This is a genomic window from Jeongeupia chitinilytica (genome assembly GCF_014652315.1).
GTDB lineage: Bacteria > Pseudomonadota > Gammaproteobacteria > Burkholderiales > Chitinibacteraceae > Jeongeupia > Jeongeupia chitinilytica.
This window is the reverse complement of the sequence record NZ_BMYO01000005.1, coordinates 1-56,073: the sequence shown is the minus strand read 5'-3', so window position 1 is coordinate 56,073 and position 56,073 is coordinate 1. Positions and strand designations below refer to the sequence as shown.

Below are 56,073 nucleotides of genomic sequence, written 5' to 3'. Positions count from 1 at the left end.
CCAGCCGGAAATTCCCCCCAATACTGGCAACGTCATCCGTCTGGCCGCCAATACCGGCTGTAACCTGCATCTGGTCAGACCGCTCGGTTTCGAGCTGGACGACAGCAAGCTCAAGCGCGCCGGGCTCGACTACCACGAATACGCCGAGCTGCGCGTTCACGACGACTGGGATGCGCTGGTTGCCGCCCTGCCCGGCCGGCGCTTCTTTGCGATGACGACCAAGGGCAGCACCCGGTTCGACGGCCTGCAGTTCGAACCCGGCGATGTTTTCGTCTTCGGCCCGGAAACGCGCGGTCTGCCGGACGAGGTACTGGCTCGCTTCCCCGCCAGCGGCCGCATCCGCCTGCCGATGCGCGCCGGCCAGCGCAGCCTGAACCTGTCGAATGCCGTCGCGGTGACCGTGTTCGAGGCGTGGCGCCAGAACGGCTACGCCGAAGGCTGCTGAGATGCGTCGTCGTCTGCTGCTGGTGGTCCTGCTGTGCAGCCCCTTGCTGCGAGCCGCACCATGCACGCCACAAACGCCCGTTGGCGACGACTGCCAACTCCCCCTGGTGGCGCTACGTCCGACCCAGGCCAACGTCGGCCAGATGCAGGTCGACGACGAGGCCAAGGCACTTGCCGGCAAGTCGGCCGAACAACTCGAGCGGCTTGAACACAAGAAACAGATTCCGGTCGTGCTGGGCCCCGATGGCAACTTCTACCTGACCGACCGGCATCATCTGGCCAGCGCCCTGTCGCGCATCGGTCAGACCCAGGCAACGGTCAGGGTGATCGGCAAGCTCGATGGTGATTTCTGGCCGCAAATGGTCGTGCGGCATTGGGCCTGGCTGTATGACGCGCGCGGCAAGGCGTTTCCCCCGACCCAACTCCCGACGTCGCTGGCGGCGCTAGGTGACGACCCGTATCGCAGTCTGGCCGGCTACGCGCAGGATGCCGGCGCCTATGACAAGGCCAGGCATGCCTACTTCGTCGAGTTTGCCTGGGCGCGTTACTTTGGCGAACGGATGGGCTGGCAAACCATCGACCGTGGCACGCTGCCAGCTGCGCTGAAAGCCGCCCGACAACTGGCGTGCGAACCGGCCGCCAGGGCGCTGCCCGGCTACCGCAAGGATTGCCCGCCCGGCGCACGGTGAACATCGTCTGCGCCGTCACCACAGCAACGCTGAAACGGCGTTTCAGACCAAAAACTGACACACACATGACCCGGTCAGTTTGGCTCGGATAAAGTAACGGCATTCAACCCGCCCGACCCGCACGATGACGCCCTCGCACCCGAACCGAAAACCGTCGGCCATCACCCCGTACTGGGAGTGCTTTCCGCAGTTCTTCGCCTACCCGTTCCGGCTGGAAGCGCTGCTGCCGCTCGCAGGCTTCGTACTCGCGTTCGTCGCACTGACATGGTTCACCGGCGGCGGCCTGCCCGGTGTACTGGCCATGCTGCTGATTGCAGTGTGCTTTCTGCGCTTTGCGTTTTCGGTCCTGGAGCGCACGGCGCTCGGCCATCTCGGTGAAACGCCGCTGGCGTTCGAGCACGACGACGCGCACAAATGGCGCCCCTACAAGCATTTTGTTGCGCTCGTCCTGGCCGGTGCGCTGGTCGGTCTGGCAGCGGCGATGCTCGGGGCGCTTGCCGCCGAACTGCTCTCGCTGGTCCTGATGCTGGTCTGGCCGGCCAGCATCATGCAGCTCACCCTGAGCGACAGCCTGCTCGAATCGGTATCGCCCGATCGACTGTGGGACCTGATCCGCGACATCGGCCTGCCCTATCTGGGCCTGTGGGCCTGCCTCTCCATGCTCGGCATCGGCGCGTCGGCGGCGATGCATTACCTGCCACGATGGTTCGACAGCGGACTGCTGATCGCGCTGGGCGTCGGTTTCGCATACATGTACTTCACACTCGTGATGTACCGGCTGATGGGCTACGTGCTGTACCAGTATCACGAGGCCATCGGCCTTGCCGTGCACAGTACGGCGAGCGAGCCGGTGACGCCGCAGCAACAGGCCATCGACGCGGCCGGCGCCCAGCTCGGCAACGGCGATACCGGCGCCGCGCTGGTCACCCTGCGCGCTGCGCTGCGCGAGCATCCGTCCGAGCCTGGCCTGCACGATCGCTACGTGAAGCTGCTGATCGCCACCGGTGCCGTGGACGAGGCACTGCGTGACGGCGCACACCGCTATCTCGACCTCCTGCAACAGGCAGGCAAGCACGGACAGGCATTGAGCACACTCGAATCGGTCCGGAAACGACTGGCCGGGTTCCAGCCGGCCAGCGGCCGACAGGCCCTGCAACTGGCACAACTGGCGTACGAGCAGCGCAACCCAGCGCTTGCCATCAGCCTGTTGCGCGGTTTCGAGAAACGCTATCCGGGCAACGCCGACATTGCCTCGGCCATGCTGCTTGGCGCGCGGCTGCTGTGCGAGCACCGTGGCGACGACGTACAGGCTGGCAAGCTGTTGCAGGCGCTGATCGCACGCTTTCCGCAGCATGCGGCGCGCCCCGAAGCAGAGCGCCTGCTGCAGACGATCAGCCGGCTTGCCACTCAGTGAAGCGGCAGCTTCGCCTCGTCGGCATCCGGGTAACGCTGCGCCAGCAACTGCCGGCAGGCATCGGCCCGGGCGACCTCGCCTTTTTGTCTGAACAGTTTTCCGGCCCGGTAGAGCAGGACCGGTAGCGCGGGCTGGTCCGGCGCACGCTGCACCAGCATGCGCAGCAAGCGCTCGGCGCTGTCGGCGTCGCCATCATCGAGCCAGCCGGCTGCCAGTTTCAGCCATTGCGCCACCGGCAACTTCGGCAAGGCCGAGCGTTGCGCCAGCGCGGCCTGCCACGCTTCGGACGCCGCCGCCCGCAGTCCGGGCCTTGAGGGCGCCAGCTCGAGCACGCGCTGCCCGGCCTGTTGCCGCAAGGCCGGATCGCTCTGCAGCTTGGCGCTACGGTAAAAGGCTGCGGCAAGTTCAGCGTCGCCGGGACGACGCACCGCCAGCCTTGCATACGCGGCAGCTGCTTTGTCGAACTGGAGATCGGCAGCCCAGCGTTCTGCCTGCCGCAGTTGCGCTGCATCCTGTGCGGCGAGGTCGTCGGATTCGATCCGTTCCGCCGAGTGGCCCCGGCGACGGAAACGGTACGCCGCTGCAAGCACCGCGCCGGTCAGCAGACCGGCGAAGTGCGCCATGTAATTGACATGGCTCTCGGGCGAACTCAGCCGCATCCACAGTTCGGTCAGCAGCCAGACCGGCAGTACGATCAGCGCCGGCGCCTTCAGCGTGCTGAAGTAGACGACGATCCAGTAGAAGAAGCGGATTTTGCGCATGCCGTAGAGCACGACGAACATGGCCATCACCCCGGCAATGGCACCGGATGCGCCGAGCGACACCGAATAGCGCGGCGCACCGGTGATCAGGTCGGGAACGGCCGCACCCAGACCCGCAATCAGGTAGAACAGCAGGAAAATGCCGCCGCCGAGCGCCGCCTCGACCGTGTAGCCGACGATGAACAGGATCGCCATATTGCCGAGCAGATGATCGACACTGCCATGCATGAACATGTGCATGAAGGTCGTCAGCGGCGTCGGTGCCGCCGGCCGCAGCGCAAAGCGGTCGGTGAACACCTGCCGGTACAGGCGGTCGAACTCGGCGCGGCCGGCCCGCCAGCCGGTGTACTCGGGCATGGCAGGATTGATCACCTGATCCGCCCCCAGCCGTTGCAGGAAATCCGGATCACCCTGCAAAGCCATCAGCGTGAACGGTGACTGGCCGTCGTCATCGGCACGCAGTTCGGCCAGCAACTTCTGCTCACCGCGCCGTTCCAGATCGGCGAGGTAGCGCGGCAGCTCGATCTCGGCGAGCCCGGCTTTCTGATAGTGCTCGAACGCGCGCGCACGCCGGGCATCGTCTTGATACTGACAGCCGAAGTAGATCAGGCAGCACGCGATGATGAGCAGTAGCGTCACCCATGGAGGGCGACGCCAGTCTGGTTGCGCCGGCAGCGGCAGAATCAGCATCTGGGTCTCCCGGCGTGCTGCGATCAGCCCTGGTTGCGCATGAAATCGGCGGTCTTGTAGAACGCCTCTTCGAGGTGCTCGCGCAAGGCCGAGTCCATCGGCGTCTGCTCCATTGCCTGGAACATGCACAGCAGCCACTGGTCACGTTCGGACTCGCCGATCGCAAACGGCATGTGCCGGCCACGCAGGCGCGGATGACCGTACTTCTCGATGAAGCGTTGCGGCCCGCCAAGCCAGCCCGACAGGAAGTCGAAGAACTTGTCGCGGATCAGTGCGGTATCCGGTGCGTGCATCGCATGGATACCGGCCGCGCGCGGATCGGTCGCCATGATGTCGTAGAAACGGTCGACCAGCTGGCGCAGCACCACGTCCCCGCCAAGCAGCTGGTAAGGCGTCATTTCCTGGACTTCGCTCATGCCTGCACCTTGACCGGTCGGACACAAGCAGCGGCCTGTTTGGCGCGTTCGCGCGCAGTGTCGATATCGGTTGCGGAGGCCACCGCCACGCCCATGCGGCGACGCGCAAATGCTTCCGGCTTGCCGAACAGGCGCAGGTCAGCGCCCGGCACCGCCAATGCATCGGCAACACCGTCGAATGCGATGCCGGTCTCGTCCATCGCGCCGTAAATCACCGCGCTCGCCGCCGGCTCGCGCAGGCTGGCATCGACCGGCAGCCTGAGGATGGCGCGGGCATGCAGTTCGAACTCGGAAAAACGCTGGCTCGCCAGCGTCACCAGACCGGTGTCATGCGGGCGCGGGCTCACTTCGGAGAACCACACCATGTCGCCCCTTACGAAGAGCTCGACGCCGAACAGGCCGCGGCCACCGAGGTTGTCGGTCACGGCTTTGGCGATCTCGCGCGAGCGTTCGAGCGCGACCGGGCTCATCGGCTGCGGCTGCCAGCTCTCGACGTAATCGCCCTTGACCTGCACGTGGCCGATCGGCGCGCAGAACTGCGTTTCGACCTCGCCCGAAGCGCCGACCGCGCGCACCGTCAGTTGGGTAATCTCGTAATCGAAATCGATGAACCCCTCGACGATCACCTTGCCGGCGTCGACGCGACCGCCGCTGGCCGCGTAGTCCCAGGCCGCACGCAGATCGTCCGGTCCCTTGAGGGTCGACTGGCCCTTGCCCGACGACGACATCACCGGTTTGACGAGACACGGATAGCCGATCTCGCCGACCGCCGCAGCCATCTCGTCGAAACTCGCGGCAAAGCGGTACGGCGACGTCGGCAGGCCGAGTGTTTCAGCCGCAAGGCGACGGATGCCCTCGCGGTTCATCGTCAGGTTGGCCGCCCGCGCGGTCGGAATCACCTCGGCCAGCCCGTCGGCCTCGATCCGCAGCAGCTCGTCGGTGGCGATCGCCTCGATCTCGGGAACGATCAGGTGCGGCCGCTCGGCCACGACCAGCGCCCGTAACGCCGCCGGGTCCGCCATGTTGATCACGTGGCTGCGATGCGCAACCTGCATGCCCGGCGCATTCGGGTAGCGATCGACGCCGACCACTTCAACGCCGAGGCGCTGCAGCGCAATGATGACTTCCTTGCCGAGCTCGCCGCAGCCGAGCAGCATGACTCTGGTGGCCGATGCGGACAATGGGGTACCCAGACGCATGGATGCATTCCTCGTGTTGAATATCGGGCCGATGTTATCACGCGGCTTTGCCGCGCCAGCCGGCCCCAAAAGCAAACAGGCCGGAAAAACCGGCCTGTTTGCAGCATCGACGCGACCGGCTTATTCGGTCAGATAGGGGTAGGACTTCTGCGGCACGTTCGATTCAGCCGCACGCTCGCGCTCATCGAGGTTGATCGGCGCCTTGTCCCAGAGCAGCGCACGGCCTTCGGTCTGGCCCTTGGCCACATCCGGATGGTCCTTCAGGTAGCCCTGCATGAACTGGGTGTATTCGGAAACGTATTGGGTGTTCTTGAACATGGTCGGCTGATCCGTGCAGCGGTATCGTGGTTTTGCGGTGATTATACCGCCAATGCCGCCAGCTCGGGGAGCACGGCCGCGTGCAGCGTCGCATTGGCCGCAGCCAGCACGCACCCTTCGCTGTGACGGTGAAGATTCCGCCCCTGCCAGTCGGTCATCCTGCCCCCGGCGGCATTGACCACCGGCGCCAGCGCGGCGAAGTCGTGCAGTTTCAGCCCTTCCTCGACCACCAACTGCAGCCAGCCGCTGGCAAGCTGCGCGTACAGGTAGCCGTCGCCACCGTAGATCTGGTAACGGCTGCGTTTGGCCAGCGATTCGAACACCGGACGCGCGTGCGGCAGGTATTCCGGGCCGGTGGTGCCGATGATCGCCCCTGCCAACGCTTCGACATCGCTGCTCTTCACCGGCTGACCATTCAAGGTCGTCGGCACACCCTCACCGCCAAGCCAACGGTCGGCGGTAATCGGCTGGTTGATCACGCCGAAGACGGGCTCGCCGCGGTACATCAGACCGATCAGCGTGACGAACAACGGGCGGCCGACCGTGAACGATTTGGTGCCGTCGACCGGGTCGAGCACCCAGACCCAGTCTGCGTCGGCATTCTGCTCGCCAAACTCTTCGCCAATGATGCCGTCCTGCGGCCGCCGAGCAGCGATCAGCGCCCGCATCGCCTTTTCCGCTTCGCGGTCGGCCTGCGTCACCGGACTGTCATCGTCCTTGTCGATGATCGTGAACGCGCTGCGGTAGAAGCTGCGGATCACTTCCGCGCTGGCATCGGCAAGCTGTTGGGCCAGCGCAAGCTGGTCGGCGGACGGAATCGGCATGGCAGGTACTCTCATCATCTGGACGTCCGGCAGACTACCACGCAGCCCGGTGGCGGCTCCACCGTAGCCATATGACAGCCCCAATCAAATGCGAACAATTATGCATTCGAAATTAAAACAATAATGATTCCCAATATGTTCAGATAATCGTGCAAACAAATAATTAGGAATCGAATCAAATCCGGATAAAATAAACCCAGCAATAAAAATGGAGAATAACGATGCAAGGCGACAAGAAAGTCATCAAGGCGCTGAATGGCGTGCTCGGCAACGAGCTCGTCGCGATCAACCAGTATTTCCTGCATGCCCGCATGTACCGAAACTGGGGGTACAAGCAGCTGAACGACCGCGTGTACCACGAATCGATCGACGCGATGAAGCGGGCCGACAAGCTGATCGAACGCATCCTGTTCCTCGAGGGGCTGCCGAACCTGCAGCAGCTGGGCAAGCTGCTGATCGGCGAAGCCGTGCCGGAAATGCTCGACTGCGACCACAAGCTTGTCGGCGGCCACCTGAAGACGCTGCGCGAAGCCGTCGCGCTGTGTGAAGAGGCGCAGGACTACGTCTCGCGCGAGCTGCTTGAAGATCTGCTCGAAGATGAAGAGGAATACCTCGACTGGCTGGAAACCCAAGCCGAACTGCGGACCTCGCTCGGCGTGCAGAACTATCTGCAATCCCAGGTCGGCGAATAAGAACGGAGAACCACCATGCAAGGTAACAACAAGGTCGTCGCGGCGCTGAACGAACTGCTCGCCGCCGAACTCACCTCGATCGACCAGTACTTCGTCCACAGCCAGATGTACGACAACTGGGGTTATACCAAGCTGTTTGCGCGCATCGACCATGAGCGCGGCGACGAAATCGGTCATGCAACCAAACTGATCGCACGCATCCTGTTCCTCGGCGGCACACCCAATGTGGCCGCACGCACCGCGTTGCGCATCGGCGCCGATGTTCCGGCCATGCTGAAGAACGATCTGATCACCGAAATCGAAGTCGCCGAAGCACTGAAGAAAGTCATTGCATTGTGCGAATCGGTACAGGATTACGTGACCCGCAGCATGCTGGTGCAGTTGCTGGACGACACCGAACAGGATCACGCCCACTGGCTTGAACAGCAGCTCGGTTTGATCGAAGCCCTCGGACTGCCGAACTATCTGCAGCTGCAGGCCGGCTGATCCGCTTCGCCAGCCGGAACGAGAACGGGGCGCCCAAGGGCGCCCCGTTTGTATTCAATTCGGATGCTTCAGGCAGCAGCCAGACCGCCGAACGACGGAACCGCATGCTCTTCGCGGGCATGCTGGTGGATCGCCTCTTTCAGCACCTGCTTGGCACAGCCCGCACATTTGCCGCAACACGTTGCCACTTCGGTTTCGACCTTCAGTTCCTTGAACGTGCGCACGCCCCGCATCACGGCGCGGTGAATGTCTTTGTCGGTAACGCTGTTGCACACGCAAACGTACATGGAGTCGAGTCAAATATTGATAAGCATTCTCATTATGCTGAGTCCCCTACTCTCGCGCAAGTCGGGAAGAAGCAGCACCGACGTCAACCGATGAACGGCATCAGTGCCCATGGCCGCACAAACGGGCATGACCGGCATCGACACCCTGCCGGCGTTCCTGTCCTCGGACACGATCCCAGATCTTTTCGTGAAAATGGTAAGCCACGGTGTTGACCATCGGTTCGGCCAGCGCAAGAGTGCTGGCGATGCCGAAACTGCCGGTCAGCGCGTAGGCGACCGCAAAGACAACCGAGAAGTGGGTGGCGGCAAAGGTCACGGTCTTGAACATGGCTGACTCCTTTTTATTAATGAAAACCATTATCGAAATTAACTCCAGTCAAATTTCCCTATCCGCCCGATAGGACGTTGCGCATGCAGCAGACAAAACAAAAGCCCCGCAATGCGGGGCTTTGTTGTTTCATGCGTTGGCTCAGCCGTTGAACGGATGGCGCAACACAATCGTTTCTTCACGATCCGGACCGGTCGAAATCATGTCGACCGGTGCTTCGCAGATCGCTTCGATGCGCTTCAGATACGCCTGAGCATTGGCAGGCAGGTCTTCGTAACGCTTGATGCCAACCGTCGAGTCGCTCCAGCCCGGCATCTCTTCGTACACCGGCTCGCAACGCGAGATGTTCTCGGCACCGATCGGCAGAATGTCGACGAACTGGCCGTCAAGCTTGTAACCGGTGCAGAGGTTGATGGTCTCGATCCCGTCCATCACGTCCAGCTTGGTCACGCACAAACCCGATACGCCGTTGATCTGGATCGAACGCTTCAGTGCAGCCGCGTCGAACCAGCCGCAACGACGCGGACGGCCGGTAACCGAACCGAACTCGTTGCCGCGCTGTGCCAGACCGGCACCGACATCGTCGAACAGCTCGGTCGGGAACGGCCCCGAACCGACACGGGTCGTGTAGGCCTTCACGATGCCAAGCACGTACTGCAGCATCTGCGGTGCCACACCGGCGCCCGGCGCCGCAGCGCCGGCCACACAGTTGCTTGAAGTCACGAACGGATAGGTACCGTGGTCGATGTCGAGCAGCGTGCCCTGGGCACCTTCGAACAGCAGCGGTGCGCCCGACTTGTTCAGTTCGTACAGGTCACGCGACACATCGGCCATCATCGGCTTGATGCGCTCGGCAAAGGCCAGCGTTTCGTCATGTACGCGCTGGAAGTCCAGCGGCTCGGCCTTGTAGTAGTGCTTGAGCGCGAAGTTGTACCAGTCGAGATTCTCGAGCAGTTTGGCGGCAAAACGCTCGCGGTAGTACAGGTCCTGCAACCGGATCGAACGGCGCGCAACCTTGTCTTCGTACGCCGGACCGATCCCGCGCCCGGTGGTGCCGATCTTCTTGTCGCCCTTGGCGGCTTCGCGCGCCTGGTCGATGGCGATGTGGTACGGGAGGATCAGCGGGCAAGCTTCGGAAATCTTCAGACGCTTGACGACATCGACGCCGGCGGCTTCGAGCTCATCGATTTCCTTCAGCAGCGCTTCGGGCGAAATCACCACGCCATTGCCGATGAAGCAGGCTTTGCCCGGGTGCAGGATGCCCGACGGAATCAGCCGCAGTACGGTCTTCTTGCCGCCGACCCACAGCGTGTGACCGGCATTGTGACCGCCCTGGAAGCGCACCACACCCTGTGCCTGGTCTGTCAGCCAGTCAACGATTTTGCCCTTGCCTTCATCGCCCCACTGGGTGCCGATCACGACCACATTTCTGCTCATGCCTAACCTCGATCAAATCAAATGTAAATTGCAAACGGAGCGCGCAGCGGGCGGCTGCGCGGACCGGATTATGCCTTGCCGTCGAATGCGACGACCAGCCAGCCGTCCTTGCCGTCAACCAGTTGCCGGTCGACACGTACTTCACCTGCGACGATGCCGAGATCGACCACCACGGTCTCCCCTTGCGCCCGCAAGGCGCGGATCGCGGCGATCAGCCGCGGATCATCACCGGCCGGCGCCAGAATGCCGGGTGCGGCATCCGGGAACGGCAGGCGCGTCAGTGCGCGTACATCGAGGCTGAAACCGGTCGCTGCGCGCGCCCGGCCGAATTTCTCACCAACACGGTCGTAACGCCCGCCGCGCGCCAGCGCATTGGCAAAGCCCGTGGTATAGGCCGCAAACACAAGCCCCGTGTGGTAGTCACTGCTTTTGACCTCGGCGAGGTCGAAGCGAACGGAAATCTGCCGGGCCGCAAGCGCGGTCGCAAGTGCCTGCAGCGCATCGAGCGCATCGATCACTCCCGGCAGCTGCGGCAGGGCCGCGCGTGCACGGGCCAGCGTTTCGGCGCCGCCGTACAGCGACGGCAACGCGCGCAGGCCGCCGGCGAGGTCCGCAGGCAAATCCGCTGTCAATGCGTGCAGCGTCGGCACATCTTTCTGCTGAAGCGCAGAAAACGCCTGATCACGTGCCTCCCCGTGCAGCGCAGCGGCATCGGCCAGTGCATGAAACAGACCGATATGGCCGATGTCGAGACAGATGTTGTCGAGCCCCGCCATGCCGAGACAGGCAAACAGCAGCTCAATGATTTCCACGTCGGCGGCCACATCGGCGCTGCCATAGATTTCCGCGCCGATCTGTCGCGGCTCACGCGTCGACTGGATGCCGTCGGGACGGGTATTGACGACCGACCCGGCGTAGCACAGCCGAGTCACACCCTTGCGATTGAGAATGTGTGCATCGATCCGTGCCACCTGCGGCGTGATGTCGGCACGCAGGCCCATCTGCCGTCCGGTCAGTTCGTCAACGAACTTGAACGTCTTCAGGTTCAGCGCCGGATCGTCAAGCAGGAACAGCGATTCGACGTACTCGACCAGCGGCGGCATCACGAGTTCGTAACCGTAGCGGCCGAACAGGTCGAGCATGCCGCGGCGCATGGTTTCGACCTGCCGCGCTTCGCGGGGCAGGACGTCGGAAATGTGTTCCGGGAGAATCCAGTTTCTCATGCTTCCATTCAAACCAAAGGCCCGCCGGCAAAGCCGGTCGGGCGCATCAAATCCATCACAAAGCCGGTCAGCGTGCCAGTAAAGCCAGCAGCATGCCCCCCAGCAACGATACCAGACCAAACACGCGAATGTGCCGGTCGGGCAGACCGGCAATCCGCAACATATTGCGCTTCCAGAACGCCGGCATGGCGAACGGCAACAGGCCTTCGATCACCATGACCAACGCCAGCGCCAGTGCCAGCGTTTCGATCACTTGCCGCCGCCGCGCGGATTCTTCATGTACTTGAAGAACTCCGAACTCGGATCGACGACCAGCACATCGCTCTTCTTGCTGAAGCTCTGCTTGTAGGCGTCAAGGCTCTTGTAGAACGCGTAGAACTCGGGGTTCTTGCCGTAGGCGGCGGAATAGATCCCCGCGGCCTTGCCGTCACCTTCACCCTTGAGTTGCTGGGCCTGATTGTACGCGTCCGCCATGATGACTTCGCGCTGCTTGTCGGCATCGGCCTTGATCTTTTCGGCGTCTGCCGAACCTTCTGCGCGCAGCTGATTGGCGACGGCCTTGCGTTCGGACTGCATGCGTTCGTACACCGAAGCCAGCGTACTGTCCTCGAGTTCGACCCGTTTGACCCGGACGTCGACCACACGCACACCAATCCGGGCGGCATCGGCATCGGCAACCTTTCGAACGTAAGCCATCACCTCTTCGCGCTTGCCCGAGATCACGTCCTGCACCGTGCGCTTGCCGAACTCGTCGCGCAGCATGTTGTTGACCGTGTTGCGCAGGCGATCAACCGCCTTGCGCTCATCAAGACCGACCGCCTTGTAGTAACGCTCGACGTCGACGATCTGCCACTTGATGTAGCTGTCGACCTTGACGTTCATCTTTTCGATCGTCTGGACCCGTGCCGGCTGGTTTTCGTCGATCGTCTGGATGCGCTTGTCGAAGTAACGGACATCCTGCAGCAGCGGAATCTTGAAATGGATGCCCGGCTCGCTGATGACGCGCTTGGCTTCGGAGAACTGGAACACCACGGCGTACTGGCGCTGGTCGACGGTAAAGAACGTCGTGCTCAGCACGAACAGGGCGACCAGAATCAGTGCCAGCGTTGGCAAAATACGGTTCATGTTCTTCTCCCCTTATCGACCGTAACGCTCGCCGCGATCATTCGCGCGCGGTGCGGGCGCCGGAGCCGGTGCGGCCTCGGCGACGGGTTTGGCAGCTTCGCCGCTTGCAGCCGGCGAAGAGGAGGAAGACATCTGCATCAGCTTGTCGAGCGGCAGGTACAGCAGATTGCTGCCGGACTTCTGATCGACCAGTACCTTGGTGGTGTTCTGGTACATCTGCTGCATCGTATCCAGATACATGCGGTCGCGCGTCACCTGCGGCGCCTTGGCATACTCGCTTGCAATCTGGGTGAAGCGCGAAGCGTCACCCTCGGCACGCGCAACGACCTGCTGCTTGTAACCTTCGGCTTCCTGCACCAGTCGTGACGCCATGCCGCTGGCCTTCGGAATCACGTCGTTGGCGTAGGCGGTACCTTCGTTGATCAGCCTTGCCTTGTCCTGACGCGCCTTGACCGCGTCGGCAAATGCCGCCTGCACCTGTTCGGGCGGCTGGACGTCGGAAATGTTGACCCGGGCAACCGAGATGCCGGTTGCGTAGCGATCAAGCAGGTCCTGCATCAGTTCCTTGGTGTCCTCGCCGATCTTGCCGCGCCCTTCGTTGAGCACGTAGTCGACCTTGTTCTTGCCGACGACTTCGCGGATCGCGGTCTCTGCAGCCTGTTTGACCAGATCCTTGCCGTCGCGATCGCTACGACGGTTGTTGAAGACGAAGTCCTTCGCCGATTTGAGCGTGTACTGGACTTCGAGCTGGACGTCGATGATGTTCTGGTCGCCGGTCAGCATCACAGCCTCGTCGGCCGACTTGCCTTCCGCGCGAGCGCCGACGTCGAGACTCCGGATTTCGGTCACGTTGACAAGCTCGCGGCTTTCGATCGGCCACGGCAGGTGCCAGTGCAGGCCCGAGTTCTCGACGGTGTCGACATAACGGCCGAAGCGCATGATCACGGCATCTTCGCGTTCGTCAACGACATAGAAGCCGGAAGCGCCCCAGAGCACCACCAGCACGGCGACAATGGCGCCGACGCCGGTCAAGCCACCGCGTCCGCTCAGTTGCGGGCGTGGCCCCTGGCCATTACCGCCACCAAAGAAACGGGACAGTTTGCCTGTCAGGTTGCGGATCATTTCGTCAAGATCAGGCGGGCCATCCTTGCGGCGGCCGCCCCATTGCGGGTCGTTTTGGCTCATTATCGTTAGTTTTCCTCGCTGGGTTGGCTCATGAGATCGACCAAAGCCGAGCGGAGCAGGTCCAAGCCATTCCCATGCATGGCACTCAGGCGCACGGCTTGGATCTTACCATACTCGTCCAACAGGACGGCTGGCTCGCCCCCCTTCAGGTCGATCTTGTTCCAGACCATCAATTGCGGAATCTGTTCCGCACCGATTTCTTGCAAAACCCCATTGACAGCATCCACCTGAGCATCACGCAGCGGATGATTCACGTCGACGACATGCAGCAGCAGATCGGCTTCGATTGTCTCCTCCAGCGTAGCCCGAAACGCGGCAACCAGCGTATGCGGCAGACTGCGGATGAAGCCGACCGTATCCGAAAGAACCACCGAATGCTCAGGATCGAGAAACAGTTTGCGCGACGTGGTATCGAGCGTCGCAAACAGTTGGTCTGCGGCGTAAATCCTGGATTTGGTCAGTGCATTGAACAGGGTCGACTTGCCGGCGTTGGTATAGCCGACAATCGATACCGTGAACTGGCCACGGCGCATGCGGGCACGGCGCTGCGTGGTGCGCTGTTTTTGCACGGTTGCAAGCTGTTCCTTGAGCCGCTTGACGCGAATACCGATCAGACGGCGGTCGGTTTCCAGCTGCGTTTCACCTGGGCCGCGCAGACCGATCCCGCCCTTCTGCCGCTCAAGGTGGGTCCAGCCACGGATCAGTCGCGTCTGAATGTGCGCAAGTTGCGCAAGTTCGACCTGAAGCTTGCCTTCAGCGGTGCGCGCACGCTGCGCGAAAATGTCGAGAATCAGCGTGGTACGGTCGATCACCCGGCACTGCATGATGCGCTCGAGGTTGCGCTCCTGCGCCGGTGACAGCTGGTGGTTGAAAATCACCAGCGGCGCTTCGTACGCACGGACCGCCTCGGCGATTTCCTGGGCCTTGCCGCTACCGGAGAAGTAGGCCGGATCGGGCCGGGCCCGCTTGCCTTCGATGATGTTCAGTGGCGTGACACCGGCGCTTTCGACCAGCTGGACGAATTCGTCGACGCCATCCCGATAGTCCGGCTCGCCGAAGTCGAGGCAGACCAAGACGGCCGAGTCGCCGCCCTTGTGACGTTCAAACATGCCTATCTTTTTTCATGACCGGCAAATGCCGGCCCAAACAAGTGAAAACCCCGAAAGGCGGACGCCTGTCGGGGTTGATGCGCGGACAGCGCTCAAGCTTCGCCAGCAGGTGCAGCGGCAGCAGCTTGCGGATTGTCGTGCGGAATCGAAACCGGACGCGACGGCACCACGGTCGAAATCGCATGCTTGTAAACCATCTGCGTCACATTGTTGCGAAGCAACACGACGTACTGGTCGAACGATTCGATCTGGCCTTGCAGCTTGATGCCGTTGACGAGATAGATGTATACGGGAACGTGCTCTTTGCGCAGGATGTTCAGAAACGGGTCTTGCAGCATTTGCCCCTTGGCACTCATTGTTGTTCTCCGATGTGTTTGTTATTGGTCGAATTGTCTTGTCAAACAGGGTTGCTTCTTACGCTTATAGTACAGAAGTTGTCGGGACGCCACCATGGTGCGGAGCAGCAATCAGAACTTGCTGCGCGGCTTCGGTTTCGGTCCCGGCTTCTTGGTCTTGTCGTCGTAAGGATTCGCGCTGCGCTTGAACTGCACCCGCAACGGCGTGCCCTGCAGCTTGAACACCTTCATGAAGCTGCGTTCAAGATAGCGCCAGTAAGAGTCTGGCACATGATCCAGCGCATTACCGTGAACAATCACCACCGGCGGATTGGAACCGCCCTGATGCGCATAGCGCATCTTCGGCCGGACCTTGCCTGCCAGCGGCGGCTGCTGGCGTTCAATCATCAACTGCAATGCATTCGTCAGTTTCGGTGTCGGGATCTTGATCATCGCTGCGGTGTAAGCCTGGTCGATCGACTTGAACAGCTCGCCCACCCCCTGCCCGCCCAGCGCCGAGATGTAATGGAACTTGGCAAAGTCGAGGAAGGACAGCTTGCGGTCGATTTCGCGCTTGATCCGGTCTCGCTGCTCGGCGTTGGCGGCTTCCCATTTGTTGACGGCGACGACCAGCGCGCGCCCGGTTTCCATCACGAAACTGGCAACGCGGGCATCCTGATCCGACACTTCCTGCATCGCGTCGAGCACCAGCACGGCCACGTTGGCGTCTTCGATCGCCTGCATGGTCTTGATGACCGAGAACTTTTCAATCATCTCCGTGACCTTGCCGCGCTTGCGCACGCCTGCGGTATCGATGATCGTATACGGAGAACCGTTGCGCTCGAAGTCGATGTAGACGGAGTCGCGTGTCGTGCCCGGCTGGTCGAACGCGATCACGCGCTCTTCGCCGAGCACTGCGTTGACCAGCGTACTCTTGCCGACGTTCGGACGACCGACTACGGCGAACTTCGGATGATCCGCCTCGGGCTCGTCGACCGGCACTTCGAATCCGTCGAGGATTTCGTTGATCAGGTCGCGCACGCCTTCGCCGTGACTGGCCGAAATCGCGACCGGATCACCAAGGCCCAGTTCGTAGAAATCGGCGGTCACGACGGCGCGCTGCATGCCCTCGACCTTATTGACCGCAACCCAGACCGGACGGTCGTTCTGCCGCAGCCGCTGCGCGATGATCTTGTCCTGCGGCGTAATACCGACACGGCCGTCGACGATGAAGACGATGGCATCGGCCTCGTCGACCGCCTGCAGCGTCTGCCGCGCCATTTCGAACATGATGCCTTCGTCGACGACCGGTTCGAAGCCGCCGGTATCGACGACGAAGTACGGTTTTTCACCGACGCGCCCATGGCCGTAGTGGCGGTCACGGGTCAGGCCCGGCTGATCGGCAACGAGCGCGTCGCGCGTCTTGGTCAGTCGGTTGAAAAGCGTGGACTTGCCAACATTCGGCCGGCCCACGAGGGCAATCGTCGGTTTCATTGATAGTGTTTCTTACGGTCTATTTCACAGTCAGCGCAAAAACGTCACCGCTTTGCGACTGCACGATCAGTTTGTTATTGAATACCACCGGTTCGGTGGCAATGCGTGCGCCGTCGGTCGGCAGCTGCCCGACCAGACTGCCGTCTTCCGGCTTGAGCACATGGACATAGCCTTCGTAGTCGGCAACGGCGACATAACCGCCGAGCATCGCCGGTGAACCCACCGAACGCGCCAGCAGCTTGTCCTGTTTCCACAGGCTGCGACCGCTATTGCGGTCGTAGCCGAGCACATTGCCTTCGGAGTCGGTGACGGCCAGCAAGCGGCCGTTGCCGGCGACACCGGCATAGCTCGACACTTCACGCGACCAGACCGGCGAGCCGTTCAGCACGTTGAAGCATGACACGCGCCCCTGGTACGCCGCTGCACACACCATGTTGCCGTTGACGTCCGGCGCCGACACGACGTCGGCGATCCGTTCGAGTTCGGTTGCGCCCTTCGGCATCGCAACCGGACTGTCCCACAGCACGCGACCGTCCTGTGCGCCCAGCGCCACCAGCCGGCCACCCGCCAGTCCTGCCAGCGCAATGCCGCCGCGCAGCGTCATCGGCGCGTAGTTGCGCAGGATCAGCGCCGGCATCTGCCGCTGGAACTGCCACTTGAGCGCACCGTCAACCGCCGACAGGCCGCTGATCTTGCCGTCGACCGTCCGCACCAGTACCACGCCGTCGGCAACCGCCGGCGGCGAGACTATTTCGCTGCTCAGCTGCGCATGCCACAAGGCCTTGCCATCGTAGCTGTAGGTGAAGATCTCGCCCTTCAGCGTCCCGACCGCAATCAGCCCTTCTGCAGCGCCAACTCCCCCGGCAACCGGCTTCTCGAGCTTGACCTGCCACTGACTGGCGCCGCTGTCCAGCGACAGCGCGGTCAGACGATCTGGCGAGCCGGCCACAACCACGCGGTCGCCCGCGAGTGCCGGCTGGAAACGGAATTCGGTCTTGCCACCGACCGACGCACGCCAGACCTGGGACAGCCCGGCCTGATTTTCGACGACGGGCAGCGGCGACGGCGTCGGTGCATTGCTGATCGAACCGCAGGCGGCCAACAACAGTGCCAACGGCACCGTGACCAACAGCGTAGACTTCATCCGCATTTCAATCCTTCCCCAGCGCTTCGAGCTTCACTTCGACGAACTTCAGGTTCGGCGCGTCTTTCGGCAGTTTCGACTGCGCATCGCGATAGGCATCGCGTGCACCGGCCTTGTCGCCCTTCTCGACCAGCACGTCGCCGCGTGCTTCGGCAAACAGCGCCGTATACGCATCGTCCTCGCGAGCCTGCAGTGTCGCGAGCGCGGCGTCGAACTGGCCTGCATCGAGCTGGATCGCTGCCAGACGCAGGCGCGCGACATCACGCAGCGGTGCTTCCTTGGCATTGGCAATGGCCCACTTCACCTGCGCCTCTGCATCGGCCGGCTTGCTGGCGTTGATATCGGCCTTGGCGGCGAGCAACGATGCACGTGCCGCGTAGCCGGTCGAACCGAACTGCTGCTCGATCGTCTTGGCAGTACCGGCCAGTTTGGCCGGATCGGTCTGCAGCTGGGTTTCAGCCTGACTGTAAAGGTCGCCGGCCTGATGGGCCTGCGAAGCCTGTCGGTGCTCCCAGCCGGCCCAGCCGCCCCAGACTGCCAGCGCGGCCACGACAGCGCCCGCCAGCCATTTGCCCCAGTCGTTCCACCAGGCCTTGAATTCGGCAATCTGTTCTTGTTCTTGCAGGTCAAACGCCATTGCAGTCCCCGTGCGATCTCAGTCGTTTTTGAATGTCGGCGATTATGCCGCAGCGCTCAGGCATGCGACCAGTTCGTTCTGCGCGACGACCTGCTGCTCGCCACCGCCATCGCCGGTCAGGCGCTTCAGATTGGCCGTTGCTGCCGCCGCTTCTTCGTCGCCGATCACCACGGCGAAATGCGCACCGCTGGCATCGGCCTTCTTGAATTGCGATTTGAAACTGCCCCCGCCGGCATGCAGCACGACCTTGAGTCCGGCGTCGCGCAGTTCGCGTGCGACGCGGAATGCGGCGCGCGCAGCAGCTTCACCGCTGTGCACCAGATAGACGTCCGGCACCACGCGCGGCATGTCGACGCCCTGCGTTTCCAGCAACAGGATCAGCCGCTCGATGCCCATGGCAAAACCGACCGCCGGGCACGGCTTGCCACCGAGCTGCTCGACCAGACCGTCGTATCGACCGCCGGCAGCCACCGTCGCCTGAGCGCCGAGCTGGTCCGTCGTCCACTCGAACACCGAGCGGTTGTAATAATCGAGACCGCGCACCAGCCGATGATTCAGCATGTAGGCAATGCCGGCATCGTCGAGCAGGCTGCAGAGCCCGGCAAAGTGTGCGCGCGTTTCATCGCCGAGGAATTCGGCCAGCTTCGGCGCATTCTCGGCCATCTCCTGCAATGCCGGATTCTTGGTATCGAGCACGCGCAGCGGGTTGGTATACAGCCGGCGCTTGCCGTCCTCGTCGAGAATGTCGACGTGCTTTTCCAGATAGGCGATCAGCGCCTGACGGTGTGCGGCACGTTCGGCCGAATCGCCCAGCGTGTTGAGCTCGAGCTTCAGGCCGGTCAGCCCGAGCCGGCGCCACAGGTCGGCCAGCATCACGATCATCTCGGCGTCGACGTCCGGTCCGTTGAAGCCGAACGCTTCCACACCGACCTGATGGAACTGGCGATAACGGCCCTTCTGCGGCCGTTCGTGCCGGAACATCGGTCCGGTGTACCACAGGCGCTGGGTCTGGTTGTACAGCATGCCGTGTTCGATGCAGGCGCGCACGCAACCGGCCGTCCCTTCGGGGCGCAATACCAGCTGCTCACCGTTGAGGCTGTCCTCGAACGCGTACATTTCCTTTTCGACGATGTCGGTATGTTCACCGACGCCCCGCACGAACAGTTGCGTCGCCTCGACGATCGGCGTGCGGATCTGGTTGTAGCCGTAGGCGGCAAGCCAGTCGCGCACCACGGCGTCGAAATGCTGCCAGCGTGCACCTTCCTGCGGCAGGATGTCGTTCATGCCTCGAATGCCTTGAATCGTTTGTGCCATGTTTATCGAATCGGTTGAAGCGGAATGGTTTTGGCGGCCGCAACGGCACGGCGCTTCACACCGCCGTCGCCATAGTTGCTGACCACATAATTTTCGACGATGGCCTGGAACTCTTCGGCCACCTGTTCGCCCTTGAGCGTGACGGTTTTCTCACCGTCGACGTAGACCGGACAGACCGGCACTTCGCCGGTACCGGGCAGGCTGATGCCGATGTCGGCCAGCTTGGATTCGCCCGGGCCGTTGACGACACACCCCATCACCGCGACCTTCATGTCCTCGACACCGGGGTAGGCTTCGCGCCAGACCGGCATCTGCTCGCGCAGGAAGGACTGGATCTTCTGTGCCAGCTCCTGGAATACCGTCGACGTCGTCCGGCCACACCCGGGGCAGGCGGTGACCAGCGGGGTGAACGCGCGCAGGCCCATCGTCTGCAGCAGTTCCTGCGCGACGATGACTTCCTTGGTCCGGTCGCCGCCGGGTTCGGGCGTCAGCGAAATACGGATGGTGTCGCCAATGCCTTCCTGCAGCAGCACGGCCAGCGCCGCGCTCGACGCGACAATGCCCTTGCTGCCCATGCCGGCTTCGGTCAGACCGAGGTGGAGCGGGTAGTCGCACCGGCCACCCAGATCGCGGTACACGGCAATCAGATCCTGCACGTGCGATACCTTGCACGACAGGATGATCTGGTCCGGACTGAGGCCCCAAGCGATCGCCTGATCGGCCGACTCCAGCGCCGAGCGGATCAGCGCCTCGCGCATGATCGCCTCGACCGACAGCGGCACGGCGCGCTTGGCGTTCTCGTCCATCAGCCGGGTGGCCATGCTCTGGTCAAGCGAACCCCAGTTGACACCGATACGCACGGCCTTCTGATATTCGATGGCCTTCTCGACCATGAAGGCGAACTTCTCGTCGCGCTTGCTACCCTTGCCGACATTGCCCGGATTGATCCGGTACTTGGCCAGCGCCTCTGCACAGTCGGGGTAATCGCGCAGCAAACGGTCGCCGTTGAAGTGGAAATCCCCCACCAGCGGCACCTTGCAACCCCAGTTCTCCAGCTTGGTCTTGATGTTGCCGACTTGGGCCGCGGCTTCCGGGCTGTTGACGGTGATGCGAACGACCTCGGAGCCGGCGCGCCACAGCTCGAAAATCTGCCGCGCGGTACCTTCGGCATCGGCGGTATCGGTATTGGTCATCGACTGCACGACGACCGGATGGTCGCTGCCGACCATGACGTGGCCGACGCGAACCTGGCGGGTCGCGCGGCGGGGAATCAGAATGTCGCTCATCGGGTCTTACTTGAGTTCCAGCGTCGCCACGTCGGACCGGCTGTACTGCGCCAGATCCACGCGTTGGCCACGCAGATAAAGTTGGGTTTTCGGTGCGTTGCCGATCTTGATCCGGTATGGCGCCACGCCGCCGAGGCTGCGTTCGTCACCGGCCTTGAGCACTTCGGAAATCAGCTTGTTGCCGCCGGCATCGATCACCTGGATCCACGAATCCTGCTCGACGACAAGCCGCAGCTCGCCATTGCCGACCGCAGCCGGCGCGGAAGCCGGCACGCTGGCCGGCGTTTCAGTCTGCGCCGCGGCCGTAGCAACCGGCACCGAAGCGATCTCGCTGGCGACTTCACTGGCAGCGGGGACCGAGGCGACCAGCTCGACCGGCACCGAAGCTTCAGGCAGGGTCAGCGTCGCGGTAGACACATTCAGTTCCGGCGCTGCCGGTTGCTGCAAGTACCAGAACACGCCACCTGCGCCAATAATCAGCCCGGCAATCACGACCAGTGCGAGCTGCAGCGGCCGGCCGACCCGGGCACCGCCACCGATGCTGAACGTGGCTTCCTCGGTCAGGTGCGGCAGCGATGCCTGTTCACGCTCGACCGGCAACTCGGTCGTCAGCTGCGCAACCAGCGGCTCCGGATCTAGCTGGAGTAGCCGGGCGTAGTTGCGCACGAAACCACGGGCAAAGGTATTCCCAGGCAGATCACTGAAGCGGTCTTCTTCGATCGCGGCAATCTGGCCGCGCGTCAGCTTCAGCTGGTTGACCACGTCGTCGATCGACAATCCAAGCGACTCGCGCTGCTGGCGCAACTGGATGCCGACACCGGCGGGTGGCGTGGCGGGAGTTTCGGGCGGGGTTTGGATCGGCTCGTCTGTCATCGCTTCTTAATTCGCGCTTCTTATTCGTATTGGCCGGCGGCCAGCTTGGTCGTTTCCAGCGAATCCGGGAACTGCTTGCGCAGTTCCTGCGCATAGCGGGTGACGCCGTCGCTGTTGCCTAGACCACGCTCGATCCGCAGGTTCAGCCATGTCAGCGCCGCACTCGGCTGGGTGGTTTTCTTCAGCACCAGCGCATAGCGTTTCGCAGTGACATAGTCCTTGGTCTTCAACCCCAACTCCGCAAGCTGATAAGTCGCCGGCGTGTAATTGGCCCGATACTGCAGCGCACGTTCGAAGTAGCGCCGGGCGGTATCGGTGTCATTGTTCTTCAGCGCGCACTGACCCGCATTGAGTGCCGTCTTCTCCGGCGTTTCGTAAAGCGGATTGCCAAGCGCGCGGTCGTAGTAGCCAAGACCTTCCTGCATCTGGCCGTGTTCGCACAGGAACCAGCCATAGTTGTGGTTGGCGTCCGAGTCGTCCGGCGACAAGCGCAGCGCTTCCTGGAAATTCTGTTTCGCCTTGGCGTCGTCCTTGATCTCGGCGTAGATCAGTCCGAGCATCGTGTAGGCAGGCGAGTACTTGCTGTCCGCCTCGATCGCCTTGTTGGCTTCGTCGATCGCCACGGCATATCGACCAAACCGAAAGTACTCGGCAGCAAGCTGCGTACGTACATTCGCGCGCCGGTCCGGCGATGCTTCACCCTGGACGTCGGCCACGGCTGCGCCGCTCGTGAACAGGAAGGCCAACAGCAGTACGAACGGACGCAGACTCATTTCTTCCTCGTTTACGGTCGGAACGTGATCGGCCGGACTTCCGCCGCATGCTTCTCGGCACGACGGGTCTTGTCCTTGACCTGACCGGCCAACTGGCCACAGGCGGCGTCGATATCGTCGCCGCGGGTCTTGCGCACGGTCACGATGTAACCGGCGTCAATCACGATATCCCGGAACGCGAGGATAGCATCCCGGCCGGATCGCTTGTAGTCCGCCCCCGGGAACGGATTCCACGGAATCAGGTTGATCTTGCACGGCACGTCGCGCAGCAGCGCCGCCAGCTGGCGCGCATGCTCGGGCTGATCGTTGACACCGGCAAGCATCACGTATTCGAAAGTGATGAAATCGCGTGGCGCCTTTTCCAGATAGCGGTTGCAGGCGGCCAGCAGCTCTTTCAGCGGGTACTTCTTGTTGATCGGCACGATTTCGTCGCGGATCGCATCGTTCGGTGCATGCAGACTGACGGCCAGCGCCACCGGACAGGCATCACGCAACCGGTCCATTGCCGGCACCAGTCCCGACGTCGACAGTGTCACGCGGCGACGCGACAGACCATAGGCGTTGTCGTCGAGCATCAGACGCAGTGCCGCAACGACATTGTCGAAGTTGGCCAGTGGCTCACCCATGCCCATCATCACGACGTTCGAGACGACGCGTCCCCCCTCTTCCAGCGGCGCACCGATGCGCGCCTGCTCGGCGGAGAGCCGGTTGTTGGCCCACCACAGCTGGCCGATGATTTCGCCGGTCGTGAGGTTGCGGTTGAAACCCTGCTTGGCGGTCGAGCAGAAGCCGCAATCGAGGGCGCAGCCGACCTGACTGGAAACGCACAAGGTGCCGCGGTCATCTTCGGGGATGAATACGGTTTCGATCCCGTTGCCGGTACCGACATCCAGCAGCCACTTGGCGGTGCCGTCCGTGGCGATCTGCTCGGCGAGCAGCCCCGGAATGGTCACCGCCGCGTCGGCGGCGAGTTTGCTGCGGAACGACTTGGCGATATCGGTCATCTGCTCGAAATCCGCCACGCCGCGCTGATGCACCCACTTGAGCAGCTGCTTGGCGCGGAACGGTTTTTCGCCGTACTTCACCATCAGTTCGGCGAGCGCCTGCGCATCGTAATCGAGCAGATTGACCGACATCTCAGTATTCCTTAGCGGCCGTACACTTCGCTCGACGCGAAGAAGTAGGCGATTTCGATTGCAGCGTTTTCAGCCGAATCGGAGCCGTGAACGGCGTTGGCATCGATCGAATCGGCGAAATCGGCACGGATGGTGCCCTTGTCGGCCTGCTTCGGGTCGGTCGCGCCCATCAGCTCACGGTTCTTGAGGATGGCGCCTTCGCCTTCCAGTGTCTGGATCATCACCGGACCGGAGATCATGAACGACACCAGATCGTTGAAGAACGGACGTGCCTTGTGCACGGCGTAGAAGCCTTCGGCTTCGGCGCGCGACAGGTGCTTCATCTTGGCAGCAACGACCTTGAGGCCGGCCGATTCGAAGCGGTCATAGATCTTGCCGATCACGTTCTTGCCAACTGCATCGGGCTTCACGATCGACAGGGTGCGTTCAATAGCCATGGGACAAACTCCGGTGGTTTCGTTTAAGAGACAAATGATTTTTGGTCTGGTTTACATTGCGGGCCGAAATCGGCTAGCCTCGAAGGGACTACACCGCTCCCGGCCGTAATCTGCGGCTGGACAGCCAAGTATTATAACAAAATCAAGCCGTTTGGCTTGCACTCCCTTGCCGACCATGAGCGACACGCCCGAACGGGACGCCGACAGCGGCACCACTCCCGACCCCATCGACGAACAGCGCTCCCAGCAAAAGCTGCATACGCAGCTCTACTGGCGCTTGGGTATTGCCGTTGTACTGATCGGGCTGGTGATCGGCACCCTGCAACTGCTCGATCGCTCCAAGCAAGCCCCTCCGGCACCCCAGATTGCCTCGCCAAGCCCGATTGCAAGCGCCCCGACCGCGGACACCGCCTCTGCGTCCGCACCCGCAGCCGAGGCGGCCTCTTCGGCAGCCAGCGCCAGCCAGCCCGAGGCTGAGGCCGAGCATCCGCAAGCACCAACAACCGCGATGCCCCCCCAGCAGCACGATACCTCGCCGCAATCCACTACGGAATCGACCACCTCACGCGCCATCAAACCGGCACGCGAAATACCGGCGCCGACGACCGCACCCGCGCCAGCCAAGACCGTAGCCCCCTCCGTTGGCGCGACCTCCCCGGCCGTCGTCAGGCGCGCCGATGGCTACACGGTACAGGCCGGGGTGTTCCTGCATTCGGACAACGCCGAGAAACTGCTGCGCAAGCTGCAAGCCGCCGGTGTGCCCGCCTATCTGGAAACCCGGGTCCAGATCGGCCCGTTCAAGTCACGTGCCGAAGCCGATGCAGCCGCGCAAAAACTGCGTCAGCTCGGCATCACGCCGGTCATTGCACCTGCACTGAATCAGGACTGACAGGACTGAATCGCCCCCACCGGGTACCTCCCACCCGGCAGGTCATTGCAATGCGTTATGACAGCCACGCGGGCAACTGGGCAAGCAGCGCCTGTCGCTCCCTGGTCGCGGTTCCCAGCAGTGCAAAACCGACCAACCCGCCTTCCACCGAGACGCAGCGGGCAATCATCCCGCCTTCAACGTCCTCGCACTGCCATTCGCCGTCACCGGAAACCGGCGGCGCCACCACGGTCGGGCATGATGGCGTCTTGACCAGCACCGGCATCGCCGGATAGAGCACCGGGGTTTCGACCCCTGCCAGCGTGGCCGCCAGGGCCCTGGCCTGCTGCATGATCGGCATGACGAATGGCAGGTTCAATCCGGCGACCTCGGCACAATCACCCAGCGCATAGACATGCGCTGCCGACGTCCGCAATGTGGGCGTCACAACAACGCCCCGGGCGGTGCGCAGGCCGGCAGCCGCGGCCAGCGTACCGCGTGGACGCAGACCGACGGCCGAGAGCACCAGATCGGCGGCAATACGTTCGTTGCTGTCGAGCACCACCTCGTACCCAGAACCAGCTCGTTCAACTGCCTGCGCACTTGCGCCGCTCCGGAACGACACCCCGGCCTCAGCAAGCCGTTGAGCCAGCAGCTCGCCAGCACGTTGCGGCAGCAGGCGTGACAGCGGCGCAGCGGCCGGATCAATCAGCGTCGGCGTGATCCCGCGTGAAAGCAGATCGTTGGCGAACTCGCAGCCGATCAGGCCCGCACCGAGAATGGCAACGCGACCGACGCCTTCGAGCCGTTCGGCAAACCGGGCGTAATCGCCGAGGTCATTGACCGACAGCACCTCATCAGCGGCATCACCCTGCAGCGGCAGCCGTATCGGGTCAGCCCCCAGCGCCAGAACGAGATCGCGATAGGCCAGCTCTTCGCCACCGGCCAGACGGATGGTCCTGGCCTCCGGAAGGATCGCCTCGACTTCGGTATGCGCGCGCACCGTGGCCCTGAGCTCCTCGGCCATTTTTGCCGCCGGTTTCATCACCAGGGAAGTCGGCGTTTTGTTGCCGGCCAGCGCATTCGACAGCATCGGCTTGGAATAGAAGTCTGCCGCATCGCGTGCAACGATGACCAGCGGGGTTTCGGTGTCGAGCTTGCGCCATTCGCGCGCGAGGTTGTAACCGGCAAGGCCGGCACCGACGATGACGACAGGGACAGTCATTTCAACTCCAGACATGAAAAGGCCGAACGCATCGGCGTCCGGCCAGTATTGGGTTCAACCGGTCAGACCCGGTGGATTTCCGGCTCGTCCAGCAACGTCACCGCCGGCAGGTCACAGGCCAGGATGGCCTGACGCACGGCCTCGATTGCCGCTGCACGCGGAAAATTCTTGCGCCATGCCAGCACGACACGCCGGGTCGGCACCGGTTCGCTGAACGGACGAATCGACAGCAGCGCCTCGTCCGCACTCGACACCGAGGTCGCCGGCAATACGGTTACGCCGATACCGCCGGCCACCATGTGCCGGATCGTCGTCAGCGACGACCCTTGCAGCGTGCGTTGCAGGCTACCCGCCGGCAGACTTTCGCGATTCAGATCCGGGCAGGTCTGCAGCACGTGGTCGCGGAAGCAGTTGCCTGGCGAAAGCAGCAGCACGTTCTCTTCGGCGAGCTGATCCGAATCGATCGTCGCCAGCGCCTCCCACGGATGTCCCTTGGGCGTGGCGACGACAAAAGGCTCGTCATAGACCGGCAGTGTGGCGATACCGGCCTCATGAAACGGTTCGGCCAGGATTGCCAGATCGATCTCGCCCTGCTTGAGCATCTCGGCCAGTCGACCGGTGTAGTTTTCCTCGAGCAGGATCTGCATCTGCGGCGCGCGCTCGCGCAGATCCGGAATCAGGTGCGGCAACAGATAGGGGCTGATGGTATAGATGATGCCCAGCCGCAGCGGTCCGGCCAGCGGGTCCTTGCCCTGCTCGGCCAGCTGCTTGATCACCTGCACTTCCTCGAGCACGCGCTGCGCCTGTTCGACGATGCGCTCGCCATTCGGCGTCAGCGTCACTTCGCCGGCAGCACGCTCGAACAGCGTCACGCCCAGTTCGTCTTCGAGCTTCTTCACCGCAACCGACAGCGTCGGCTGCGAGACAAAGCAGCTCGCCGCAGCCCGACCGAAATGGCGCTCGCGCGCCACCGCAACGATGTAGCGGAACTCGGTCAGCGTCATCGCCAGCGTCTCCGGCCGATTTCGGCGCAGCGTGCCGAGCACAGGCCGACCGTCACCACGATCAGTCCGAGGAAAGCCAGCAGGGTCCACGCCGGCATCGTGACGCCAAACAGCTTGAAGTCGATCGCCGAGCAATCGCCAACCGGGCGGATCAGCGTGCCGAGCCAGGCCGGCGCCTGGTTCAGGTCGATCGGAAACGGCAGGCTCGCCGCGCAGGTCACGCTCGGGTCGACCGGGCCGTACTGCAGCCGCAAGTTCCAGATCGCTGCCAGCGCCCCGGCCATGGCGGCCAGAATGATCAGACCGCCAAGGAGCTTCACGCCCCCCTTGCTGTCCGGTTGCCACGCCGCGGCAACCAGCGCCAGTACACCGATCACGATGATCGCCAGCCGCTGGTAAACGCACATCAGACACGGCATCACCCAATGGTAGATCTGGTGATACAGCGCGAAGCCGATCATCCCCACACAGGCGATGAACATCAGCAGAAACCCGGCGCGCCAGTGGCGCAGCGCCATGCTCATAGTCGTTACTCCATCCCGATTGTTTTTTTCAATCGTAACGATTGTAACCTGCACCGCGTAGCCTGCGTCAGCCCCCCGCTGCCGAATGACGGTAAGGTAATCACACTCGCAGCAAGCTGGCGCTTTCGGTATAATCTGCTTTTGCGTGCAAAGGATTTCGCCCACCATGCGCATCGTTCAGAAAGCTCTCACTTTCGACGACGTCCTCCTCGTTCCGGCTCACTCGACCGTGATGCCGCGCGATGTCAGTCTCTCCACCCAGCTCACCCGCACCATTCGCCTGAATCTGCCGCTGCTGTCCGCCGCCATGGATACGGTGACCGAATCGCGCCTCGCCATCGCCATGGCGCAGGAAGGTGGCATGGGCATCGTGCACAAGAACATGACGCCGAAAGCGCAGGCGTTCGAAGTCTCCAAGGTCAAGCGTTACGAATCGGGCATCGTCAAGGACCCGGTCACCGTGCGCCCGGACATGCTGGTCCGCGACGTGCTCGCCCTGACCCGCCAGCACAAGATTTCCGGCCTGCCGGTGCTCGACGCACAAGGCCAGGTCGTCGGCATCGTCACCAACCGCGACATCCGTTTCGAATCGCGCCTCGACGTGCCGGTCAGCTCGATTATGACTCCGAAAGAGCGGCTGATCACCGTCAAGGAAGGCGCCAGCATCGACGAAGCGCGCAGCCTGATGCACGAGCACCGCCTCGAGCGCGTGCTGGTTGTCGACGACAGCTTCAAGCTCAAGGGCCTGATCACCGTCAAGGACATCATCAAGACCAGCGAACACCCGCTTGCCGCCAAGGACGAACAGGGCCGCCTGCGTGTCGGCGCAGCCGTCGGCGTCGGTGAAGGCACCGACGAACGCGTTGCCCTGCTGGCAGAAGCCGGCGTCGACGTGATCGTCGTCGATACCGCGCACGGCCACAGCCAGGGCGTGATCGACCGCGTCCGCTGGGTCAAGCAGAACTTCCCGCATGTCCAGGTCATCGGCGGCAACATCGCCACCGCCGCCGCCGCACTCGCGCTGGTCGACGCCGGCGCCGACGCGGTCAAGGTCGGTATCGGCCCGGGCTCGATCTGCACCACGCGCATCGTCGCCGGTGTCGGCGTGCCGCAGATCTCGGCCGTCGCCAACGTTGCCGAAGCGCTCGCCAAGCACGGTGTCCCGCTGATCGCCGACGGCGGCATCCGCTTCTCGGGCGACATTTCCAAGGCCATCGCCGCCGGCGCCAGCTGCGTGATGCTCGGCGGCCTGTTCGCCGGCACCGAAGAAGCCCCGGGTGAAGTCGAACTGTTCCAGGGCCGCAGCTACAAGAGCTACCGCGGCATGGGCTCGCTCGGCGCCATGGCCGGCAGCAACGGCTCGTCCGATCGCTACTTCCAGGACAACGTCAACAACGCCGACAAGCTGGTACCGGAAGGCATCGAAGGCCGCGTCCCTTACAAGGGACCGCTGACCGCCATCGTTCACCAGCTGATGGGCGGCCTGCGCTCGTCGATGGGCTACCTCGGCTGCGCCACGATCGAAGACGTCCACGCCAAGGCCGAATTCGTCGAGATCACCGCCTCGGGCATCCGTGAATCGCACGTCCACGACGTGCAGATCACCAAGGAAGCACCGAACTACCGGATGGAGTAAAATCCACCGTCCAGCACCGTCTAGGCGCATCCGGAAATACCCCAAAAACCCCGCACCATTACTTGGTCTCGGGGTTTTTTACCGTCCAATCCGGTCCAACTGCATTCAACCGAAACCACGAAATATTCCCCCCGTTTTTCCCCCTGCTCTAAAATCTCCCCGGTGATTCAAAAAAAACGGGGGGACTCATGGCGCTAACCGAACTGCAATGCCAGAAAGCCAAGCCAAAGGAAAGGGATTACGCCCTGCCCGATACCGATGGTCTGTTCCTGTTGGTTCGTTCGACCGGCGGCAAGTCGTGGAAATGCGACTTCGTTTTACGAGGCAAGCGGCACAAACCGGGCCTGGGCAAGTACCCAGCCGTTTCGCTCGCTGAGGCCCGTAGGTTACTGATTGCAGCACGTCGACTGGCCGAGCACGGGCAGTAGCCTGGCGAGCTCCTCGCAGACGACCAAACTCGCGCGCTCCTGATTGCAGGTGAGAGCCTAGAAGCCATTGCTGAAGCGCGGCAACAGGCTTCGCTTGCAGCGTGCAAAGCAGCACGCATGACGTTTGCTGACGCCGCCGACCGCTACAAAATCGAGTGGGTTGATCGCAACTGGAAAAACCCCGACAAGGGCTGGCTACCAGTCCGGCTCCACCTGATCCCTTCCCTTGGTGCAATGGCCTTGGACGACATCGACGCACCCGCATTGCGGACACAGCTTTTCGCCGTTCGGGAACGCAGTGGCACACCAACCGCACTGCATGCACGAGGCTGGGCTTTACGGATTTTCGATTACGCCATCGAACATGACTGGTGCAAGATCAACCCCGCCCGACAAATCAACGCAGCCCGCATCGGCACCCGAGGCCAGCGCGAACGCTGGCTGAGCAATCAGGAAATACACCGCTACCTTGTATCACTGCACGATCTTGATTGTTATCGCGGCTACAAGCTGGCGTTACATTTGCTACTGATGCTTGGCTTGCGCAAAAACGAGCTGTGCGGTGCGAGCTGGAAGGAGTTCGATATTGGGACCGGCGAGTGGCTGATTCCAGGCAGCCGCATGAAGAGCAAAAAGGAACACCGGGTGTTTTTGCCACTACAAGCAGTCAAGATGCTGTCCGAACTGCAACGGCTCGGTGGGGGTAGTGATTGGGTCTTGCCCATGCGAACCAATCCTACCCGCGCCATGAAGGGCGACAACCTTGATGGTGCGCACGAAGCAGCACTAGTTGCCGCCGGAATCGACGATTACGTGATTCACGATCATCGACACACAATCAGTACACAGTTACGAGACCAAGGCCACCCAAGTGAAGTCATCGAGGCTGCTTTGAGTCATGCGACCCCCGGTATTGCCGGTGTGTACGCTCATGCTCAGTACAAAGACCAACGACTCACCATGCTTCAAGCCTGGGCAGACTTTCTGGATATGACAATGAACCAAAACACCGCTACGGCTACTACGCCCGGAAACGAACCTCATCGGTAAACAGAGTGCCCAAAGAATGACTGAGAGGTATCAGAGAGCGAGCGAACAAAAAAGCTGGGCAGTGCAAGAATGAGGACTCATCCGCTCCAGAAATCGTCAGGGCTTTAATACCATTCCAACCTACACCGCTCTGCGGAGCATTTGCCCTAGATCAATTGGTGGTGTCAGACGTGTCATCGGTGTCAGGCGAGTGATTTATAAAATCTTTTCCTAAACACCCGACGTGTCATCCGGTGTCATCGGTGTCAGGTCCAACGCATCCAATGTAGACGTTTGTGGAACCCTCCTTCAGCTGAGAGTATTAGGCTCAAGGAAAAGTCAGTACTGGAATAGATGCTCGGGTCACAACAGTCTTCCAGACAATGCCCTCGATTGCATGGATCAATCCACCAGTGTGCTGTTTGCCGATCACCAGTAAGTCGTACCCATCACGCTGGATGACTGCAAGTAGTTGCTCTACTTCGTCCCCCCAAGTTACTTCCAGCTCAAGCTGTACGCCCCATGCCTCGGCCTGTTGCTGCAAAAGTTCGAACTTCGGTGCAATCTGCGTTTTGACCTTTGCAATGAAATCGTCGTCGGACTTGCTCATGACGTTATCGAGCTGTGCCCGGATGACCAGCAGTGTCACCAAGGCGTCTGCAGACTTCGCCATTTCAAGCACCAGACCAGCGGCTTGGTCAGAGAGGTGTACCACATCGAAATCGACCAGAATCTTGGTGAACATGCATGCTCTCCTTGAGAAACCGGGTCGGCATTCTCGCCCGGCATTACTTGCTGATGCGCCAACAGTGCTAATTTAGCGCCACTTGACGTTCCTGTTTTTTGGCAATGTGTCTTGCTACGACAAAGACTGAATTAATCGAGCCTGCTCTGGCGAGCACGGCTCCCGTTCATATCAAGTTCGGAAACAATGATCGGCCGATTGGCACGACTCAGAGAGTCCCACTTGAGATTACAGCTTTTTGATCAAATCAAAATGCGCCACTACGCAACAGGCATCAGAAGGCAACAATGACTACGCTGCTTTTTCAGCAAGGCTCACATCGATTCGCCCAGCGCGAAATAGAGCTCTTCCTCCTGCGCAAAATGCAATCGAATAATTGCGTTCATGCTGTACAGCAAGCCTTGCAACAACTTCAGCGTCGGCTCGTCCGGGCCTTCGGCGGGTAGAGCATCGGTCAGGTTTGTGAGCATTCTTGCGAGGCGAAATATCTCGCGGTGCATGCCGCTCAAGGTCGACATCGGATCGTCGCCGCCGAGCAGCCGCGCGATGCCGGGGTAAAGCTCGGCGTCGTCCTGTCGCTCGTGCGGCAATAGCCGCTCGCGCAGCAAGGTATCGAGCTCGTTCAGTTCCTTGACCGCAGCAGGCCCGGACAGGTCGGCCAGGCGGTCGGCCAGCCAGCCGACCCGATCGAGCACCGGACCGAGCTCGGCGTGCTCGGCTTTGAGGTGCTCGACCTCGGTGACGCTCAAGGTGCCGTGCGGATGCGGTGAGCCTTTTGATCGTGCCCGCAACGCATTCAGAATTACCGCCACGTCGATGGCTTCCTGAAGCACCGCACCGATCAAAGGCGGCAGGAAGCCAAAGGCGGCAAACAGCATCGCCACGCCGGATAGCCCCATGCCGACGCTGACGCTCTGCACCGCGATCCGACGCGCCCGGATGGCGATCAACAATGCGTCGGCCAGCCGGTCGAGGCGATCGACCAGCAACACCACATCCGCCGCCTCGGAAGCAGCGGCAACGCCACGCGCACCCATCGCCACGCCGACGTCGGCCGCCTGCAACGCCGGCGCATCGTTCACGCCGTCGCCGACCATGATCACGATCCGGCCTGCCGCGCGCGTCGCCTCGATGGCCGCCAGCTTGTCGGCCGGCTTTTGTTCGGCGCACAGCGCGTCGACGCCGAGAACGGCGCCGAACGTTTCCGCCACCTCGCGGTGATCTCCAGTCAGCATCGTGATTCGGGTGACGCCGGCTTTCCTGAGCAAACGCAGCGCCCGTGGCGTGTCAGGACGAATTTCATCGGCGAATTGCAGCCCGCCGCAGATCCGGCCCTCAACGCTGACAAACACACCGGTCACGCCGTCAAACCCCAGCCGTCGCAGAAACGCCGGCACCCACGCGGGCAACGTCGGCGCCGTTTCGGACACGAAAGGAAAGTTGCCGACGACGATCGCTTGACCTTGGACTATGCCACGTACGCCGGCACCGGCAGCTTCTTCGACCCGCGTCGGCAGAGACAAGCATAGGCCGCGTTCACGCGCGGCGCTCACCACCGCCTCGGCCAGTACGTGCTTACACGCCTGGTCCAGCGATGCGGCGAGCCGCAGCACCTCATCCGGGCCGAAGGCCGGATCGGACTCGATCGCGACCAGGCGCGCACGGCCGCTGGTGAGCGTGCCGGTCTTGTCGAAAAACAGCGTATGCGCCTGAGCCAGTTGCTCCAGCGCACGGCCATCCTTGACCAACACGCCACGCCGGGCACAACTCGACATGCCGGAAACGATCGCCACCGGCACCGCCAGAATCAGTGGGCAAGGCGTTGCCACGACCAGCACCGCCAGCATGCGCAGCGGATCGCCGCTCAGTAGCCATGCTGTGCCGGCGATCGCGACCGTGAGCGGAACAAACCAGAGCGCATAGCGATCGGCAAGTCGCTCGGCCGACGAGCGGCGCTGGCGCGCGGTCTCGACCAACCGCACGACACCGGCGAAAGTGCTGTCGGCCGCCGCCGTCGTGGCCACCATGTCGAACGCGGCGCCTGCGTTCACGGTGCCGCTAAGCGCGGTCTCACCACTTTGCCGGCTCACCGGCAACGCCTCGCCGGTCAACGCCGCCTCGTCCAGCTCGGCCGGCCCGAGCAGCGAGCCATCGACCGGAATGGTCTCGCCGGCGCGAACCAGCAGCCGATCGCCGCGGCAGATCGCCTCCAGCCCGATCTGGACAACTTGGTCGCCTTCGTAACGATTCGCTTGGCGGGGCGCATGCGCGAGCAAGGCCGCCATCTCCCGCTGCGCCCGCGCCTGCGCGTACTCTTCGAGCGCGCGACCGCTGGCGAGCATCAGCGCGATCGCAGCGGCGGTCAGATTCTCGCCCAGCAGCAACGCACCGCCGATCGCCAGCAAGGCCAGCACGTCGACGCGGCTTTCACGACGGCGTAGTGCCTCGACGCTCGCCAGCAACGTGACGGCAAGCACCGGCAGTGCACCCAACCGCCAGATCCACGCTGCCCGACCGGCGTCGCCGACGAAGTAGACGACGGCGCCCGCCAGCAGCGCCAGCGCCGAGAACAGCAACAATCCCAGATTCACGAAGCGGGTCGGCTCAAGCATCGCGATTGACCGGGAGCCTCTCACCGCAGCGAGAGCACCGCCGCACCCTGGAACTTCCCGTCGCGCAATACGGCCAACGCCGCGTTCGCCTCGACGAGCGGGTAGCACACCACCTCGGTACGCACCGGAATTTGCGGCGCGAGCGCCAGGAAGTCGTCGCCGTCGGCGCGCGTCAGATTGGCGACCGAACAGATCTTGCGCTCTCCCCACAGCAAGGCGTAATCGAAAGCCGGAATCGTGCTCATGTGGATGCCGGCGCAGACCACCGTGCCACCTTTGGCGACAGACCGCAGCGCCGCCAGCACCAGCGCACCAACCGGCGCGAACAGGATGGCGGCGTCGAGTTCGGCCGGGGCCGGCTGCGTGCTGTCGCCGGCCCACGTAGCGCCAAGCGCCAGCGCAAATTGCTGCGCAGGCGCATCACCGGGCCGGGTGAACGCGAAGACCTCGCGCTGCTGATGGATCGCCACTTGGGTGACGATGTGCGCCGCGGCGCCAAACCCGTAGATGCCGAGGCGCCGGCCCTCGCCCGCAGCGCGCAGCGCCCGGTAGCCGATCAGACCGGCGCAGAGCAAGGGCGCGGCCTCGGTATCCGAATACGTGGCTGGCAGTGCGAAACAATAGCGGCAGTCGGCAACGACGTATTCGGCGTAGCCGCCGTCGAGCGTATAGCCGGTGAAACGCGCCTGGTCGCACAGGTTTTCCCGGCCAGACAGGCAATAGCGGCAGTGGCCGCAGGTTTGCCCCAGCCACGGCACGCCGACCCGGTCGCCTGATTTGAAACGCGTTACGCCCGGCCCCGGTACGCAGACCTCACCGACGATCTCGTGCCCCGGAACCAGCGGGTAATGCGATTCCGGCAGCTCGCCGTCGACGATATGCAGATCGGTCCGGCATACGCCGCAGGCGTGGACCCGGATCAGCAGCTGCCCTTCGTTCGGCGCAGGGATTTCCCGCGTTGCCTCGCGCAGCGGCAGGTGCGCCGCATCAAGTAGCATTGCTCGCATCGGTTTCGTTTCCTCGATCAGCCGGAGCCGGGTTCAAGCTCCAGCGTCGCCCGCACGACCTCGGACTCGCTCGTGGCGTCGATGCGAAAACCGCAATCTCGCGCTAGTGCAACCATACGGATGTTCTCCCTGAGGATTTCCCCGACTAAGCGGGTCGTACCCTTGCCGCGGGAATAATCGATGATTCTGCCCAGCAGGATGCCGCCCAGCCCATGCCCCTGAATGTTCGAACGAACGGCGATCGCGAATTCGGCGTTCACGTTGTCCGGATCGGCGATAGCCTGCACCATGCCCAGCATCCGTTCACGACGCTCGCAGCTTTCATCGTCGACCAAGGCGACCAGCCCCATCTCACGGTCGTAATCGATCTGCGTCATTCGCGCGAGCTGCGAATGTGGCAACTGGCGAACCGTGGCGAAAAAACGGAAATGCATGTCTTCCGGCGTCAGCGCGGCGAAGAAATCAAGGTAGTGCGCCTCGTCGTCGGGGCGAACCGGGCGCACGCGCAAGCGCCAGCCATCCCAATCCAGCGTCTCTTCCAACTCCTGAGGGTAAGGCCGGATCGCCATACGCGCCGCGTCGGCCGGCGCGACGACAATGCGGGCATCGAGCGCCAGCACGCCTTGCGCGTCGGCCAGCAGCGGGTTGATGTCGAGCTCAACCAACTCGGGCAGATCGCACACCAGCTGCGACAGCTTCACCAGCGTCAGATGGATCGCGTCGAGGTCGGCCGGCGGCTGGTTGCGAAAGCCGGCGAGCAGCTTGGCGACGCGCGTTCGCGATACCAGTTCCGCGGCCAGCTTGAGATTGAGCGGCGGCAACGCTACGGCCCGGTCGGCGATTACTTCGGCCGCTGTGCCGCCATGACCAAATAACAGTACCGGGCCGAAAACGCGATCGGTGGCGACGCCGACGATCAACTCGAGCGCACCGGCGCGCTTGGCCATTGGCTGCACGGTGAATCCGTTCAGCTGTGCCTGCGGGTATTGCTCGCGAATGCGCCGCGACATCGCTTGCGCTGCCAGCCGGGCCTGTTCCGGCGTTGCAAGGTCGAGCGCGACGCCGCCGACGTCCGATTTGTGCGTGATGTCCGACGATAGGATCTTGATGGCGACCGGGCCGTCGAATTGTGCGGCAAGCCGCTCGACGTCCTCGTCGTCGCGCGCGATGCGTGTCCGCACCGTGGCGATGCCGTAGGCTGCCAGCACCGCCTTAGCCTCCGGCTCGGTCAACACGCTGCGGCGCTCGGCCAGCGCTTCGCTCACGATCGAGCGCGTACTCTCTTGATCCGGCACGAACGCCTGCGGCAGCGACGGCGGCGTTTCCATTAGTGCATCCTGGTTGCGGCGGTATGCAAGCACATGCTGGAACGCCTGCACCGCCCGTTCGGGCGTGTCGTAAACCGGAACGCCGGCCTCGCGACTCAGGCGCCGCGCGACGCTGACCGCTTCGCTACCTAACCAGCAGGCAAAGACGCTGCAACGCGCTTCGCTCAGTAGCGGCAGGATGGCTGCCGCGATCTCGGCGCTGGGCACGATCGCCGTCGGCGCGTGGACGAACAGCAAGGTGCCGGTTTCCGGCGCGTCGAGCAGCGCCTTCAGTACCCGGACGTAACGCTCGATGGGCGCGTCGCCGCCGATATCGACCGGGTTTGCCGCCGACGCGCTGGCCGGTAGGATTTCGCCGAGCCGGCGCATGGTCTCGGTGCTCAAGCTCGCCAGCCGGCCGCCGCCGATGATCAGCGCGTCGGTCGTCATCACGCCCGCGCCGCCTCCATTGGTGACGATCACCGCGTCGTCGCGACTCTGGCCGGTGACGCGCGCTAGCGTTTCGACGGCGTCGAACAAATCCTCGGTCGTCGCAACGCGCAGCATGCCGGCGCGGCGGATCGCCGCATCGTAGACATCGTCTGCGCCGGCTAGCGCACCTGTGTGCGACGTCGCCGCGCGCGCGCCGTCCGGAACGCGCCCGGCCTTGATCATCACAACCGGCTTGTTGCGCGCTGCGGCGCGCGCCGCCGACATGAACTTGCGCGCTCCGCGGATCGACTCGATGTAAAGCAGGATGGCGCTGGTTTCGGCATCGCTGGCCAGATAGTCGAGCAGATCGCCGATGTCGACGTCTGCGCAGTCGCCGACCGAGATGAAGTGCGAGAAGCCGATGCCCTTGGCGTTGGCCCAGTCGAGCACCGCCGTCGTCAACGCGCCTGACTGCGAGACGAAAGCCAGCTTTCCCGAGAGCGCATTGGCGTGCGCGAAGCTCGCGTTCAGGCCGATGCCGGGCGAGAGCACGCCGACGCAATTCGGCCCGAGAATGCGCAACAGCCGGGGTCTAGCGGCGGCGAGCATCGCCGTCTCGACGCATTGGCCGTGCCGGTACGCGGTGCGCGCTAGGCCTGCCGTGAGCACGATCGCCGCCGTGGTTCCGCGATCCCCCAACTGCTCGATCAGCTCAGGTATTGTCGACGGCGGCGTGCAAATCACTGCCAGATCAGGTGGCGCGGGCAGCCTGTCGACGTGCGGATAAACCGGCACGCCAGCCAAGCTCTCGTACTTGGGGTTGACCGCCATGATCGGCCCGCCAAACCCGCCACCGAGCAGATTGGCCAGCACAGTCGCGCCGACGCTGTGTGCTTTCTCCGAAGCGCCGATCAGCGCAACTGACTGGGGGCGCAACAGGTACTCGAGATTGCGGATCGTCATGCCGCACGCGCTTATGCCTGTGTAGTCCCATCCCCACGAACCAACAGCATCGGAACCGGGCTCGCATGCAGGACGCTTTCGGCATCGCTGCCCATTACCAGTCCGCGCAGGCCACGTCGGCCGTGCGTACCCATCACGATCAGATCAGCTGGCCAACTACGTGCTTCAGCAATGATCTTGTCTGCAACATTGGGCGTGTAGCATTCGGTAGCGCAGACTTCGACGCGTAGATCCGGGCTCTCAATGGCCAGCCGAGCCGCCTGCAGAATGTCCCTGCCGACCTCCCTGAGCTTGACTTCATACTCCTTCAGTCCACTCATCCCACTTAGACCAGTCATGCCGGTCGGATCCATATAAATCAGGTGCAGATCGATGACATGGAACAAGCGCACCGTTGCGCCAAGGGCACGCGCCAGACCCGCCGCTTGGCTTAACCCCTGATTGGCTGCCGGGCTACCATCAACGGGAACCAGAATATGGGAAAACATGATTGCACCTCCTCAACGTGTGGACAGGAAATCGTCATCAGCCATCGCTACGGGCTCGTTCGACCCAAACAGCCGTCACCTTGTATTCCGGCGTATGCACCTGTCGGTCGCGCACCAGCGAAGTCAGCCGGTTGACGAACAGCTCGGGCCGGTGGAATGACGCGAACAGCTGCCCCGTCCGCACGACATCGGTGATGCGCAGCGGCAGCGTCGTCATGCCGTGGCGGCTATGCACATGCACCGGTTCGCCGTCGGCCAGCCCGAGACGCGCCGCATCGCCCGGCGACATGTCGAGCGTGTCGCTCGAGCGCAGCGCGGCATTGGGCGTGCGGTAACTCATCGTTCCGGCATTGAAGTGGTAAAGCGTGCGGCCGGTGGTCAGCAGCAAGGGGTAGTCGTCGTCGATCGTTTCGGGCGTCGGTACGAAATCGATGCAGGCCAGCGCCGCAGTCTTGCCTGCGGAAAACCGCTCCCGGTGCAGGACGGGCGTGCCAGGGTGATGCTCGTCCGGGCAGGGCCAGTGCAGGCTTTCGCGCTCGATCCGTTCGTATGAGAGCCCCGCGCCATCGGGCCACAGCGTTCGCACTTCATCCCAGATCGCGCGCGGATTGTCGAAGCAGAAGCCCTGCGGATGGTCGAGCCGGGCTGCGAGCGCCTGGATGATCCACCAGTCGGGCCAGGCATCGCTAGGGGGCGGCACCACGGCGCGGATGCGCTGCACCCGCCGGTCCGAATTCATGAAGGTGCCTTCTTTTTCGAAGAACGATGCCGCCGGCAGGAAAACGGTGCCGAAGGCGCACGCAGTCTCGTTCAGGAACAGGTCCTGCACAATTACGAGGTCGAGCTTCGCCATCGCCGTGCGGCTGGCGGCTTCGTTGGCGAGCGACAGATAGACGTCGTAGCCGAACGCCCATAGCGCCTTTAGGTTGCCATCGCGCGCCGCATCGATCATCTGCAGCAAGTCCATCCCGTGCGTAGCCGGCAACTTGCAGCCCCACGCCGCTTCGAAGCGCGGGCCGGCGTCCTTGATCAGTTGCGATCCGGTCAGCGTGGCCGGATCGCAGCCCATTTGCGCCGAACCCTGCACATTGTTCTGGCCGCGCAAGGGGTTGATGCCAGCGCCGGGCTTGCCGAGGTTGCCGCTGAGCAAGGCGAGGTTGATCAGCGTCATCACGCCTTCGGTACCTTGCAGGTGCTCGGTCATGCCGAGGCCGTGAAAACACATCGCCGGCTTAGCCGTGGCGTAGATTCGCGCCGCGGCGCGAATGTCAGCAGCGGCGACGCCGCACTCGCCCGCGACCCGCTCGGGTGCGTATTCGGCAACGAAAGCCGCGAAATCGTCGAAGCCGCTCACGCGCTCGGTGAGGAAAGCATAATCGAGCAAATCCTCTTCGATCAGCGTTGCCGCCAGCGCGTTGAACAGCGGCACGTTGTACCCAGGTTTGACAGCCAGATGCACGTCGGCGAGCTGCGCCAGCTCGGTGCAACGCGGATCGACCACGACGAGCTTGGCTCCACGCAGCACTGCCTGCTTGATGCGCGCGCCGACCACCGGGTGGTTCTCCGTCGGATTGACGCCGCACAGCAGCAAAGCATGGGCGTGCTCGATATCGTCGAAACAGTTGGTCGCAGCGCCCGTGCCGAGCATGGTCTTGAGCGCCTTCGCGCTGGGCGTGTGACAGACACGCGCGCAACAATCGACATTGTTAGTGCCGAGCACGACGCGGGCGAATTTCTGCGCCAAGTAGTTTTCTTCGTTGCTGGCGCGCGCCGAGCCGAGCACGCCGATCGCATCGGGTCCATCGCGGGCGACAATGTCGCGCAGGCGGCCGGCGATGAAATCGAGTGCGTCGTCCCAGCTTACCGCTTGCCATTCGCCATTGCGGCGGAGCATTGGCGTGGTGATCCGATCCGGCGCATGGTTGAACTCGAACGCGTAGCGCCCTTTCACGCACAGGTGGCCGCGATTGGTCGGATGATTGGCCGGCCGAACCGCGACGACCTTGCCGTCGCGGCTGCTGACGTCCATCTGGCAGCCGACGCCGCAATAGACGCACGTCGTCCGGGTCCAGTACTCGATGGCTTCCGGGCCGCGCTTGTCGAACAGTGCGCCGGTTGGACAGCTGTCGACGCACGCGCCGCAGCTGACACACCCTCCCTCGAGTAACGTCGGTCCCTTGCCAGGGGCGACGCGGGTATCCTCGCCGCGGTTCCAGACTTCCCATACGAATTGGCCTTGTAGTTCTTCGCAGATTCGCACGCAGCGATTGCAATGAATGCAGCGATCCATTGCCACGCCGAGATAAGGGTGGGTTTCGTCTTGGAACAAACACTCGCGCGTCGCCCCTGCTGCAACAACGCCGTACTGACCTAGCAGGCGGTGGAAAGCTCGCTCCGGTTCGGCTAACACGGCCTGTGGCGGATAGTGCTCCGCGATCAGCTCCAGGTTAGTCCTGCGCAATGCTTCGAGTTTCGGGGTGTGCGTTCGAACCTGCATGCCGTTTTCGACGACAGTTGCACAACTTGCAACTGGGCGAGACAGGCCTTCGACTTCGACGACGCAAAGCCGACAAGCACCTATCGGTGTGATTCGATCGTCGTGGCAGGTGTGCGGTACTGCTGCTCCTGCATGTTCTAGCGCATCGATCAGCCGTGTTCCGGCCTGCACTTCCTGCGCTACCCCGTTGATGGTTAGCCGAAGCATGCCGCCCATTCCTCGCTGTAATGGGTTCGCACCGCGCGGGCGAACTCGGCCAAGCCGCGGCCGTGTCCGCACAGGCTGGTTTGGCCCAGTGCTTCCAGCAATGCATCGCACTGCGCCGCATCTCCCAGACTGCCATCGCGAGCAGCCTCGAACATCGCTGCCAGCTTCGGCGTACCAAGATGGCACGGCGTGCATTTGCCGCAGGATTCGCGCGCACCGAAACGCAACACCTCGGCGACAATGGCCACAAGCGGCATGTCTTCGGCAAACGCGATCACCCCGCCGTGGCCGACCGCACAACCGATCGCCTGCATTTCCTCGTAGCCAAGCCGGGTCGACAACAGCGCTGGGGGCACGATGCCGGCGAGCGGGCCACCCACCATTACGCCTTTGAGCCGACCTCGGCGTAGCCCCAGGCCCAGATAGTCGATCACCTCGGAAAGCGGGATGCCGAACTCGACCTCGTATAGCCCCGGCCGATTGAACAGCGAATTGAGAGACAGTAGCTTGGTACCGCGACTGAGCGAGAACCCGAGCGCCGCATACGCTTGCGCACCATGCGTGACAATCCACGGCACCGCGCACAACGTTTCGACGTTGTGCACCAGCGTCGGCATGCCGAACAGACCGTGTTCAGTCAGTTGCGGCGGGCGCATTCGAGCCTCGGGGCGGCTGCCTTCGAGCGCGTTGAGCAGCGCAGTTTCCTCGCCGCATAGATAGCTGCCCTCGCCGATCACGCATTCGAGATCGAAGCACTCGCCCAACCAACCGGCCTCGCGCGCCTCGCGCAAGGCATCAGCAATCACCCGAGCCGCGTCGGGATATTCCTTGCGCAGGTAGAGATAGCCCTGTGTTGCGCCGGTTGCGTATGCGGCGATGATCGCAGCCTCGATCAAGCGGAACGGATCACCTTCGAGCAGCAGTCGGTCGGAGAAGGTGCCGGGGTCGCCTTCGTCGGCATTGATGACAAGATATTTTTGCGGCGCGTCCTGTGCGGCAATCGCCTGCCATTTGATCCCGGCAGCAAAACCGGCACCGCCACGACCGCGCAACCTCGACGACTCGATCAGCCGCAGCAGGTCAAGCGGCGCCATCGCCATTGCGGCCATGCGAGCTACACCACCACCATGCTGCAGATATTCGGCTAGGGTGCGAGCACCGCCGACGCACAAATTGCTCAGTAACACGCTATGGCCGCTATGGACCGCGATATATGGTGCCGGGTCGTGATCGGTATCGCTAGGAGATGCATAACACTTGCCTAGGCAATAGATCGGCGAGCGCTGCCGACATGCTTTTGCCCAGCGTACCGGATCGTCCGCATGGGCGGCAAAGCAGGCCAAACCATTGCAGGAACTGCTTCCAAGCTGCCTACCAGCCAAGTGATAAAAGCTTGCAGTAGCCGCATGGCGTTGCAACGACTTCATATTGGCACCCCTCGCACGCCGAGATGCGGCGCGCCGGACATGCACCCACCATAGCGGGTCGCACCCTGCCTACTATAGCCAGTGACTCAAAGGTAACCTTACACTGAATCGAGTACGGCGCGATCAGCGGATCTGGCTTCCGTACTTACGGAGCACTCATTCGTTTTCTGTCCAGAAACCATAGTTATTTCCCCCCATGGCCTTGACCCGATACATTGCAGCATCAGCTTTGCGCAACAAAACCTCGGCGTTATCGCCGTCTAACGGAAACACGCTGACGCCGATACTGATGCGCACGCAGACCTGGTAGTCACCAAAAGTGAACGGCGGACTAAACGCGTCCAGTACCTGCTTGGCGACTGGTTCTATATCGCTGATATTCCCGATACGCGTTGCCAGCACGATGAACTCGTCTCCGCCCAGCCGGGCGACAACATCCGCTTTACGCACCGCGCCTGTGAGCCGTTCGGCTACAGCGTTCAGCAACTGATCGCCAATTGAATGGCCTAGTGTGTCGTTCACAGCTTTGAAACGGTCTAGATCGAGAAACATCAACGCCAGATTTTCTTTGCGTTTCACCGCATATTCGATCGCTCTGTTGAACAACTCGAAGAACAGGGTGCGATTTGGCAGACCGGTCAAACCGTCGTGGTAAGCCATGCGCTGCATCCGCCCCTGATCCGCTTGGCGTTGAGAAACGTCGTGCTGGATCGCCACAAAGTGCGTCACATCGCCATCTGAACTGAACAACGGCGTAATGACCTGATTGACCGTGTAAAGGCTACCGTCCTTGCGCCGCTCGACCAATTCTCCCTGCCAAGGCTGTCCGATCAGAATCGTTTCCCACATCTCCAGGTAAAACGCCCGATCTTGTATGCCAGAGTGGACGATATGTGGCGTTTGGCCGAGGAGCTCGGCAACATCGAAGCCACTAAGTCGACAGAACGCATCATTCACCCAGACAATGCGGCCGCCGCGGTCGGTGATCAGAATCGCGTTCGCAGCCCTAGTCAGCGCTTGACTCAATAAGGCTTGACCCTTGTCTGACATCATCTACTCCCGATCTCATGCACCTAGCGCGACCAGCGGCATGCCGTTGAAGTACGCCCTTGAAATCAAGGCTAATCTGTATTCACTCGGATCAGAAGTTGGCACAACTTAATGGCAGCCGGGCGGCGTACCACGACGCATCCGTGCCTCGCCACTTGCGGGCATGCAATCGGGATGATCTTTTGATGGATATTGGCGAGCGTCGCTGGCATAGCCTGGATTGCGCCCAAGCCATGCATGCACTGGCAGTGTCTCCGGCCGAAGGACTGAGCTCGGCAGTAGCAGCTGAACGGTCCAAGCAGTACGGCGAAAACCAGCTGGCTGAGGCAGTGATCCGCCCGCCTTGGCTCAAATTCGTCGACCAGTTCCGAGGCTTCCTGATCATGGTGCTGATGTCCGCAGTACTGCTGGCACTGGCAATTGGTCACCTCGAGGATGCGTTGGCGATTCTGATTGTGATCGTGCTAAACGCGACGATCGGATTCATCCATGAGCGACGTGCCGAGCGCACGCTGTCGGCCCTCAAGGGAATGCTCACACCACACACCCGAGTGCGTCGCGAGGGTGTCGTCAGGGATATCGAAACCCGGTTGCTGGTGCCCGGCGACATCGTGCAGCTCGAAGCCGGCGGGCGGGTTCCTGCTGACGGTCGCATACTGGCCGCTCACTATCTGGAAGTCGACGAGGCCACACTGACCGGCGAATCACAGCCAGTGTGCAAGAGCAACGTCGCACTCGCCGATGCAGATCTACCGCCGGGTGATCGCATCAACATGCTGTTCATGAATACCGTAATCACCCGCGGTCGGGCCGAACTTCTCGTGACCGCAATCGGAATGCAAACCGAGGTGGGACAGCTCGCTGGCTTGATCGCGACGGCCGACGCCGGCACAACTCCGCTGCAACAGCAGCTTGACCTACTCGGAAAGAAACTGGCGGCGATCGCGGGCACCGTCGTTGTGCTGATCTTCGTTCTCGACTTTAACAATGGCGTTCCGTGGATACAGGCAGCTGTAACCGCCGTTGCACTGGCAGTAGCTGCAATTCCCGAGGGACTACCTGCCGTAGTAACTGTTACGCTGGCTATCGGCATGTGGCGGATGGCCAAACATCGCGCAATCGTCCGGAAACTATCTGCGGTTGAGACGCTAGGCTCGACGACGGTAATCTGCTCGGATAAGACCGGAACGCTGACGGCGAACCAGATGACCGCGCGGGCTGGCTACTTCGCCGGCCGGCACTTTTCGGTCAACGGCGAGGGTTATCTGCCCACCGGCAAGATCGCCTGGCCAGACAACGCGCCGGCACTTGCGCCTTTGCTGCTGCCAGCGGTGCTTTGCAGCGAGCCATGCGTACGCGAAGGACAACTGATCGGCGACCCAACCGAAGGCGCATTGTGGGTGCTGGCGCAGAAAGGCGGTGTTGACCCGGACGCCGCACGAACTAGCTGGCCACGTATCGCCGAAATTCCATTCGACTCGGCCAACAAGTTCATGGCCACCTTCCATCACGCCGGCGACATGGTGGAAATGGCGATCAAAGGTGCGCCGGACGTGCTGTTGGCGCGCTCGACACGCTGGTTAGGTCCCGACGGCGAACAACGGCTCGACGCTGGATCTCGCGAGCGGATCGAACGCGAGAACGAAGCGCTTGCACGAAAAGCCTTGCGCGTTATTGCACTGGCCAAGCTGCAAATTCCAGCAAACGCGTTCGATCCCGCCTGCGAACTGGCGAACTGGACTTGCAACTGGACCTTTCTCGGACTCGCCGGTCTGACCGATCCGCCACGCCCCCAGGCCAAGGCTGCGATCATGCAGTGTTCCGACGCGGGAATCACGGTGAAGATGATTACCGGCGATCACAAGGCGACCGCAATGGCGATCGCTCGCGAACTAGGTCTGGCTGGTGCGGCCGTCAGCGGCAACGAGCTCGAGGCGATGGACGACGCTACGTTGGCCGGTGCCGTAGAAGGCATTTCAGTCTTCGCCCGAGTATCGCCGGCGCACAAGGTACGGATCGTGCGCGCACTGCAGGCGGCAGGGCACGTCGTCGCAATGACCGGCGATGGTATTAACGACGCGCCAGCACTCAAAGCGGCCGACATCGGCATTGCAATGGGCAGGACTGGCACCGCCGTCACTCGAGAGGCTGCAAAACTGGTGCTCACTGACGACAATTTCGCCACTATCGTTCAAGCGGTGCAGGAAGGACGCGTTGTTTACGACAATATTGTCAAGTTCGTGCGCTTCCAACTCTCGACCAATATCGGCGCGATCCTTACAGTGCTTGGAGCGACGCTTCTTGGCTGGCCAGCGCCTTTCACTGCGATTCAACTATTGTGGATTAACGTCATCATGGACGGTCCGCCTGCAATGACACTCGGTATCGAGCCAGCCCGCCCCGGCTTGATGCATGACCGACCTCGACCGCGATCGGAGCAAATCCTTCGCGGTCCACGCTTGCTTCGACTAGTGATATACGGGCTGACTATGACGGCTGGCACATTACTGATATTTCGGCATGGCCTAGCCACTCACGGCCAGCCCTATGCACTGACGCTGGCGTTTACCACCTTCGTACTGTTTCAGCTTTTCAACGCATTCAACGCCCGCGCCGAATATGACAGTGCCCTCGGCACGATGTTTTTCAGTAACGGGAGGCTGTGGCTAACACTAGCTTCTGTGTTGGCGATGCAAGGGTTGGCTGTCCACTGGGCCTCGGCGCAAATGGTATTCGATACTGTCGACCTGACTGTAAGTGACTGGATCATGGCCCTTGCAATCGCATCATCGGTGTTGCTGCTCGACGAAGCACGCAAGGTAATTTGGCGTTGCTGCCGTTCTCAAGGCAACTAACACTCAAACGTTTCTCCGTTTGTTACGACCAAGTACGCTCAAACGTGTCCATTTCAGCGTTGCTCCAACACTGGACAATTACAAGGAGTAGTGGCGTCGACTAATCACATTGGCCAGCCCCGCCCACCACGCGAAAATCCCCCAACTCGGCATTGCCCGGTTTGAGCCGCCCCCAGTACGCTCCGAAGGCCTGCGAATTAGAGCATTTTCGGAAGCCAACATGCTGTCGACCTTTACCCTTTCACTGGGCAATACGTTCGCTCGTCTTGCACCGGGGCCATTCAATCGCTGGATCGCAGAGGACTTCACCTCCGGCTTGCCGCAGCTCGCCGCCAAACTGAAAGGGGCACTGGTCGAATCTGTAGGCCTGCCGCTGGATCAGAACAAGCAGCCGCAGGATCCGGAGCAATTCGAACCAGCCTGGACGGCACGCCTAGCGCAGTTGCAGACGTATGCTGCGGTCGTTGATACGGCCCTCGCCATCGCTCAGACCCGACTGCAGGACTGGCTGGATGATGTCAATCCCGAACACGATCTGCCTGCGGATCAGATCTACCGGCTGGACGTGGACGAGACCGACTCGTTCTACCGCGTCACCCAGCTCGATTATGTGCGGAAGCACCTTCAGCCCGGCGGGGAGACCTTAGCCGAACTTTCCGATGGCGATTTCGATCTGATCATTCTGGCGTGTTCGCTGCACGATGCCGAACTGTGGCGCGATGCAGGCCAGACCGATCAGGCGATGTCGTGCATGGCATTTGCTGCACAGGTGGCAGCGCTCGGCACTGCAGCCATGATGGCCGATGAAGCCCGGCAACAGATCATTGAACAGCGTCGCCAACAGAACCGTAGCAACGCGGCCTGCAGCCATGGCAACAAGCGAGGCCGGCAGATCAACGTGGATCCGCAAGCGGTCATTGCCACCCGGACGGCGTTGATTGCCGGCGGCATGCCCGTCCGGAATACCGCGGCAGTGCTGGCGAAGCGATTCGGCTGCTCGGCGTCCTACATCCGCTCGATCGTCGCGGCCGATCATTAAAGAAGTGCAAGCTAACCGTCGGTTTGCTTGCGTTCCGGTTATTAAACTTGCGCCTGTCTTCACTCAAACAGGAGCAAGCCTGTGCAAAACAGCGCAACCACCGATCCCCTCCTCGACCCGACCGCGACCAGTGCACGCATCGGGGTCGCCGAAGCGACCCTTGCCACCTGGCGTTGTCGCGGCAACGGCCCGGCCTACCTCAAGCGTTTCGGCAAGGTGTATTACCGCCTCAGTGACGTGGAAGCATTCCTGGCCGCCCGGACCACCCAGTACGGAGGCAAGCAATGAAGGCCCTCGTTCAAGTATCAGCGTCCTCCATAGCTGCAGTTGCACCTGCAGTAGATCATCTGTTGCGTCTTCAGGCAGTATGCCGGCAAGTGGCGCTGTCGCGCAGCTCGATTTATGCCGCGATTGCTGCCGGCACCTTCCCGAAGCCGATTCGGCTCGGTGGCAACAGTGTTGCCTGGCTGCAGAGTGAAGTGTCGGCATGGGTCGCCGAACGCATTGCGGAACGCGATCAGGAGGTGGCCCGTGAACGCGCATGAACTGCAGTCGCGGCTGCCACCTGCAGCGTGTCCGGACATGGTCACGCTCGAAACACTGGTGCGGGCGGAATACGCCTTCCTCGCTGCCCGGCTGTTGACCAAGGGCGATGACACGCGGGCGATGTGGCTGGTGTCGCTCAGTTCGATCCTGCATCCGGGTGACACGGCCGGACCGGCCTGCCGTGAGGGCCAGCGATGAACCCGTTTCGACGAATTACCGATCGCACCACCCTTGCCGGCTGCAGAGTGCCGGCGCACAATGACCGGGTCGTGTTCAATAGCGCGACCGGGCTTGGCGGCCCGAACATCGAGGCGGACAACCGCCGCTCAGGCGGCTTTTTTACGTCCGTCATTACCCTTGGTACGCCTTCAATGGTGGGCCTTGGTAGGGGTGCGCTTGCGCACGCCGGTTCCTTGATGCCGGTCCGCCAACCTTGCCATGCGCCCACCCCCTTCGCTTGGCGGCGAATGGTGGGCTTCACGCTCATCAAGGAGGCCACCATGCCCCAGACTGCCCTTCGTGCGTTCACCACGCACGCTTTTACCGCGCTCACCGCGATCCTTGTTTACGCCCGTTGCCCCGAACTGACTTTGCTTGCCGTCGTGGCCGGCCTGCTTTGCTACGGCATCGCCCATCGTGGAGGTGCCCATGACTGAACGGCACAACCCCGCATCACTGGCACAACTGCGTGCCTTTACTGATGTGTCCGAACTGGCAAAGGAAACCATGGATCAACTGGTCGAACTGTTGCTGGCCCTCGAAGCGCTCCCCGACGAAGCGGGTCGGCAGATGCGCAGCATTGCGCGTTCGGCCCGTTGCGAACTGCAGCTGATGCACGCACAGGTCGATGGGGTGCTGGGTACGCAGGGTGCGAGCACGATGGCACCTCACTGCACCAACTTAGCCCTGTGGACCGAGCAGGAGGTATTGCAGCGTTTACCGGTCGTTGCGATCTCCGAGCTTCACAACCCGCTGTACCGCCACTTCGCCGAATGGCAGGCACAGCAGTGGGGAGTGACGGGTGATCATGCATCGGTCCGGCTGCTGGCATCGGTGCTGCAGGCGCTGGAACGATTCCGTTCGGGACAGGGGCTGCATTCGAGTGCCATTCCCTTAGCGGCGCTGACCGATCTATCGTCGCAGGCCGGCGAGGCGCTGGACGAATTGCAGGGCGTACTCAAGGTGTTCGAACTGCTGCCGGACACCGCTGGCGAGCAGATGCAAGTACTGGCCCGGCTGGCGAGCCGGCAGGCCGGCAGCCGGATCGATCAGCTCGATTGCGAGTACCACGCCGTCGTGGATCTGGCGCAACTGGCCGAGCGCCGTGCGCCACAGGTACAGGCGGTGCTGCATGCGTAAACCGACCCGCAATACCGCGCTGCTGAACCGCGCGACCCGTGACCGAATTGCCGCTGCGCTGGCCGGCCTGAAACAGGCCCGGCCCACCCGGCCGCAACGTGCTGCGGCACGTTCGTCCCGCCCTTCCCGCTTCTAAGTCCTTCAGGAACCCTTCCCATGACAACGACCTCGATCGAGGCCGGCAGGCCCGGCTACGCCCAAAAAACCCGACTCGACCTTCAACACCTCAAGACCCTGGCCCGCGATCGCTGGCCGGTGCTGCTGCAGGCCGCCGGGATCGATGCGGCCTTCCTGCGTAAAAAGCATGGTCCCTGCCCCGTTTGCGGCGGCAAGGACCGTTTCCGGTTTACCGACCGCGACGGTCGTGGCTGCTTCGTCTGCAACCACCATCGTCCGGACGGCGGGGACGGTTTCCAGCTGCTGGCCGACTGGTTGCGTTGCGACTTCCTCGGTGCGACCCGCTGGGTCGCCGATCATTTCGGTGGCCACACGGTGGTTGCAGCAGTCGATCCGGCCGAACTGGCACGGCGTGCCGCGCGGGAACAGGCCGAGCAGGAACGGCAATGGGCCAAGGCCCGGGCCCGCAATGCCGCCTTGTGGCAGGAGGCGCAGCCGGTCGATGCCGATTCGCCGGCGGGCTGGTATCTGGCAGGACGGGGGCTGGTGCTTGATCACTATCCCAAGGCTCTGCGGTTTCACCCGGCTTTACCGTACTGGCATCCACAGGATGGCAAGCCGGTGCAGCTCGGTCACTTCCCGGCACTGCTTGCCGCGGTACAGGCCGCCGATGGCACACCGGTGGCCTTGCACAAGACCTACCTCGATCGCGACGGCCGCAAGGCCGACGTGCCGAGCGTGAAGAAATGGAGCAGTCCCTGCGGCCCTACCCGGGGTGCGGCGGTACGACTGTTTCCGGCCGGACCGCAGCTGGCGATCACCGAAGGGATCGAGACCGCCCTTGCAGTGCACTGTGCCAACGGCCTGCCAGTGTGGGCCGGGCTGTCGGCCTACGGCATGGCGCAGGCGGTGTTGCCGGCAGAAGCCGTCGAGGTGTTCATCTTCGCCGACCATGACGACAACGGCACCGGTCAGCAGGCGGCCGATACCCTCGCCGCCCGACTACTGGCCGAGGGCCGTACGGTGCGGGTGCTGCTGCCATCGGCCCCCGGGCGGGACTGGCTGGATGTACTGGTCGGAGGTCGGGCATGAGTGATGACCTTGCATTACTGATGGATCCGGCTACAGCCCTGCCTCTTTCTGCTACAGCCAACGACAAACCCAAAGCCAAGACAAGCTCCAAGGCGACGAACAAGTCTGCCGCCAGTTTCGAGCGCTTCCGCAGCAAGACCGACGGCGTCTGGTACCGGCCCGACGAAGACACCGAACCGCGCAAACTGTGCGGACCGCTGCAGATCGTCGCGCAGGTACGGCATCTGGACGGCAGTGGCTGGGCGGTGCTGGTGCAGCTGGCCGATCTGGACGGGACGTCCAAGGCGCACCTGATTCCACGCGCCAAACTGCTGTCGGACCAGTCATCCAAGGTGCTGGAAGAATTGGCCGAGAAGGGTTTGTGGTTCTCGTATGCCGCCGACCTGAAGAAGCTGATGTTGCAGTACCTGCAAACCGGCATCGATGCGCCGCGCGCCCGGCTGGTGCCGCGCACCGGTTGGCAAGGTCCGGCCTTCGTGCTGCCGGAACGGATCATCGGTAACGGTAGAGAGCTGCTGGTCTATCACGGTGGTGCCAGTGCCGAGTTGGTCTCTTCCGGAACGCTGGCCGGCTGGCAGGAGGGGATTGCTCGCTACGCGGTCGGCAATCCGTTGCTGGCCCTGACGTTGTCGGCGGCACTGGCCGGACCCTTGATGGCCTTCTTCGGCATGGACTCGGGCGGTTTCCATCTGGCCGGACCGTCGAAGAACGGCAAGAGCGTCGCCTGCCGCGCAGCGGCATCGGTGTTCGGTGCCCCACCGCGTTACGAGAAGTCGTGGCAGACCACCGCCTCCGGCGCCGAAGCCCAGCTCGAAGCCCACAACGACCTGCCCCTGATCCTCGACGAGATCGGCCGCGCCAAGGCCTCGGATGTGGCGGCGGTGGTGTACATGCTGAGTCAGGGCCAGGGCAAGAGCCGCAGCCGCGCCGATGGCGGTTTGCGGGCGATGACGCGCTGGCGCTGTTTCGTCTTGAGTAATGGCGAACACTCGGTCGCCGATTACCTGAAGATGCATGGCGTACCGGTCAATGCCGGCCAGCTGGCGCGCTTGCTGCATGTGAGTGCCGAACGCGCACATGGGGCCTTTGACGATCTGCACGGCTTCGCCGATCACCCGGCGCTGTGCTCGGCGATCGCCAAGGCCGCCGACCAGCATCATGGCGTGGTCGGGCTGGCGTGGCTGGAACAATTGGCCGGACTCGATCACGATCTGTTGCGGCAGCAGTTGGCCAAGGCGCAGAGCGCGTTTGCCGCGGCCTTCGTCCCGGCCGGTGCGTCGGGTCAGGCCCGGCATGCGGCGAACTACTTCGCCCTCGCCGCCTTTGCCGGCGAAACCGCCACCGCAGCTGGACTGACGGGCTGGCCGGTGCAGATCGCATGGCAATCGGCCGGACTGTTGTATACGGCATGGCTCAAGCAACGCGGCGGCGCCGGCAACGAGGAAGACCGGCAGATCCTGCGGCAGGTACGGCTGTTCTTCGAGCAGCACGGTGAAGCCCGCTTCACCCGCTGGGACCGGGAGGATGCGGTCATCGACGAACACGGCCCGAAGACGCTGGCCCGCTGCGGCTTCCGCAAGACCGAGCTGATCTGTGAGTCCGGCAAGGCAAGCGGTGCCCAGCACAGCGAGACCACCTACTACGTGCTGCCGAATTCGTGGGCCAGCGAAGTGCTCAAGGGGCTGGACCTGAAGCGCGCCAACCGGCTGCTGCTCGAACTCGGTGTGCTCCTGCAAGGCAAGGACGGGAAAGCCTCCCGCACCCAATGGCTGCCCGGAATGGGCTCGCCCCGGGTCTATGTCGTGACGCCGACGCTTTGGAAACTCGGAGCCGATGATGAAGCGTGAAAGCGGTTCAGTACTTAACTGGCTCGACTCGCTGTGCGTGCCGGATGAGCCCCAGGAAGGTAGCACTGACGTCCATAACCTGACACCGATGACGCCGGGTGACGTATCGGGTGTCACGACAAAATCCTATACAGATCAACGTCCTGACACCCATGACACGCCTGACACCACGAAATCGACTACCCCTGGGGACACCGCGCTACGGGCTGGCGTGCAGGACACCCTTCGCGACGCGGAATTGACCACTACCGAGTGGTCGCTGTGGCGGGAGATCACCGGACAGGTCGCCGACCATCTGGGCTGCAATGATCGAGACCGGTCGCTCCTGCTGCGGCAACTGGCAGAGCAAGGGGCACCGTTCAGATCGACCCTGCTGGGCATGGCTCGAACGCATGCGTTACCGATGACGGCGCGCTTCGACTTCTGGCAGCTCGCCTACCCCGGCCACGCCATCCTGCGCGTCGTCACACCGACGTATGCAGGCTTCATCGCCATCCCAGGCTCATGCGCCGGTGCCCAGCTCTACCATCAAGCCACCGCCGTCCTGTCCCCGGTACCATAGGAGTCTGGGTCCTTTCGGAGGGGACCCTCACGGGTCACGTGGCAGCGCAGGTCTGCCAAGAGCCGATTGCCGAACATTGCCGTCCGGCTCGCATACGGCGAACTACTTCGCCCTCGCCACTTTTGCCGACGATGCCGCTACGGCAGAGGGACTCACGGGCTGGTCGGCACAGACCGCGTGGCGATCGGCCGAGCTGTTGTATACGGCGTAACTCAAGCAACGCGATGGTGCCGGCAACGAGGAAAGCCAGCAGATCCTGCGGCAGGTGCAGCTGTTCTTCAAGCAGCACGGTGAAGCTCGTTTCACCCGCGGGGACCGGGAAAACGCGGTGATCGACGAACACGGGCCCAAAACCCTCACCCACTGCGGCTTCCGCAAAACCGTGCTGATCTGTGAGTCCGACACAGCCAGCGGTGCCAAGCACAGCGAGACCACCTTTTACGTACTGCCCAACTCCTAGGTCAGCGAAGTGCTCAAGGAGCTGGACCTGAAACGGGCCAACTGGCTGTTAACTTGCGCTAGAGGTGCTGTTGCCCGACAAGGGGGGCAAAGCCTCCGCACCCAGTGCTACCCGGGATGGGGTCGCGCCGGATCTATATCGTGGCGCCGGCGCGGTGGCAGCCCGAAGGGGATGACGAGACGTGAAGACGGTGATTTGCTCGACTGACTCGAAGATCGACGCACACCAATTGAAGACTGCGGTAGCAACGAAGACGGACAATCAATGAGGGGGTCTTAGGATATCCGTAGAACCCCGGAAGATTTAGACCTCGAAGGTTGTTTCCATCCCCGTCCAAGTTAACCCCCATTTAGTTGAAAGTATGATGCATATAGTTTTGGAGGTAAAAGTCAATTCTATTTTTAGTACCCCGCAATGCGCCGGGTGGTTTACGAGTTCGCAAGGGCGCGCTGGCGGCTAACGTCACCAAATTATCGCTGACTTCAGGGCGGACTACCTAGCCGACTTTAGCCACACCGCTCAGAGATATTCCAACTGCAGAACAACCCTTGAATTGTTCATCACCAAAGACGGGAGGGCTCGGTTCAAATACATTACTGCACCCGAGGGCATGCCCGATATGCCAACCGTTGTATTTGTCGCTACATGCTGCGAGCAGCCGGTCAACAGATTGGCGCTTGCCTGTCCGGACTGCATGAAGGCATTCCGGTCGATGGAGCAGGCAGACTCGACAATCTCCCCACTGAAAGTCAGCACGCCCCCCTGGGCATCACGTGCAAATGCTGAAGACGTGGGTACCAAGGCAGAAGCGGCAAGGAACAGGCCCGATGCGACGCAATTGAAGAGTTGGCTCATACATACCTCCCGTTAAAGGTATGTAATTTTTAGCACCCATTTTGAGAAAAATCCTATGGACTTGCACCCTTGTTGCTATTGCCACATAGTAAATAATGACAAAAGAATAAAATTAAGTTATGCGTAATGAAATGCGTGAGTCAAAGTAAGCCATTACGCATGGCATATTCGTACAGCTCCTTGTCACTTGATATTCCCAGTTTTTGCTGTGCCGCAATTTTCTGATGACTGATCGTCTTCACACTTCGGTGCAACATCAGAGCAATTTCGGAAACCGTGTTTCCTCCGACAAACAACCTCAGTACTTCCGACTCTTTCTTGGACAGCGCTGTCTGGGATAGATCCCCGCTAGAAGTCAGCTGTTTGAGACGGGCCTCGTCCAGGATTTTTTTTACCGCAGCATCCAGATATTTGCCACCCGCGGCAACCGCGCGCACGGCATCGGCCACTTCATCCTGCCTGCCGCTCTTCAGCAAGATGCCGTCCCCGCCGGCTTCGAGAATATTTTCGAGCAGTAAGGGGTTGGTCATCATCGTCAGGATGATCAGCTTCACCTCCGGGTACTTGCGTTTGACATACAAAATCAGGGTCAAACCGTCGCCATGCTTGCCACCCGGCATGTAGAAATCGCTGATCAGCACATCCGGCCTTACCCGGTCCAGCAGTTCGGCCAGTCCGGTAGAGTCTGCGGCTTCGCCACAAATTTCGAGCCCTGGCATGTCTTCCAAGGCCATGCGGATACCCAGCAAGACAATCGGATGATCATCGGCCAATACAATTTTGATGTTCATGACGAAGCCTCCAGTACAGGACACAAATAGTCTTTCAGTAACTCAATATGTTCGCCGACATTCGTCAATGCACCTTCAGCGGCACATTCTTCCAGACGGGAGCAATAGTCCACGGCTTCGATTGCACCGATGGTCGCCAATGCCCCTTTCAACCGATGCGCATGCACGTTGACCGAAGCAGAATCACCGTTCGCGATGGCCGCAAGCATGGCAGACCAATCTGCCCGGGTTGTCGAAATGAATAGCGCCCGCATGGCAGGTTTGATGCGCTCCAGATAAGGCATCACATTGGTTGCGGAAGAGGCAGAAGATCCAGCAACGACCATCGGCTGCAGCACTTCTTTCAGTGCAGCCAGAGAGACGGGCTTGATCAGGTAGCCATCCATTCCCGCCGCCAAACAACGCGCGCCCTCGTCACTCTGTGCATTCGCCGTCACCCCGATGATCGGCACCCGAATCCCGTCGACCCGCAACTGCCGGGTCAGCGCATAACCGTCCAGATGCGGCATGTTCACGTCGGTCAGCATCACGTCACAACGTTCACCCCGCTGCCAGCGCTGCAACGCTTCGCGCCCGTCTGCGGCCAGGCTTACCGTACAGCCCAGCTGCTCCAGCTGTTCGGTCAGCACCAGCTGGTTGATCGGGTGGTCTTCCACCACCAGCACGTGCAGCGATTTGTTCGCCACCGGTATGACACCCGATGCCACATGCGCGGGGCTTTCCTCCTGGCCACCGGCCGAGCGCAATGCGGCCAGCAGGCCCCGTTGGCACAGACCGTTGACATGCCAGCCGTCTTCGCGCCACTCGGGCGTCGGTGTGCCTTCGGGTTCGAGCCAGACGACCTGGCCACCGGCTGTAACCGGACGGTGCGGCCACGCCACCAGCAGCAGCTCGGACGGGCCCGGCGGCGCCGTCTCGCTGTACGACTGGGCCTGGCCGCCGGCATGCCGCACTAGGGCAATCAGGTTCTCGCGCAGATCGCCGGCGCTGGCCAGCACGTGTACCGGCGGCACGCCCGCCAGACTGGCCGGTTGCCGCCGTTCGG

58 protein-coding genes (1 of these 58 only partly in view) are annotated in these 56,073 nt (G+C 62.4%); 21 read left to right on the top strand and 37 right to left on the bottom strand.

Annotation, left to right across the window (positions count from 1 at the left end):
• The 3 genes from IE097_RS09925 to IE097_RS09915 form a co-directional block, all read left to right on the top strand.
• On the top strand, positions 1-445 hold the 3' portion of the coding sequence (locus IE097_RS09925) for a tRNA (cytidine(34)-2'-O)-methyltransferase (RefSeq protein ID WP_189460302.1). The gene continues 20 nt to the left of window position 1, outside the view; only the last 445 of its 465 coding nucleotides appear in the window; its start codon lies beyond the left edge, outside the window; its stop codon occupies positions 443-445.
• A gap of 1 nt (position 446) precedes the next feature.
• Positions 447-1,133, top strand: coding sequence for a ParB-like protein (locus IE097_RS09920; protein ID WP_189460300.1), 687 nt, complete (start codon positions 447-449; stop codon positions 1,131-1,133).
• Between the two features lie 124 nt (positions 1,134-1,257).
• Positions 1,258-2,547 (top strand): tetratricopeptide repeat protein, encoded by a 1,290-nt coding sequence (locus IE097_RS09915; RefSeq protein WP_189460298.1) that lies wholly within the window; start codon positions 1,258-1,260, stop codon positions 2,545-2,547.
• Here IE097_RS09915 and IE097_RS09910 read toward each other — a convergent pair.
• The 5 genes from IE097_RS09910 to IE097_RS09890 all read right to left on the bottom strand — a co-directional run bounded on the left by IE097_RS09910 (position 2,541) and on the right by IE097_RS09890 (position 6,773).
• Positions 2,541-3,998 carry a rhomboid family intramembrane serine protease gene (locus tag IE097_RS09910; protein ID WP_189460296.1) on the bottom strand — a complete coding sequence of 486 codons (1,458 nt, stop codon included), beginning with the start codon at positions 3,996-3,998 and terminating at the stop codon, positions 2,541-2,543. The two genes, IE097_RS09915 and IE097_RS09910, sit on opposite strands and share 7 nt — an antisense overlap.
• A 23-nt stretch (positions 3,999-4,021) precedes the next feature.
• Complete coding sequence (locus IE097_RS09905; RefSeq protein ID WP_189460294.1) at positions 4,022-4,414, bottom strand: group II truncated hemoglobin; 393 nt, start codon at positions 4,412-4,414, stop codon at positions 4,022-4,024.
• Complete coding sequence (purT, locus tag IE097_RS09900) at positions 4,411-5,613, bottom strand: formate-dependent phosphoribosylglycinamide formyltransferase (protein ID WP_189460292.1); 1,203 nt, start codon at positions 5,611-5,613, stop codon at positions 4,411-4,413. Before purT ends, IE097_RS09905 begins: the two co-directional genes overlap by 4 nt.
• 120 nt (positions 5,614-5,733) lie before the next feature.
• Entirely contained in the window at positions 5,734-5,931 is a 198-nt protein-coding gene (locus tag IE097_RS09895; RefSeq protein ID WP_189460290.1) for a DUF3460 family protein, read from the bottom strand.
• Positions 5,932-5,972: 41 nt separating this feature from the next.
• Positions 5,973-6,773, bottom strand: a complete 801-nt coding sequence (locus IE097_RS09890; protein WP_229797524.1) for an inositol monophosphatase family protein — start codon at positions 6,771-6,773, stop codon at positions 5,973-5,975.
• Between the two features lie 203 nt (positions 6,774-6,976).
• Here IE097_RS09890 and bfr (IE097_RS09885) point away from each other — a divergent pair, with 203 nt between their 5' ends.
• Both bfr (IE097_RS09885) and bfr (IE097_RS09880) read left to right on the top strand, forming a co-directional pair.
• Positions 6,977-7,447, top strand: a complete 471-nt coding sequence (gene bfr, locus IE097_RS09885) for a bacterioferritin (protein WP_189460288.1) — start codon at positions 6,977-6,979, stop codon at positions 7,445-7,447.
• 15 nt (positions 7,448-7,462) lie between these two features.
• Positions 7,463-7,933, top strand: a complete 471-nt coding sequence (gene bfr / locus IE097_RS09880) for a bacterioferritin (RefSeq protein WP_189460286.1) — start codon at positions 7,463-7,465, stop codon at positions 7,931-7,933.
• Positions 7,934-8,001: 68 nt separating this feature from the next.
• Here bfr (IE097_RS09880) and IE097_RS09875 read toward each other — a convergent pair whose 3' ends face one another.
• The 18 genes from IE097_RS09875 to ndk all read right to left on the bottom strand — a co-directional run bounded on the left by IE097_RS09875 (position 8,002) and on the right by ndk (position 24,056).
• Entirely contained in the window at positions 8,002-8,220 is a 219-nt protein-coding gene (locus IE097_RS09875) for a bacterioferritin-associated ferredoxin (protein ID WP_189460284.1), read from the bottom strand.
• A 100-nt stretch (positions 8,221-8,320) separates the two neighbouring features.
• Positions 8,321-8,548: a DUF2061 domain-containing protein gene (locus IE097_RS09870; protein ID WP_189460282.1), complete on the bottom strand. Its 228-nt coding sequence runs from the start codon at positions 8,546-8,548 to the stop codon at positions 8,321-8,323.
• A 141-nt stretch (positions 8,549-8,689) separates the two neighbouring features.
• Positions 8,690-9,985 carry an adenylosuccinate synthase gene (locus IE097_RS09865; protein ID WP_189460280.1) on the bottom strand — a complete coding sequence of 432 codons (1,296 nt, stop codon included), beginning with the start codon at positions 9,983-9,985 and terminating at the stop codon, positions 8,690-8,692.
• 68 nt (positions 9,986-10,053) lie between these two features.
• A complete protein-coding gene (locus IE097_RS09860) occupies positions 10,054-11,208 on the bottom strand; it encodes an ATP phosphoribosyltransferase regulatory subunit (RefSeq protein WP_189460278.1) in 1,155 nt (384 codons plus the stop codon).
• A 67-nt stretch (positions 11,209-11,275) separates the two neighbouring features.
• Positions 11,276-11,461 carry a DUF2065 domain-containing protein gene (locus IE097_RS09855; protein WP_189460276.1) on the bottom strand — a complete coding sequence of 62 codons (186 nt, stop codon included), beginning with the start codon at positions 11,459-11,461 and terminating at the stop codon, positions 11,276-11,278.
• Positions 11,458-12,333 (bottom strand): protease modulator HflC, encoded by an 876-nt coding sequence (hflC, locus tag IE097_RS09850; RefSeq protein WP_189460274.1) that lies wholly within the window; start codon positions 12,331-12,333, stop codon positions 11,458-11,460. The genes IE097_RS09855 and hflC overlap by 4 nt, the downstream gene beginning before the upstream one ends.
• 12 nt (positions 12,334-12,345) lie before the next feature.
• Positions 12,346-13,518, bottom strand: a complete 1,173-nt coding sequence (gene hflK, locus IE097_RS09845) for an FtsH protease activity modulator HflK (protein WP_189460271.1) — start codon at positions 13,516-13,518, stop codon at positions 12,346-12,348.
• Positions 13,519-13,523: 5 nt separating this feature from the next.
• Positions 13,524-14,627, bottom strand: coding sequence for a ribosome rescue GTPase HflX (gene hflX / locus IE097_RS09840; protein ID WP_189460269.1), 1,104 nt, complete (start codon positions 14,625-14,627; stop codon positions 13,524-13,526).
• A gap of 92 nt (positions 14,628-14,719) precedes the next feature.
• The gene (gene hfq / locus IE097_RS09835) at positions 14,720-14,983 is read right to left on the bottom strand and encodes an RNA chaperone Hfq (RefSeq protein WP_189460267.1); all 264 of its coding nucleotides are present in this window, start codon (positions 14,981-14,983) and stop codon (positions 14,720-14,722) included.
• A 111-nt stretch (positions 14,984-15,094) separates the two neighbouring features.
• Positions 15,095-16,456, bottom strand: a complete 1,362-nt coding sequence (gene der, locus IE097_RS09830; RefSeq protein WP_189460265.1) for a ribosome biogenesis GTPase Der — start codon at positions 16,454-16,456, stop codon at positions 15,095-15,097.
• Between the two features lie 19 nt (positions 16,457-16,475).
• Positions 16,476-17,600, bottom strand: coding sequence for an outer membrane protein assembly factor BamB (gene bamB / locus IE097_RS09825; RefSeq protein WP_189460263.1), 1,125 nt, complete (start codon positions 17,598-17,600; stop codon positions 16,476-16,478).
• A gap of 7 nt (positions 17,601-17,607) precedes the next feature.
• Positions 17,608-18,237: a YfgM family protein gene (locus tag IE097_RS09820; RefSeq protein WP_189460261.1), complete on the bottom strand. Its 630-nt coding sequence runs from the start codon at positions 18,235-18,237 to the stop codon at positions 17,608-17,610.
• Positions 18,238-18,279: 42 nt separating this feature from the next.
• The gene (gene hisS / locus IE097_RS09815; protein ID WP_189460259.1) at positions 18,280-19,551 is read right to left on the bottom strand and encodes a histidine--tRNA ligase; all 1,272 of its coding nucleotides are present in this window, start codon (positions 19,549-19,551) and stop codon (positions 18,280-18,282) included.
• 2 nt (positions 19,552-19,553) lie between these two features.
• The gene (ispG, locus tag IE097_RS09810) at positions 19,554-20,837 is read right to left on the bottom strand and encodes a flavodoxin-dependent (E)-4-hydroxy-3-methylbut-2-enyl-diphosphate synthase (protein WP_189460257.1); all 1,284 of its coding nucleotides are present in this window, start codon (positions 20,835-20,837) and stop codon (positions 19,554-19,556) included.
• Positions 20,838-20,843: 6 nt separating this feature from the next.
• Entirely contained in the window at positions 20,844-21,710 is an 867-nt protein-coding gene (locus tag IE097_RS09805) for a RodZ domain-containing protein (protein WP_189460255.1), read from the bottom strand.
• 20 nt (positions 21,711-21,730) lie between these two features.
• Complete coding sequence (gene pilW, locus IE097_RS09800; RefSeq protein ID WP_189460253.1) at positions 21,731-22,483, bottom strand: type IV pilus biogenesis/stability protein PilW; 753 nt, start codon at positions 22,481-22,483, stop codon at positions 21,731-21,733.
• 11 nt (positions 22,484-22,494) lie between these two features.
• Positions 22,495-23,619, bottom strand: coding sequence for a dual-specificity RNA methyltransferase RlmN (rlmN, locus tag IE097_RS09795; protein ID WP_189460251.1), 1,125 nt, complete (start codon positions 23,617-23,619; stop codon positions 22,495-22,497).
• Between the two features lie 11 nt (positions 23,620-23,630).
• Entirely contained in the window at positions 23,631-24,056 is a 426-nt protein-coding gene (gene ndk, locus IE097_RS09790) for a nucleoside-diphosphate kinase (protein ID WP_189460249.1), read from the bottom strand.
• 175 nt (positions 24,057-24,231) lie between these two features.
• On the opposite strand from ndk, the gene IE097_RS09785 reads away from it, so the two are divergent.
• The gene (locus tag IE097_RS09785) at positions 24,232-24,945 is read left to right on the top strand and encodes an SPOR domain-containing protein (RefSeq protein ID WP_189460247.1); all 714 of its coding nucleotides are present in this window, start codon (positions 24,232-24,234) and stop codon (positions 24,943-24,945) included.
• Positions 24,946-25,000: 55 nt separating this feature from the next.
• On the opposite strand, the gene IE097_RS09780 is transcribed toward IE097_RS09785, so the two are convergent.
• The 3 genes from IE097_RS09780 to IE097_RS09770 form a co-directional block, all read right to left on the bottom strand.
• A complete protein-coding gene (locus IE097_RS09780; protein WP_189460245.1) occupies positions 25,001-26,149 on the bottom strand; it encodes an NAD(P)/FAD-dependent oxidoreductase in 1,149 nt (382 codons plus the stop codon).
• A gap of 62 nt (positions 26,150-26,211) precedes the next feature.
• Entirely contained in the window at positions 26,212-27,153 is a 942-nt protein-coding gene (locus IE097_RS09775; protein WP_189460243.1) for a LysR substrate-binding domain-containing protein, read from the bottom strand.
• Entirely contained in the window at positions 27,150-27,677 is a 528-nt protein-coding gene (locus tag IE097_RS09770; RefSeq protein WP_189460241.1) for a disulfide bond formation protein B, read from the bottom strand. The genes IE097_RS09775 and IE097_RS09770 overlap by 4 nt, the downstream gene beginning before the upstream one ends.
• A 166-nt stretch (positions 27,678-27,843) precedes the next feature.
• On the opposite strand from IE097_RS09770, the gene guaB reads away from it, so the two are divergent.
• The 3 genes from guaB (at position 27,844) to IE097_RS09755 (ending at position 30,791) form a co-directional block, all read left to right on the top strand.
• Positions 27,844-29,313 (top strand): IMP dehydrogenase, encoded by a 1,470-nt coding sequence (gene guaB, locus IE097_RS09765; RefSeq protein WP_189460239.1) that lies wholly within the window; start codon positions 27,844-27,846, stop codon positions 29,311-29,313.
• Positions 29,314-29,501: 188 nt separating this feature from the next.
• Positions 29,502-29,741 (top strand): Arm DNA-binding domain-containing protein, encoded by a 240-nt coding sequence (locus IE097_RS09760; protein ID WP_189460237.1) that lies wholly within the window; start codon positions 29,502-29,504, stop codon positions 29,739-29,741.
• Positions 29,742-29,858: 117 nt separating this feature from the next.
• Entirely contained in the window at positions 29,859-30,791 is a 933-nt protein-coding gene (locus tag IE097_RS09755) for a tyrosine-type recombinase/integrase (RefSeq protein WP_189460235.1), read from the top strand.
• 307 nt (positions 30,792-31,098) lie between these two features.
• Here IE097_RS09755 and IE097_RS09750 read toward each other — a convergent pair whose 3' ends face one another.
• From IE097_RS09750 to IE097_RS09715, 8 genes are all read right to left on the bottom strand, one after another.
• Complete coding sequence (locus IE097_RS09750) at positions 31,099-31,515, bottom strand: universal stress protein (RefSeq protein WP_189460233.1); 417 nt, start codon at positions 31,513-31,515, stop codon at positions 31,099-31,101.
• Positions 31,516-31,829: 314 nt separating this feature from the next.
• Positions 31,830-34,127 (bottom strand): heavy metal translocating P-type ATPase, encoded by a 2,298-nt coding sequence (locus IE097_RS09745; protein WP_189460231.1) that lies wholly within the window; start codon positions 34,125-34,127, stop codon positions 31,830-31,832.
• A gap of 20 nt (positions 34,128-34,147) precedes the next feature.
• Positions 34,148-35,134 carry a zinc-dependent alcohol dehydrogenase family protein gene (locus tag IE097_RS09740; RefSeq protein ID WP_189460229.1) on the bottom strand — a complete coding sequence of 329 codons (987 nt, stop codon included), beginning with the start codon at positions 35,132-35,134 and terminating at the stop codon, positions 34,148-34,150.
• A 17-nt stretch (positions 35,135-35,151) separates the two neighbouring features.
• Positions 35,152-37,836, bottom strand: a complete 2,685-nt coding sequence (locus IE097_RS09735; protein WP_189460227.1) for a bifunctional acetate--CoA ligase family protein/GNAT family N-acetyltransferase — start codon at positions 37,834-37,836, stop codon at positions 35,152-35,154.
• An 11-nt stretch (positions 37,837-37,847) separates the two neighbouring features.
• Positions 37,848-38,324, bottom strand: a complete 477-nt coding sequence (locus tag IE097_RS09730) for a universal stress protein (RefSeq protein WP_189460225.1) — start codon at positions 38,322-38,324, stop codon at positions 37,848-37,850.
• A 37-nt stretch (positions 38,325-38,361) separates the two neighbouring features.
• Positions 38,362-41,037, bottom strand: coding sequence for a formate dehydrogenase subunit alpha (fdhF, locus tag IE097_RS09725; RefSeq protein ID WP_229797522.1), 2,676 nt, complete (start codon positions 41,035-41,037; stop codon positions 38,362-38,364).
• Positions 41,016-42,455 carry an NADH-ubiquinone oxidoreductase-F iron-sulfur binding region domain-containing protein gene (locus tag IE097_RS09720; protein WP_189460223.1) on the bottom strand — a complete coding sequence of 480 codons (1,440 nt, stop codon included), beginning with the start codon at positions 42,453-42,455 and terminating at the stop codon, positions 41,016-41,018. Before IE097_RS09720 ends, fdhF begins: the two co-directional genes overlap by 22 nt.
• Positions 42,456-42,611: 156 nt before the next feature.
• Positions 42,612-43,505: a diguanylate cyclase domain-containing protein gene (locus IE097_RS09715; RefSeq protein ID WP_189460796.1), complete on the bottom strand. Its 894-nt coding sequence runs from the start codon at positions 43,503-43,505 to the stop codon at positions 42,612-42,614.
• Positions 43,506-43,690: 185 nt separating this feature from the next.
• Here IE097_RS09715 and IE097_RS09710 point away from each other — a divergent pair, with 185 nt between their 5' ends.
• The 12 genes from IE097_RS09710 (at position 43,691) to IE097_RS09655 (ending at position 53,382) form a co-directional block, all read left to right on the top strand.
• On the top strand, positions 43,691-46,360 hold the full coding sequence (locus IE097_RS09710) for a cation-translocating P-type ATPase (protein WP_189460221.1): 2,670 nt from the start codon (positions 43,691-43,693) through the stop codon (positions 46,358-46,360).
• A gap of 220 nt (positions 46,361-46,580) precedes the next feature.
• The gene (locus IE097_RS09705; protein ID WP_189460219.1) at positions 46,581-47,399 is read left to right on the top strand and encodes a hypothetical protein; all 819 of its coding nucleotides are present in this window, start codon (positions 46,581-46,583) and stop codon (positions 47,397-47,399) included.
• 81 nt (positions 47,400-47,480) lie between these two features.
• Complete coding sequence (locus IE097_RS09700) at positions 47,481-47,687, top strand: helix-turn-helix domain-containing protein (RefSeq protein ID WP_189460855.1); 207 nt, start codon at positions 47,481-47,483, stop codon at positions 47,685-47,687.
• The gene (locus tag IE097_RS09695; protein WP_189460218.1) at positions 47,684-47,944 is read left to right on the top strand and encodes a helix-turn-helix transcriptional regulator; all 261 of its coding nucleotides are present in this window, start codon (positions 47,684-47,686) and stop codon (positions 47,942-47,944) included. Before IE097_RS09700 ends, IE097_RS09695 begins: the two co-directional genes overlap by 4 nt.
• Positions 47,931-48,143, top strand: coding sequence for a hypothetical protein (locus IE097_RS09690; protein ID WP_189460216.1), 213 nt, complete (start codon positions 47,931-47,933; stop codon positions 48,141-48,143). Before IE097_RS09695 ends, IE097_RS09690 begins: the two co-directional genes overlap by 14 nt.
• A complete protein-coding gene (locus tag IE097_RS09685; protein WP_189460214.1) occupies positions 48,140-48,601 on the top strand; it encodes a hypothetical protein in 462 nt (153 codons plus the stop codon). The genes IE097_RS09690 and IE097_RS09685 overlap by 4 nt, the downstream gene beginning before the upstream one ends.
• Positions 48,594-49,304: a hypothetical protein gene (locus tag IE097_RS09680; RefSeq protein ID WP_189460212.1), complete on the top strand. Its 711-nt coding sequence runs from the start codon at positions 48,594-48,596 to the stop codon at positions 49,302-49,304. The genes IE097_RS09685 and IE097_RS09680 overlap by 8 nt, the downstream gene beginning before the upstream one ends.
• Positions 49,297-49,440, top strand: coding sequence for a hypothetical protein (locus tag IE097_RS09675; RefSeq protein WP_189460210.1), 144 nt, complete (start codon positions 49,297-49,299; stop codon positions 49,438-49,440). Before IE097_RS09680 ends, IE097_RS09675 begins: the two co-directional genes overlap by 8 nt.
• A 20-nt stretch (positions 49,441-49,460) precedes the next feature.
• Positions 49,461-50,513: a DUF7146 domain-containing protein gene (locus tag IE097_RS09670; protein ID WP_189460209.1), complete on the top strand. Its 1,053-nt coding sequence runs from the start codon at positions 49,461-49,463 to the stop codon at positions 50,511-50,513.
• On the top strand, positions 50,510-52,360 hold the full coding sequence (locus IE097_RS09665; protein WP_189460207.1) for a DUF927 domain-containing protein: 1,851 nt from the start codon (positions 50,510-50,512) through the stop codon (positions 52,358-52,360). Before IE097_RS09670 ends, IE097_RS09665 begins: the two co-directional genes overlap by 4 nt.
• The gene (locus IE097_RS09660) at positions 52,350-52,922 is read left to right on the top strand and encodes a hypothetical protein (protein WP_229797521.1); all 573 of its coding nucleotides are present in this window, start codon (positions 52,350-52,352) and stop codon (positions 52,920-52,922) included. Before IE097_RS09665 ends, IE097_RS09660 begins: the two co-directional genes overlap by 11 nt.
• 265 nt (positions 52,923-53,187) lie before the next feature.
• Complete coding sequence (locus tag IE097_RS09655; protein ID WP_189460203.1) at positions 53,188-53,382, top strand: hypothetical protein; 195 nt, start codon at positions 53,188-53,190, stop codon at positions 53,380-53,382.
• A gap of 519 nt (positions 53,383-53,901) precedes the next feature.
• Here the strand turns inward: IE097_RS09655 and IE097_RS09650 are convergent.
• From IE097_RS09650 to IE097_RS09640, 3 genes are all read right to left on the bottom strand, one after another.
• Positions 53,902-54,237, bottom strand: a complete 336-nt coding sequence (locus IE097_RS09650; protein WP_189460201.1) for a fimbrial protein — start codon at positions 54,235-54,237, stop codon at positions 53,902-53,904.
• Positions 54,238-54,377: 140 nt separating this feature from the next.
• Positions 54,378-55,028, bottom strand: coding sequence for a response regulator (locus IE097_RS09645; protein ID WP_189460199.1), 651 nt, complete (start codon positions 55,026-55,028; stop codon positions 54,378-54,380).
• Positions 55,025-56,073, bottom strand: a 1,049-nt coding sequence (locus IE097_RS09640; protein ID WP_189460197.1) for a response regulator, incomplete at its 5' end; no start/stop codon positions are given. The genes IE097_RS09640 and IE097_RS09645, both read right to left, overlap by 4 nt.

Excerpts from the sequence above, each read along its gene's own strand:
- IE097_RS09735 (WP_189460227.1), bottom strand. The coding sequence starts at position 37,836 with ATGACGATCCGCAATCTCGAGTACCTGTTGCGCCCCCAGTCAGTTGCG.
- bamB (WP_189460263.1), bottom strand. The coding sequence starts at position 17,600 with ATGAAGTCTACGCTGTTGGTCACGGTGCCGTTGGCACTGTTGTTGGCC.
- IE097_RS09645 (WP_189460199.1), bottom strand. The coding sequence starts at position 55,028 with ATGAACATCAAAATTGTATTGGCCGATGATCATCCGATTGTCTTGCTG.
- IE097_RS09905 (WP_189460294.1), bottom strand. The coding sequence starts at position 4,414 with ATGAGCGAAGTCCAGGAAATGACGCCTTACCAGCTGCTTGGCGGGGAC.
- IE097_RS09915 (WP_189460298.1), top strand. The coding sequence starts at position 1,258 with ATGACGCCCTCGCACCCGAACCGAAAACCGTCGGCCATCACCCCGTAC.
- guaB (WP_189460239.1), top strand. The coding sequence starts at position 27,844 with ATGCGCATCGTTCAGAAAGCTCTCACTTTCGACGACGTCCTCCTCGTT.
- IE097_RS09695 (WP_189460218.1), top strand. The coding sequence starts at position 47,684 with ATGAAGGCCCTCGTTCAAGTATCAGCGTCCTCCATAGCTGCAGTTGCA.
- IE097_RS09870 (WP_189460282.1), bottom strand. The coding sequence starts at position 8,548 with ATGTTCAAGACCGTGACCTTTGCCGCCACCCACTTCTCGGTTGTCTTT.
- IE097_RS09730 (WP_189460225.1), bottom strand. The coding sequence starts at position 38,324 with ATGTTTTCCCATATTCTGGTTCCCGTTGATGGTAGCCCGGCAGCCAAT.
- IE097_RS09760 (WP_189460237.1), top strand. The coding sequence starts at position 29,502 with ATGGCGCTAACCGAACTGCAATGCCAGAAAGCCAAGCCAAAGGAAAGG.
- IE097_RS09670 (WP_189460209.1), top strand. The coding sequence starts at position 49,461 with ATGACAACGACCTCGATCGAGGCCGGCAGGCCCGGCTACGCCCAAAAA.
- IE097_RS09770 (WP_189460241.1), bottom strand. The coding sequence starts at position 27,677 with ATGAGCATGGCGCTGCGCCACTGGCGCGCCGGGTTTCTGCTGATGTTC.
- IE097_RS09785 (WP_189460247.1), top strand. The coding sequence starts at position 24,232 with ATGAGCGACACGCCCGAACGGGACGCCGACAGCGGCACCACTCCCGAC.
- IE097_RS09890 (WP_229797524.1), bottom strand. The coding sequence starts at position 6,773 with ATGATGAGAGTACCTGCCATGCCGATTCCGTCCGCCGACCAGCTTGCG.
- IE097_RS09895 (WP_189460290.1), bottom strand. The coding sequence starts at position 5,931 with ATGTTCAAGAACACCCAATACGTTTCCGAATACACCCAGTTCATGCAG.
- IE097_RS09910 (WP_189460296.1), bottom strand. The coding sequence starts at position 3,998 with ATGCTGATTCTGCCGCTGCCGGCGCAACCAGACTGGCGTCGCCCTCCA.
- IE097_RS09860 (WP_189460278.1), bottom strand. The coding sequence starts at position 11,208 with ATGAGAAACTGGATTCTCCCGGAACACATTTCCGACGTCCTGCCCCGC.
- IE097_RS09775 (WP_189460243.1), bottom strand. The coding sequence starts at position 27,153 with ATGACGCTGACCGAGTTCCGCTACATCGTTGCGGTGGCGCGCGAGCGC.
- IE097_RS09780 (WP_189460245.1), bottom strand. The coding sequence starts at position 26,149 with ATGACTGTCCCTGTCGTCATCGTCGGTGCCGGCCTTGCCGGTTACAAC.
- hflX (WP_189460269.1), bottom strand. The coding sequence starts at position 14,627 with ATGTTTGAACGTCACAAGGGCGGCGACTCGGCCGTCTTGGTCTGCCTC.
- IE097_RS09680 (WP_189460212.1), top strand. The coding sequence starts at position 48,594 with ATGACTGAACGGCACAACCCCGCATCACTGGCACAACTGCGTGCCTTT.
- IE097_RS09665 (WP_189460207.1), top strand. The coding sequence starts at position 50,510 with ATGAGTGATGACCTTGCATTACTGATGGATCCGGCTACAGCCCTGCCT.
- IE097_RS09920 (WP_189460300.1), top strand. The coding sequence starts at position 447 with ATGCGTCGTCGTCTGCTGCTGGTGGTCCTGCTGTGCAGCCCCTTGCTG.
- hfq (WP_189460267.1), bottom strand. The coding sequence starts at position 14,983 with ATGAGTGCCAAGGGGCAAATGCTGCAAGACCCGTTTCTGAACATCCTG.
- IE097_RS09685 (WP_189460214.1), top strand. The coding sequence starts at position 48,140 with ATGAACCCGTTTCGACGAATTACCGATCGCACCACCCTTGCCGGCTGC.
- IE097_RS09660 (WP_229797521.1), top strand. The coding sequence starts at position 52,350 with ATGAAGCGTGAAAGCGGTTCAGTACTTAACTGGCTCGACTCGCTGTGC.
- IE097_RS09720 (WP_189460223.1), bottom strand. The coding sequence starts at position 42,455 with ATGAAGTCGTTGCAACGCCATGCGGCTACTGCAAGCTTTTATCACTTG.
- IE097_RS09675 (WP_189460210.1), top strand. The coding sequence starts at position 49,297 with ATGCGTAAACCGACCCGCAATACCGCGCTGCTGAACCGCGCGACCCGT.
- hisS (WP_189460259.1), bottom strand. The coding sequence starts at position 19,551 with ATGGCACAAACGATTCAAGGCATTCGAGGCATGAACGACATCCTGCCG.
- ndk (WP_189460249.1), bottom strand. The coding sequence starts at position 24,056 with ATGGCTATTGAACGCACCCTGTCGATCGTGAAGCCCGATGCAGTTGGC.
- bfr (WP_189460288.1), top strand. The coding sequence starts at position 6,977 with ATGCAAGGCGACAAGAAAGTCATCAAGGCGCTGAATGGCGTGCTCGGC.
- IE097_RS09750 (WP_189460233.1), bottom strand. The coding sequence starts at position 31,515 with ATGTTCACCAAGATTCTGGTCGATTTCGATGTGGTACACCTCTCTGAC.
- rlmN (WP_189460251.1), bottom strand. The coding sequence starts at position 23,619 with ATGTCGGTCAATCTGCTCGATTACGATGCGCAGGCGCTCGCCGAACTG.
- bfr (WP_189460286.1), top strand. The coding sequence starts at position 7,463 with ATGCAAGGTAACAACAAGGTCGTCGCGGCGCTGAACGAACTGCTCGCC.
- der (WP_189460265.1), bottom strand. The coding sequence starts at position 16,456 with ATGAAACCGACGATTGCCCTCGTGGGCCGGCCGAATGTTGGCAAGTCC.
- IE097_RS09755 (WP_189460235.1), top strand. The coding sequence starts at position 29,859 with ATGACGTTTGCTGACGCCGCCGACCGCTACAAAATCGAGTGGGTTGAT.
- fdhF (WP_229797522.1), bottom strand. The coding sequence starts at position 41,037 with ATGGGCGGCATGCTTCGGCTAACCATCAACGGGGTAGCGCAGGAAGTG.
- ispG (WP_189460257.1), bottom strand. The coding sequence starts at position 20,837 with ATGAGCGACATTCTGATTCCCCGCCGCGCGACCCGCCAGGTTCGCGTC.
- IE097_RS09875 (WP_189460284.1), bottom strand. The coding sequence starts at position 8,220 with ATGTACGTTTGCGTGTGCAACAGCGTTACCGACAAAGACATTCACCGC.
- hflC (WP_189460274.1), bottom strand. The coding sequence starts at position 12,333 with ATGAACCGTATTTTGCCAACGCTGGCACTGATTCTGGTCGCCCTGTTC.
- hflK (WP_189460271.1), bottom strand. The coding sequence starts at position 13,518 with ATGAGCCAAAACGACCCGCAATGGGGCGGCCGCCGCAAGGATGGCCCG.
- purT (WP_189460292.1), bottom strand. The coding sequence starts at position 5,613 with ATGCGTCTGGGTACCCCATTGTCCGCATCGGCCACCAGAGTCATGCTG.
- IE097_RS09715 (WP_189460796.1), bottom strand. The coding sequence starts at position 43,505 with ATGTCAGACAAGGGTCAAGCCTTATTGAGTCAAGCGCTGACTAGGGCT.
- IE097_RS09820 (WP_189460261.1), bottom strand. The coding sequence starts at position 18,237 with ATGGCGTTTGACCTGCAAGAACAAGAACAGATTGCCGAATTCAAGGCC.
- IE097_RS09745 (WP_189460231.1), bottom strand. The coding sequence starts at position 34,127 with ATGCTTGAGCCGACCCGCTTCGTGAATCTGGGATTGTTGCTGTTCTCG.
- IE097_RS09705 (WP_189460219.1), top strand. The coding sequence starts at position 46,581 with ATGCTGTCGACCTTTACCCTTTCACTGGGCAATACGTTCGCTCGTCTT.
- IE097_RS09650 (WP_189460201.1), bottom strand. The coding sequence starts at position 54,237 with ATGAGCCAACTCTTCAATTGCGTCGCATCGGGCCTGTTCCTTGCCGCT.
- IE097_RS09710 (WP_189460221.1), top strand. The coding sequence starts at position 43,691 with ATGGATATTGGCGAGCGTCGCTGGCATAGCCTGGATTGCGCCCAAGCC.
- IE097_RS09805 (WP_189460255.1), bottom strand. The coding sequence starts at position 21,710 with ATGACAGACGAGCCGATCCAAACCCCGCCCGAAACTCCCGCCACGCCA.
- pilW (WP_189460253.1), bottom strand. The coding sequence starts at position 22,483 with ATGAGTCTGCGTCCGTTCGTACTGCTGTTGGCCTTCCTGTTCACGAGC.
- IE097_RS09740 (WP_189460229.1), bottom strand. The coding sequence starts at position 35,134 with ATGCGAGCAATGCTACTTGATGCGGCGCACCTGCCGCTGCGCGAGGCA.
- IE097_RS09865 (WP_189460280.1), bottom strand. The coding sequence starts at position 9,985 with ATGAGCAGAAATGTGGTCGTGATCGGCACCCAGTGGGGCGATGAAGGC.